General features: G+C 62.5%; 47 protein-coding genes, 1 tRNA gene and 1 pseudogene (1 of these 49 running past the window's edge). 33 read left to right on the forward strand and 16 right to left on the reverse strand.

Translation table 11 applies throughout. The features are described 5' to 3' along the window. Positions 1-135: 135 nt before the first annotated feature. From PAN31117_RS20765 to PAN31117_RS20775, 3 genes are all read right to left on the reverse strand, one after another. Entirely contained in the window at positions 136-1020 is an 885-nt protein-coding gene (locus PAN31117_RS20765; protein ID WP_039397336.1) for a sulfurtransferase, read from the reverse strand. 42 nt (positions 1021-1062) lie between these two features. Beyond that, complete coding sequence (locus tag PAN31117_RS20770) at positions 1063-1917, reverse strand: DMT family transporter (RefSeq protein WP_150739874.1); 855 nt, start codon at positions 1915-1917, stop codon at positions 1063-1065. 279 nt (positions 1918-2196) lie between these two features. Further along, positions 2197-3312, reverse strand: coding sequence for an aromatic ring-hydroxylating oxygenase subunit alpha (locus tag PAN31117_RS20775; protein WP_150739875.1), 1116 nt, complete (start codon positions 3310-3312; stop codon positions 2197-2199). A gap of 227 nt (positions 3313-3539) precedes the next feature. Here PAN31117_RS20775 and PAN31117_RS20780 point away from each other — a divergent pair, with 227 nt between their 5' ends. The 4 genes from PAN31117_RS20780 to folE2 all read left to right on the forward strand — a co-directional run bounded on the left by PAN31117_RS20780 (position 3540) and on the right by folE2 (position 8005). Then, the gene (locus PAN31117_RS20780; protein ID WP_150578213.1) at positions 3540-3812 is read left to right on the forward strand and encodes an exodeoxyribonuclease VII small subunit; all 273 of its coding nucleotides are present in this window, start codon (positions 3540-3542) and stop codon (positions 3810-3812) included. A 122-nt stretch (positions 3813-3934) separates the two neighbouring features. Next, positions 3935-4831, forward strand: a complete 897-nt coding sequence (locus PAN31117_RS20785; RefSeq protein ID WP_150739876.1) for a polyprenyl synthetase family protein — start codon at positions 3935-3937, stop codon at positions 4829-4831. A 247-nt stretch (positions 4832-5078) separates the two neighbouring features. Next, entirely contained in the window at positions 5079-6995 is a 1917-nt protein-coding gene (gene dxs / locus PAN31117_RS20790) for a 1-deoxy-D-xylulose-5-phosphate synthase (RefSeq protein ID WP_150739877.1), read from the forward strand. Between the two features lie 200 nt (positions 6996-7195). Next, positions 7196-8005 (forward strand): GTP cyclohydrolase FolE2, encoded by an 810-nt coding sequence (gene folE2 / locus PAN31117_RS20795; protein ID WP_150739878.1) that lies wholly within the window; start codon positions 7196-7198, stop codon positions 8003-8005. Positions 8006-8108: 103 nt separating this feature from the next. Here the strand turns inward: folE2 and tsaD are convergent, their stop codons facing one another. Then, positions 8109-9140 carry a tRNA (adenosine(37)-N6)-threonylcarbamoyltransferase complex transferase subunit TsaD gene (gene tsaD / locus PAN31117_RS20800; protein ID WP_150739879.1) on the reverse strand — a complete coding sequence of 344 codons (1032 nt, stop codon included), beginning with the start codon at positions 9138-9140 and terminating at the stop codon, positions 8109-8111. A 90-nt stretch (positions 9141-9230) separates the two neighbouring features. Here tsaD and PAN31117_RS20805 point away from each other — a divergent pair, with 90 nt between their 5' ends. From PAN31117_RS20805 to dnaG, 3 genes are all read left to right on the forward strand, one after another. After that, on the forward strand, positions 9231-10481 hold the full coding sequence (locus PAN31117_RS20805; RefSeq protein ID WP_150739880.1) for a BaiN/RdsA family NAD(P)/FAD-dependent oxidoreductase: 1251 nt from the start codon (positions 9231-9233) through the stop codon (positions 10479-10481). Between the two features lie 469 nt (positions 10482-10950). Beyond that, positions 10951-11397: a GatB/YqeY domain-containing protein gene (locus tag PAN31117_RS20810; protein WP_150739881.1), complete on the forward strand. Its 447-nt coding sequence runs from the start codon at positions 10951-10953 to the stop codon at positions 11395-11397. A gap of 69 nt (positions 11398-11466) precedes the next feature. Continuing rightward, a complete protein-coding gene (dnaG, locus tag PAN31117_RS20815; protein WP_039397355.1) occupies positions 11467-13350 on the forward strand; it encodes a DNA primase in 1884 nt (627 codons plus the stop codon). A 20-nt stretch (positions 13351-13370) separates the two neighbouring features. Here dnaG and PAN31117_RS27555 read toward each other — a convergent pair whose 3' ends face one another. Further along, complete coding sequence (locus PAN31117_RS27555) at positions 13371-13931, reverse strand: hypothetical protein (protein ID WP_246189196.1); 561 nt, start codon at positions 13929-13931, stop codon at positions 13371-13373. A 31-nt stretch (positions 13932-13962) separates the two neighbouring features. Between PAN31117_RS27555 and rpoD the strand changes: the two genes are divergently transcribed. From rpoD to PAN31117_RS20840, 5 genes are all read left to right on the forward strand, one after another. After that, positions 13963-16068 (forward strand): RNA polymerase sigma factor RpoD, encoded by a 2106-nt coding sequence (gene rpoD / locus PAN31117_RS20820; protein WP_246189197.1) that lies wholly within the window; start codon positions 13963-13965, stop codon positions 16066-16068. A 28-nt stretch (positions 16069-16096) separates the two neighbouring features. Next, positions 16097-16172 (forward strand) — tRNA-Ile (locus PAN31117_RS20825). A gap of 24 nt (positions 16173-16196) precedes the next feature. Continuing rightward, a complete protein-coding gene (locus PAN31117_RS20830) occupies positions 16197-16922 on the forward strand; it encodes a tyrosine-type recombinase/integrase (protein WP_246189206.1) in 726 nt (241 codons plus the stop codon). Positions 16923-17289: 367 nt separating this feature from the next. Further along, a complete protein-coding gene (locus PAN31117_RS20835) occupies positions 17290-18183 on the forward strand; it encodes a hypothetical protein (RefSeq protein WP_150739883.1) in 894 nt (297 codons plus the stop codon). A 14-nt stretch (positions 18184-18197) separates the two neighbouring features. Continuing rightward, positions 18198-18878: a hypothetical protein gene (locus PAN31117_RS20840; protein WP_150739884.1), complete on the forward strand. Its 681-nt coding sequence runs from the start codon at positions 18198-18200 to the stop codon at positions 18876-18878. A 559-nt stretch (positions 18879-19437) separates the two neighbouring features. Here the strand turns inward: PAN31117_RS20840 and PAN31117_RS20850 are convergent. Continuing rightward, a complete protein-coding gene (locus tag PAN31117_RS20850) occupies positions 19438-19635 on the reverse strand; it encodes a hypothetical protein (protein ID WP_150739885.1) in 198 nt (65 codons plus the stop codon). A 538-nt stretch (positions 19636-20173) separates the two neighbouring features. Between PAN31117_RS20850 and PAN31117_RS20855 the strand changes: the two are divergent. The 4 genes and pseudogenes from PAN31117_RS20855 to PAN31117_RS20870 form a co-directional block, all read left to right on the forward strand. After that, positions 20174-20335 (forward strand): annotated as a pseudogene (locus PAN31117_RS20855) (carboxymuconolactone decarboxylase family protein); the annotation flags it as partial. Positions 20336-20520: 185 nt separating this feature from the next. Continuing rightward, a complete protein-coding gene (locus PAN31117_RS20860; RefSeq protein WP_150739886.1) occupies positions 20521-22401 on the forward strand; it encodes a methyl-accepting chemotaxis protein in 1881 nt (626 codons plus the stop codon). 201 nt (positions 22402-22602) lie between these two features. Next, positions 22603-22959, forward strand: a complete 357-nt coding sequence (locus PAN31117_RS20865; RefSeq protein ID WP_150739887.1) for a GFA family protein — start codon at positions 22603-22605, stop codon at positions 22957-22959. Positions 22960-23191: 232 nt separating this feature from the next. Next, positions 23192-24787 carry a methyl-accepting chemotaxis protein gene (locus PAN31117_RS20870; RefSeq protein WP_150739888.1) on the forward strand — a complete coding sequence of 532 codons (1596 nt, stop codon included), beginning with the start codon at positions 23192-23194 and terminating at the stop codon, positions 24785-24787. 241 nt (positions 24788-25028) lie between these two features. Here the strand turns inward: PAN31117_RS20870 and scpC are convergent, their stop codons facing one another. Next, entirely contained in the window at positions 25029-26525 is a 1497-nt protein-coding gene (scpC, locus tag PAN31117_RS20875; RefSeq protein WP_150739889.1) for a succinyl-CoA:acetate CoA-transferase ScpC, read from the reverse strand. Between the two features lie 203 nt (positions 26526-26728). Here scpC and PAN31117_RS20880 point away from each other — a divergent pair, with 203 nt between their 5' ends. Then, complete coding sequence (locus tag PAN31117_RS20880) at positions 26729-27631, forward strand: LysR family transcriptional regulator (RefSeq protein WP_150739890.1); 903 nt, start codon at positions 26729-26731, stop codon at positions 27629-27631. Position 27632: 1 nt separating this feature from the next. On the opposite strand, the gene PAN31117_RS20885 is transcribed toward PAN31117_RS20880, so the two are convergent. Beyond that, positions 27633-27950 carry a hypothetical protein gene (locus PAN31117_RS20885; protein ID WP_150739891.1) on the reverse strand — a complete coding sequence of 106 codons (318 nt, stop codon included), beginning with the start codon at positions 27948-27950 and terminating at the stop codon, positions 27633-27635. Between the two features lie 210 nt (positions 27951-28160). On the opposite strand from PAN31117_RS20885, the gene PAN31117_RS20890 reads away from it, so the two are divergent. Further along, a complete protein-coding gene (locus PAN31117_RS20890; RefSeq protein WP_150739892.1) occupies positions 28161-29756 on the forward strand; it encodes an EAL domain-containing protein in 1596 nt (531 codons plus the stop codon). Between the two features lie 177 nt (positions 29757-29933). Beyond that, complete coding sequence (locus PAN31117_RS20895; protein ID WP_150739893.1) at positions 29934-30224, forward strand: hypothetical protein; 291 nt, start codon at positions 29934-29936, stop codon at positions 30222-30224. Positions 30225-30356: 132 nt separating this feature from the next. Here PAN31117_RS20895 and PAN31117_RS20900 read toward each other — a convergent pair whose 3' ends face one another. After that, positions 30357-31028 carry a hypothetical protein gene (locus PAN31117_RS20900; protein WP_150739894.1) on the reverse strand — a complete coding sequence of 224 codons (672 nt, stop codon included), beginning with the start codon at positions 31026-31028 and terminating at the stop codon, positions 30357-30359. Positions 31029-31606: 578 nt separating this feature from the next. On the opposite strand from PAN31117_RS20900, the gene PAN31117_RS20905 reads away from it, so the two are divergent. Further along, entirely contained in the window at positions 31607-32974 is a 1368-nt protein-coding gene (locus PAN31117_RS20905) for an MFS transporter (RefSeq protein WP_150739895.1), read from the forward strand. 185 nt (positions 32975-33159) lie between these two features. Continuing rightward, positions 33160-34374, forward strand: coding sequence for a multidrug effflux MFS transporter (locus tag PAN31117_RS20910; RefSeq protein WP_150739896.1), 1215 nt, complete (start codon positions 33160-33162; stop codon positions 34372-34374). Positions 34375-34426: 52 nt separating this feature from the next. Here PAN31117_RS20910 and PAN31117_RS20915 read toward each other — a convergent pair whose 3' ends face one another. Continuing rightward, positions 34427-36796, reverse strand: a complete 2370-nt coding sequence (locus PAN31117_RS20915; RefSeq protein WP_150739897.1) for a cytochrome P450/oxidoreductase — start codon at positions 36794-36796, stop codon at positions 34427-34429. Between the two features lie 228 nt (positions 36797-37024). Here PAN31117_RS20915 and PAN31117_RS20920 point away from each other — a divergent pair, with 228 nt between their 5' ends. The 3 genes from PAN31117_RS20920 to PAN31117_RS20930 all read left to right on the forward strand — a co-directional run bounded on the left by PAN31117_RS20920 (position 37025) and on the right by PAN31117_RS20930 (position 40840). Continuing rightward, a complete protein-coding gene (locus PAN31117_RS20920; protein WP_246189198.1) occupies positions 37025-37939 on the forward strand; it encodes an IclR family transcriptional regulator in 915 nt (304 codons plus the stop codon). Between the two features lie 258 nt (positions 37940-38197). Beyond that, positions 38198-39058: a 4'-phosphopantetheinyl transferase family protein gene (locus PAN31117_RS20925; protein ID WP_150739898.1), complete on the forward strand. Its 861-nt coding sequence runs from the start codon at positions 38198-38200 to the stop codon at positions 39056-39058. 150 nt (positions 39059-39208) lie between these two features. After that, positions 39209-40840 (forward strand): ABC transporter substrate-binding protein, encoded by a 1632-nt coding sequence (locus tag PAN31117_RS20930; protein ID WP_150740014.1) that lies wholly within the window; start codon positions 39209-39211, stop codon positions 40838-40840. A gap of 90 nt (positions 40841-40930) precedes the next feature. Here the strand turns inward: PAN31117_RS20930 and PAN31117_RS20935 are convergent, their stop codons facing one another. The 4 genes from PAN31117_RS20935 to PAN31117_RS20950 are packed head-to-tail and all read right to left on the reverse strand — an operon-like array spanning position 40931 to position 45748. Next, positions 40931-41821 carry an NAD(P)-dependent oxidoreductase gene (locus PAN31117_RS20935; protein ID WP_150739899.1) on the reverse strand — a complete coding sequence of 297 codons (891 nt, stop codon included), beginning with the start codon at positions 41819-41821 and terminating at the stop codon, positions 40931-40933. Beyond that, a complete protein-coding gene (gene ilvD, locus PAN31117_RS20940; protein ID WP_150739900.1) occupies positions 41821-43563 on the reverse strand; it encodes a dihydroxy-acid dehydratase in 1743 nt (580 codons plus the stop codon). Before ilvD ends, PAN31117_RS20935 begins: the two co-directional genes overlap by 1 nt. A gap of 53 nt (positions 43564-43616) precedes the next feature. Then, positions 43617-44405, reverse strand: coding sequence for an SDR family NAD(P)-dependent oxidoreductase (locus tag PAN31117_RS20945; protein WP_150739901.1), 789 nt, complete (start codon positions 44403-44405; stop codon positions 43617-43619). Continuing rightward, the gene (locus tag PAN31117_RS20950) at positions 44402-45748 is read right to left on the reverse strand and encodes an MFS transporter (RefSeq protein WP_150739902.1); all 1347 of its coding nucleotides are present in this window, start codon (positions 45746-45748) and stop codon (positions 44402-44404) included. The genes PAN31117_RS20945 and PAN31117_RS20950 overlap by 4 nt, the downstream gene beginning before the upstream one ends. A 273-nt stretch (positions 45749-46021) precedes the next feature. On the opposite strand from PAN31117_RS20950, the gene PAN31117_RS20955 reads away from it, so the two are divergent. Then, entirely contained in the window at positions 46022-46978 is a 957-nt protein-coding gene (locus tag PAN31117_RS20955) for a LysR family transcriptional regulator (RefSeq protein ID WP_150739903.1), read from the forward strand. A gap of 87 nt (positions 46979-47065) precedes the next feature. Beyond that, positions 47066-47461 carry a hypothetical protein gene (locus PAN31117_RS20960; RefSeq protein ID WP_150739904.1) on the forward strand — a complete coding sequence of 132 codons (396 nt, stop codon included), beginning with the start codon at positions 47066-47068 and terminating at the stop codon, positions 47459-47461. A 63-nt stretch (positions 47462-47524) separates the two neighbouring features. On the opposite strand, the gene PAN31117_RS20965 is transcribed toward PAN31117_RS20960, so the two are convergent. Next, positions 47525-48349, reverse strand: coding sequence for an SDR family NAD(P)-dependent oxidoreductase (locus tag PAN31117_RS20965; protein WP_370855781.1), 825 nt, complete (start codon positions 48347-48349; stop codon positions 47525-47527). Between the two features lie 237 nt (positions 48350-48586). Here PAN31117_RS20965 and PAN31117_RS20970 point away from each other — a divergent pair, with 237 nt between their 5' ends. The 4 genes from PAN31117_RS20970 to PAN31117_RS27220 all read left to right on the forward strand — a co-directional run bounded on the left by PAN31117_RS20970 (position 48587) and on the right by PAN31117_RS27220 (position 52154). After that, the gene (locus PAN31117_RS20970; RefSeq protein WP_150739906.1) at positions 48587-49534 is read left to right on the forward strand and encodes a GlxA family transcriptional regulator; all 948 of its coding nucleotides are present in this window, start codon (positions 48587-48589) and stop codon (positions 49532-49534) included. 418 nt (positions 49535-49952) lie between these two features. After that, entirely contained in the window at positions 49953-50570 is a 618-nt protein-coding gene (locus PAN31117_RS27355) for a hypothetical protein (RefSeq protein WP_217429686.1), read from the forward strand. 444 nt (positions 50571-51014) lie between these two features. After that, positions 51015-51815: a MetQ/NlpA family ABC transporter substrate-binding protein gene (locus PAN31117_RS20980; RefSeq protein ID WP_150739907.1), complete on the forward strand. Its 801-nt coding sequence runs from the start codon at positions 51015-51017 to the stop codon at positions 51813-51815. Positions 51816-51992: 177 nt separating this feature from the next. Next, positions 51993-52154 carry a hypothetical protein gene (locus PAN31117_RS27220; protein ID WP_174984361.1) on the forward strand — a complete coding sequence of 54 codons (162 nt, stop codon included), beginning with the start codon at positions 51993-51995 and terminating at the stop codon, positions 52152-52154. 44 nt (positions 52155-52198) lie between these two features. Here the strand turns inward: PAN31117_RS27220 and prpR are convergent, their stop codons facing one another. Beyond that, on the reverse strand, positions 52199-54271 hold the full coding sequence (gene prpR, locus PAN31117_RS20985; protein WP_306440202.1) for a propionate catabolism operon regulatory protein PrpR: 2073 nt from the start codon (positions 54269-54271) through the stop codon (positions 52199-52201). A gap of 335 nt (positions 54272-54606) precedes the next feature. Here prpR and prpB point away from each other — a divergent pair, with 335 nt between their 5' ends. The 3 genes from prpB to acnD form a co-directional block, all read left to right on the forward strand. Then, the gene (prpB, locus tag PAN31117_RS20990) at positions 54607-55497 is read left to right on the forward strand and encodes a methylisocitrate lyase (RefSeq protein ID WP_039397405.1); all 891 of its coding nucleotides are present in this window, start codon (positions 54607-54609) and stop codon (positions 55495-55497) included. Between the two features lie 27 nt (positions 55498-55524). Further along, positions 55525-56676 carry a bifunctional 2-methylcitrate synthase/citrate synthase gene (gene prpC, locus PAN31117_RS20995; protein ID WP_150739908.1) on the forward strand — a complete coding sequence of 384 codons (1152 nt, stop codon included), beginning with the start codon at positions 55525-55527 and terminating at the stop codon, positions 56674-56676. A gap of 181 nt (positions 56677-56857) precedes the next feature. After that, positions 56858-57671 carry the 5' end (the start) of a Fe/S-dependent 2-methylisocitrate dehydratase AcnD gene (acnD, locus tag PAN31117_RS21000; RefSeq protein ID WP_150739909.1) on the forward strand. 1787 nt of this gene lie beyond the right edge of the window, so only the first 814 of its 2601 coding nucleotides appear in the window; the start codon lies at positions 56858-56860; the stop codon falls past the right edge of the window.

Below are 57671 nucleotides of genomic sequence, written 5' to 3' on the forward strand. Positions count from 1 at the left end.
CGTCCGCTTGACCCCTTGCTCCATTTGCCTCTCCTTCAATGCATCGAAAAAGTGACAACCTATTTCAGGACGGGTCACGGCACAAAAAAAGGGCACCTCGTCGGGGTGCCCTTTTGCACTACTGGTCTACTGAAATCAGGGTTGTGCGCCCGTCGACACCGGACGGCGTTTGTCCGCGCACCACTCGCTCCACGAGCCGGGGTAGAGGCTCGCCCCGTGCAGACCAGCCACTTCCATTGCCAGCAGATTGTGGCACGCGGTCACGCCCGAGCCGCATTGCGAGATGACGCGCTCCGGCAGGCGGTCGTGGCCGATGACCTGTGTGAACTCCTCGCGAAGTGTGGCAGCGGGTTTGAAGCGACCATCCGCGCCGAGGTTGTCTTTGAAGAAGCGATTTTTTGCGCCCGGAATATGGCCGCCAATCGGGTCGAGGGTTTCGTTCTCGCCGCGATAGCGGTCCGGTGCGCGGGCATCGATCACCAGACGCTCGTGCGACGTGAGATTGCGCTCGATGGCGGCCGCGTCTGCCGTCGTCGCCAGTGGCTCGCCCGGCGCGAAATCGCCGGGAGGCGGCGCTTCGGGCGGTGCGGCGTCGAGCTTGAATCCGGCGGCTTCCCAGGCTTGCAGGCCGCCGTCGAGTACCGCGACCGACTCATGTCCGAGCCAGCGCAGCAACCACCACAGGCGTGCGGCGTACATGCCGCCCTGTGCGTCATACGCGACAACCTGCTGGCCTTTCGACAGACCGCATGCGGCGAGATGTCGGACGAGGGCGTCGCGATCGGGCAGCGGGTGACGGCCGTTCTTGCCGTTCGTCTTGCCGGAGAGATCACGTTCGAGATGCGCGTAGAACGCGCCGAAGATGTGGCCCTGAACGTAGGCTTCCTCGCCGGCCTTGGGGTTGGCGAGATCGAAACGGCAATCGAAGATGACCACCGGGGCGCCGCCACCGGCGGCGGTTTGCATCAGCGCATCGAGATTTTGCGGACTGATGAGCGTGGTGAAATGCGTATGAATCATGGCGTCTCCGCAGACGGGCGTGGGGGATTCGTTCGGCGGCGATCAGGCGGAGGGGGAAGGCCGACGAAGTGCGGTCATGCCGCTCGCTACGATGAGCAGCATGCCGATCCAGCCGGCCAGTGCAGGCCAGTCGCCCCAGACAAGCATGCTGATCAGTGTAGCGAAGATTACGCCCGAATATTGGAGATTCGCAGTGACGAGCGTATTGCCCAGACTGAACGCCCGGGTGAGCGCCGTCTGCGCAATCAGTGCGGCGATCCCGACGCCCAGCATCAGGCCGGCGCCGCGCCAGGTCATCGGGTGCAGGCCTTCGATGGCAACCCAGGCCAGACCGAGCAGCACGCCGCCCGCCGAGAAATAGAAGACGATGCGCCAGTCGGGTTCGCCCGCTGCGCCCAACTCTTTGACCTGCATGTATGCGACGGCCGAGAACACGCCCGAGACGACGCCTGCGACACCGGCAACCCAGGCCTGACTGTCGATAGTCGGCTGCAACAGGAGCGCCACGCCGACGAAACCGGCGAAGATCGCCGCCACAAGCCTGAAATCGGTGCGCAGGCTACCGCGCATTGCCGCCGTCCCCATCACGATCAACGAAATCCAGATCGGCGACATGTAGTTGAGCGTCATTGCCGTGGAGAGCGGCAATTGCGTGAGCGAAAAGAACCAGAGGCCGAGGGAAATGACGCCAGCCGTGCTGCGTTTGACGTGCGATCCGAGATGGCGAGTACGAATGGACTGGCCGCGCATACGCGCCAGCCCCAGAAGGACGATCACGCCGATAAGGCTGCGGTAGAGAACGATTTCGCCGGTGTTGTATTCGTTTGCCGCCAGTTTGATGAAGAGCCCCATCAACGTGAACATGAAGGCGGAGACCAACATCCAGAGCGATTGCATGGCGAATTGTGGCCGATAACGGCGAAGAGACGAACGAGCGCGTTTTGTGCTGAACGCAGGCGACTCGTGCAGCACAAACGATCAGTGCACGGTCATATCGAAAGCATGGCGTCGATTCTAACGAAAACGGCGGGCACATGGCCCGCCGTTCAGCGTTTTTTCGGCAAATATTTAATTCAGTCTCGCCGTTATCACATGGCGTCCGCGAGGCCGATCTGACAAGACTTCCGTCAGATGGCTTTGCGTTCTCATGCGGTGAGATTTCTGGGCTGGGAAAGCTTAGAAATCCCCCATCTGCCGACGCAGGAACTCGTGGAAGTGTTGCATGCCGTCTTCCATCGGGCTTTGATATGGGCCCACTTCCGAGGCGCCACGCTGGAACAGGGCACGACGCCCGGCGTCCATGCGTTCGGCGATCTCGTCGTCTTCGCGCGCCGTTTCCATATAGGCGGCACGCTCTGCCTCGATGAATTCGCGTTCGAAGAGCGCGATTTCCTCGGGGTAATAGAACTCGACGATATTCGTCGTTTTCTGCGGTCCGTGCGGAATCAGCCACGACACCACGAGCACGTGTGGGTACCACTCGATCATGAGATGCGGGTAGTACACCATCCAGATCGCACCGAAGTCCGGCGGCACGCCTTCCCGATAACGCAGCAGCACGTCGTGCCACTGACGGTAGATGGGGCTGCCGGGTTTTGCGAGACCTTCATGCACGCCAACTGTCTGGACGCTATACCAGTCACCGAACTCCCAGCTCAGGTCTTCGCACGAAACGAAGCTGCCCAGGCCGGGATGGAACGGTACGACGTGATAGTCCTCGAGATAAACCTCGATGAACGTCTTCCAGTTGTAGTTACATTCGTGCACTTCGACGTGATCGAACATGAAGTTCGAGAAGTCGAGATGGTGCTTTACGCCCAGTCGTGCGAGATCGGCCTGCACATCGCGGCCTTCTGCTTCGAACAGCAGCCCGTTCCAGCGTTGCAGCGGGAACTTGCCGAGGTTCAGACAGGGCTTCTCCGGGAAATGCGGCGCGCCGAGCAGTTCGCCCTTTGTGTCGTAAGTCCAACGGTGAAGCGGGCAAACGATATTGGGCGTGTTCCCACGCCCATTGAGCATAACCGCCTGACGATGACGGCAGACGTTCGAGAGCAATTCGATGCCGTTCTGCTCGCCCGCACCATTGCGGACCAGCATGCGACCTTCCTGCTCTGCCGGAAGGGCGAAATAATCGCCGACTTCCGGGACCATCAATTCGTGGCCCACATAGCGGGGGCCGTGCTTAAACAGGACTTCACGCTCGCGGGCGAGGAGCGCCTCGTCGAAATACGTGTAGACCGGCAGTTGGCTTGAGGCCGGTTTTAGTTGCAAAGCGCTGCTTAGATTGGACATTCCCACTCCCGACTAGCATGAAAGCAGTGAACAACCCAACCATCGAAAAATCGATTTAGGGAACCGACGATTATACCCGGTCTAAGCATCCGGGGGGTGCTAAGTCCATGATTTACGTTAAATAATGTCCGAAAAAAGTCATCCGGACCCGATTTCAGGCAATTTACGCTCTGCGAGCTAATGCGCTTTTGCCGTAAAATGGAACATTCGACCCGAATTTTGCGTTTATGGCCAAGACTGCAAAGTCGCAAGACGCGGCGCCCGAGGTGCCGCAAGACCTGCCCGAGACCTATGAGGCTGCGCTGGCTGAGCTCGAACAGCTCGTCGGACGCATGGAGGGCGGTGAGCTGGGACTGGAAGAATCGTTGGGCGCGTATCGGCGCGGCGCCGTTCTGGTGAAATATTGCCAGGGTCTGCTCGAGAAGGTCGAGCAGCAGGTGAAGGTGCTCGAAGGCGAGACGCTCAAGCCGCTCGAAGCGTCGTCGCGCGACGAGTTCTAAGTCGCCTGAGCGGCCAATCCGAATTACGGCAAGACGACCCACGACCCAAGGCGTCCCCCAGCAAGACACCGGGGCGCTTCAATAACAAGCACGGCCCGACGGGCACGTGCAGGACGAAGACGATGGCGGATCAGAATATCAAGGCCTGGATGCAGGCAGTACAGGCTCGTGTGGAACAGGCGCTCGACGCTGCGCTGCCCAAGGCAGCCGATGGTGGCTCGGCGCGACTCAACGAATCGATGCGTTACGCCGTGCTCGGCGGCGGCAAGCGGGTGCGCCCGCTGCTGTGCTTCGCTGCAGGCGAGGTGACGCAAGCCAGCGAGACGGCCCTCGACCGCGCGGCTTGCGCCGTCGAAATGATTCATGCGTATTCGCTGGTGCACGACGATCTGCCGTGCATGGACGATGACGACCTGCGCCGTGGCAAGCCGACGGTGCACGTGCAGTACGACGAAGCGACCGGCCTGCTCGCCGGCGACGGTCTGCAGACGCAGGCCTTCGCGCTGTTGGGCGAGGCGACGGGCGATCTGAGCGCGGCGCAGTCGCTCGCGCTGGTGCGCGAACTGGCGCTGGCCTCGGGCGCGCTCGGCATGGCCGGCGGTCAGGCCATCGATCTGGAAAGCGTGGGCATCAAGCTTACGCAGTCGCAACTGGAAAACATGCATCGCCTGAAGACGGGCGCATTGCTGCGTGCTTCGCTGCGTATGGGCGCTATTTGTGGTCGCGCGCTGTCGGACGACGAAACGGTCGCGCTCGACGCCTACGCGGCAGCCGTCGGACTGGCTTTCCAGGTGGTGGACGACATTCTCGACACGACGGCCGATTCGGCCACGCTGGGCAAGACCGCAGGCAAGGACGCCGCCAACGACAAGCCGACCTACGTGTCGCTGATGGGCCTCGACGGCGCACGCGACTACGCGGAAAAGCTGCGTGCCGATGCGCATGCAGCAAGCGCGTCGCTGGGTAACGCGGATCGTCTGCGTGCACTGGCCGATTACGTCGTCGATCGCATTAATTAACCGACGTAGATTAGATGTAAGCCGACGATTCGTGGCGAAAGTCACATTGCGACGCATCATCGGCAAATGAGTATTCTGAGCAGTTCCTGGGGCGCGGGCCAATGCGTACGAGGGCCTGCAGGCAGTAGCGATAAGCAAGGGGCAAGGAGGGTCGACGCGTTTCTCCCCACAGAACGCATCGGCAGGAGATCGGGAACAACTCACAGGGGGAGTTGCCCGGTAAAGAACGCCTATATATGGAACGACGATGTACGAACTTCTAAATACTATCGATGACCCGGCCGATTTGCGGCGTCTGGAGCGTCGCCAACTCGCGCCGCTGGCCGAAGAGCTGCGGGCTTTCGTGCTTGAGAGTGTGTCGCGTACTGGCGGCCACCTGTCGTCCAACCTCGGCACGGTCGAGTTGACGATTGCGCTGCACTACGTCTTCAACACGCCGGAAGATCGCATTGTCTGGGACGTGGGCCACCAGAGCTATCCGCATAAGATTCTCACGGGTCGTCGCGAACAGATGGGTTCCCTGCGTCAGCTCGGCGGCATCTCGGGTTTCCCGAAGCGCGACGAATCACCGTACGACACGTTCGGCACGGCGCATTCGAGCACGTCGATCTCGGCGGCGCTCGGCATGGCGCTCGGCGCACGCACGAAGGGTGAGAACCGCTTCGGCATCGCCGTGATCGGCGACGGTTCGATGACGGCCGGTATGGCGTTCGAGGCGATGAACAACGCGGGCGTGCATGAAGACGTGCCGCTGCTGGTCATCCTCAACGACAACGACATGTCGATCTCGCCGCCGGTCGGCGCGCTCAACCGCTATCTGGCTCGCCTGATGTCGGGCCGTTTCTATGCGGCCGCGAAGAAGGGCGTGGAGAGGGTGCTGAGCGTGGCACCCCCGGTGCTGGAGCTGGCGCGCAAGTTCGAAGAGCATGCCAAGGGCATGGTCGTACCGGCCACGATGTTCGAAGAATTCGGCTTCAACTACATCGGCCCGATCGACGGTCACGACCTCGACTCGCTGATTCCGACGCTCGAGAACATCAAGAATCTGAAGGGCCCGCAGTTCCTGCACGTCGTCACGCGCAAGGGCTATGGCTACAAGCTCGCGGAAGCCGACCCGGTGCTCTATCACGGTCCGGGTAAGTTCAACCCGGCCGAAGGTATCAAGCCGAGCACGAGCAGCAAGAAGACGTACACGCAAGTGTTCGGCGACTGGTTGTGCGATATCGCGGCGGTGGACAAGCGCATTGTGGGCATTACGCCGGCCATGCGCGAGGGCTCCGGCCTCGTCGAGTTCGAGAAGCGTTTCCCGGATCGTTACTACGACGTGGGCATCGCCGAGCAGCATGCGGTGACGTTTGCTGGCGGCATGGCGACCGAAGGTCTGAAGCCGATCGTCGCGATCTACTCGACGTTCCTGCAACGTGGTTACGATCAACTGATTCACGACGTCGCGCTGCAGAACCTGCCAGTCGTGTTCGCACTGGACCGCTCGGGCCTCGTGGGTGCCGACGGTGCGACCCACGCCGGTGCGTACGACATTCCGTTCATGCGCTGCATTCCGAACATGGTCGTGATGGCGCCGTCGGACGAGAACGAATGCCGCCAGATGCTGTACACCGGTGTGCAGATCGACGGTCCGTCGGCGGTGCGTTATCCGCGTGGCGCAGGCACGGGGGCGGTGATCGAGCAGACGATGACGGCGCTGCCGATCGGCAAGGGCGTGGTGCGTCGCGAGAGTCAGGCGGAAACCGGACGTCGCGTCGCCATTCTCGCTTTCGGTAGCATGGTTGCCCCGTCGCTTGCAGCGGCGGAGCAACTCGACGCGACCGTGGCCGACATGCGCTTTGTCAAGCCGATCGACGACGAACTGATCGCACGACTGGCGCAATCGCACGATTACCTCGTGACGGTCGAAGAGGGCAGCATCATGGGCGGCGCGGGCTCGGCAGTGGCCGAATCCCTGTTGGCCAGCGGGGGTAATCGACCCGTACTACAATTGGGCCTGCCCGATCGCTTCATCGATCATGGCGACCCGGCATTGTTGCTGTCCGGTGTGGGGCTCGACGCCGCAGGTATCGCCAAGTCGATCTGCGAGCGCTTCGATCTTCCGTCGGCAGAGGCCACTCAGACAACCGGCAAGACCGCGGCAAAGCTCGTCGCCTGACTTGTCCGGTAGTCTCGAGTCTCCGAACGATCCGGCCCAAGCGCCGGATCGTTTCGTTTTGAAAGACGCATTCCCCATCCCGTGCCGGGGTTCTCCGGCACGTTCCCGACGCCACTCGGCAGAGGCTCGCGAGCCGTGTGTCGGATACGTTTGCCCATTGCCTCCCCCCCAGTCGGCTTGCCGGCAAAGAAGGAAATTAGATGAACCAGATGAACCCCGCTTTCGTCATGCCGGATGTGCAGAGCACCGTCGATACCCGGCAGATTCCGATTCAGCGTGTTGGTGTGCGCGGTGTGCGTCATCCGTTGTCAGTGCGTCTGGCCGACGGCGACGTGCAGGCCACCATCGGCCTGTTCAATCTCGACGTGCATTTGCCTGCCGACCAGAAGGGCACGCACATGTCGCGTTTCGTCGCCTTGCTCGAAGCGAACCGCGAGCCGATGAACGTTGCGGGCTTCCGCGCGATGCTCGCCAGCATGCTCGATAAGCTCGAAGCCGAAGCTGGCCGCATTGAAGTCACGTTCCCGTACTTCATCAACAAGACGGCACCGGTCTCGGGCGTGCAGAGCCTGATGGACTACGAAGTCACGTTGACCGGCGACGTGCGCAAGGGCGAGACGCGCGTGTGGCTCAAGGTGCTCGTGCCGGTCACGAGCCTGTGCCCGTGCTCGAAGAAGATCTCGCAATATGGTGCGCACAATCAGCGCTCGCACATCACCATCGACGCGGAGATCGCAGGCGATATCGCGGTTGAAGAACTGGTGCGGATGGCGGAAGAGGAGGCGTCGTGCGAGTTGTGGGGGCTGCTCAAGCGCCCGGACGAGAAGTACGTGACCGAGCGTGCCTATGAGAATCCGAAGTTCGTGGAGGATCTGGTGCGTGACGTGGCGACGCGTCTGAACAACGAGCCGCGCGTCGCGGCGTATGTGCTTCAGGCCGAGAACTTCGAATCGATTCACAATCACAGCGCTTACGCCGTAATCGAGCGCGATAAGCGCGTGGCGGCGTGATCGTCCGAGACTTTCGTCAGACGTAAAAAAACCGCTCCTCCGAGCGGTTTTTTCTTGGACGTTCGTCGAAGGATGTGCGGATCGTCAAGCCATCGACGTCGCGTCAAACAGTTCGCACGATATCGGCCAGATCCCAGCGCGGGCGCACTGTGTAGGCGTATTCGCTATCCGCTTCGTCCGGCCAGTGCTTGAGGCGCATCGCGCCCGCAAAGGCGATCATGGCGCCGTTATCGGTGCAGAACGCGAGGTCGGGGTAATGCACGCGGTAGCCACGGCGGCGCGCTGCTTCGTTCAGCCCGGCCCGCAGTTGCGCGTTGGCACCCACGCCACCGGCGACGACCAGCGTCTTCATGCCGGTTTGCTTCAGGGCGGCCATCGACTTGGCGACGAGGACGTCGACAATCGCGTCGACGAAGCCACGCGCGAGGTCGGCTTTCTCCTGCTCGCAGACGTTGCCGCCGAGATTGCGGACCTGCGTGAGCACCGCCGTTTTCAGGCCGCTGAAGCTGAAATCCAGATTGCCGGAGTGCTTCATCGGGCGTGGCAGGTCGAAGCGTCCCGGTGTGCCGAAGTCGGCCAGACGCGAGACGGCAGGGCCGCCCGGGTAGCCGAGTCCGAGCAGTTTGGCCGTCTTGTCGAAGGCTTCGCCGGCCGCATCGTCGAGCGTTTCGCCGAGCATGGCGTACTGTCCGAACGCGCGGACTTCCATTAACTGCGTGTGGCCGCCGGAAACCAGCAGGGCGACGAAGGGGAAGTCGGGCGCGTCCGGCGCGAGCAGCGGCGACAGCAAGTGGCCTTCGAGGTGGTGCACGCCGACGACCGGGCGGTCGAGTGCGAACGCAAGGGCGTTGGCGACGCTTGCGCCCACCAGCAGCGCGCCTGCGAGACCGGGGCCTTGCGTGTAGGCGATGGCGTCGACGGCGCTCAGCGGCTTGCCAGCTTGAGCGAGCACCTCTTCGGCTAGTGGCAGGGCGCGACGAATGTGGTCGCGCGACGCCAGTTCGGGCACCACGCCACCGTACTCGCGATGCATTGCAATCTGCGAATGCAGCGCGTGCGAGAGCAGCCCGACCTCAGTGTCGTAGAGGGCGAGCCCGGTTTCGTCGCAGGAGCTTTCAATGCCTAGAACCAGCATGGCGGATGGGGATGCGCGCAGCGTCAACTTTAATGGGGAACCCAGAAGTATACCAGTCGACCCCGTCGGCTGCCGGTTACAATGCGCGCCATGGAAAAGTTCGATGTAGCGATTGTGGGTGCTGGCGCAGCCGGCCTGATGTGCGCGGCGGTGGCCGGGCAACTGGGCCTGCGCGTGGTGCTCATCGATCACGCGACGCGTCTCGCTGAGAAGATTCGAATCTCGGGCGGCGGTCGCTGCAATTTCACCAATATCAATGCGGGCCCGGCGAACTATCTGTCGGAGAATCCACGTTTCTGCCGTTCGGCGCTCGCGCGCTACACCCCGCGCGACTTCCTCGACCTGCTCAAGCGCCATCGTATTGCGTGGCACGAAAAGCATCGTGGTCAGCTCTTCTGCGACGAAAGTGCCGAAGACGTCATCGAAATGCTACGAAACGAGTGCGCTGCGGGGCATGTGCACTGGCGCATGCCATGTGCGGTCCATACCGTCGCGTACACAGAGGCAGGTGGGGCGCATCGCTATCACTTGACGACAGATGCAGGGCATATCGCAGCAAAACGTCTCGTGATCGCGACCGGTGGACTGTCGATTCCGAAGATCGGGGCGACGGATTGGGGGTATCGGATTGCGCGTCAGTTCGGTCTGGATATCGTAGAGCCGCGACCGGCGCTCGTTCCGCTGATGTTCGATGCGTCGACTTGGGCACCCTTCGCCGGACTTTCGGGTTTGTCACTGGAAGTCGATGTCAGTACGGGCAAAGGTAAAGATGCCGGCAGCTTTCTTGAGGATCTGTTGTTCACGCACCGCGGTCTGTCCGGACCGGCGATTCTTCAGATTTCCAGTTTCTGGACGCCGGGACAGCCGATTACACTGAACCTCGCGCCGACGTCTGATATCGAGGCGGCGCTGTTTGATGCCAAGGTGTCGTCCAAACGTCAATTGAGCAACTTGCTGGCGCAGTGGGTTCCGGCGCGACTGGCGGATGCATGGGTCGCCAATAGCGGCCTCTCGCCGCAAGCACGCGTGCAGGAGTTGCCGGACAAGGCATTGCGCTCGCTCGCGCAGGCCTTTTCCGGCTGGACGCTCAAGCCTTGCGGCTCGGAAGGGTGGCGCAAGGCGGAAGTGACGCGCGGTGGCGTCGACACTCGCGCACTGTCTTCGTCCACGCTGGAGGCGCGTTCGCAACCGGGGTTGCACTTCGTTGGGGAAGTGGTCGACGTGACGGGCTGGCTCGGCGGCTACAACTTCCAGTGGGCGTGGGCGTCGGCGGTGGCCTGTGCGCGGGCAATGTCCGAAAGCATCCAGGCGGGCAAGGCCGCAGATGGCGCGTCTGACTAGCACGCGACAACATGGATGGCCGCCGGTAACCCGAAGTGAGCTTGAGGGAGTCGACGGAATTCGCCCGCCCCAAGGCGACGCGCTGTCGTAGACGGCCACTAGAGCGTTATGCTACGCTCTCTCCTTCGTGGAGACGGCGCTGTATCTGTCGTAACAGTCGTTTCGGAAGGCGTTTTTGTCGGTTTTAGACGCCTCCGGCGCATTACCTGAAGATTAGCGTCCGATACGCCAGCGGCATGAGGCATCGAACAATGCCGGTGTCCGGGCGGTCCAAGTCTCCGGCGAGCCCGCTTGTGATCGCACGTGTGATCGTTTCCGCAAGCGGGTTTTTGTGCTTTGTGGCCCCGCTGAACGCTGCGCCAGTACACCGGCAGCGGCGCAGGGCGGTGCGTGTCACACCGTCGCCGTCCTTTTCTTTGGGGCGGCATGCACTACACTGAAACGTAATCGAATTCCGGAATCCCTGCTCATGAGTCTGAAAGAACGCATTAACGAAGACATGAAGACGGCCATGCGTGCCAAGGCCGCCGACAAACTGGGGACCATCCGCCTGCTGCTTGCGGCAATCAAGCAAAAGGAAGTCGACGAGCGCATCACCCTTGATGACGCGGCCACCGTTGCCATCGTCGACAAACTGATCAAACAACGCAAAGATTCCATCAGTCAGTTCCAGGCCGCTGGCCGCGCCGATCTGGCCGATAAGGAAGCCGCCGAAGTCGAAGTACTCATGGTCTACATGCCGCAGCAACTCTCGGCAGACGAAGTTGCGCAGGCGGTGAAGGCGGCCGTGGCGCAAACGGGCGCAGCCGGCCCGCAGGACATGGGTAAGGTGATGGGCGTGCTCAAGGGCCTGTTGGCCGGCCGTGCCGACATGACTGTCGTGTCCGCGCAAGTGAAGGCGGCGTTGGCTGCGTAATCCGGTAGTGCGGTACGGCGCTGTCGCTTGTGCGACGGTGCGGCACCGCGTTGCGATGGCACCGATCCAGTGATTCCCCAGTCGTTTTTGCAGGACTTGCTCAACCGCGTCGATATTGTCGAGGTGGTGGGTCGTTACGTGCAGTTGAAGAAGGGCGGGGCGAACTTCATGGGGCTGTGCCCCTTTCATAACGAGAAGTCGCCCTCATTTACGGTGAGTCCCACCAAGCAGTTCTATCACTGCTTCGGATGTGGCGCGCACGGCAGCGCGATCAGCTTCCTGATGGAGCATGCCGGGCTCGGATTTGTCGAAGCCGTGGAAGAGTTGGCCCGCAACGTCGGGCTGGACGTGCCGCGAGAGGCGCCGCTGCCGGGCGCACCGGCACCGGCCGCGCAACGTGCGCAGACCCTCGGCCTCGTCGACGTGATGACGCGCGCTTGCGACTACTACCGCAAGCAGCTGCGCGGCGCGCCGGTGGCTATCGAATATTTGAAGCGACGTGGATTGACGGGGGAGATTGCCGCGCATTTCGGGCTCGGTTACGCCCCGGAAGCCTGGCAGAACCTGGAAGCGGCGTTCGAGAATTATCGCGACGACCAGTTGCTTGACGCGGGCCTCGTCATCGAGAGCGAGAAGGGCGAGCCGGGCAGCACGAAGCGACGCTATGACCGTTTCCGCGACCGGATCATGTTTCCGATCCGGAATACGAAAGGGCAGGTCATCGCCTTCGGCGGACGCGTGCTGGACAAGGGTGAGCCCAAGTATCTGAATTCGCCCGAGACGCCGCTCTTCAGTAAGGGCAGCGAGTTGTATGGGTTGTTCGAAGCGCGGATCGGCATTCGAGATGCGGGCTATGTGCTGGTGGTCGAAGGCTATATGGATGTCGTGGCGCTGGCGCAGCTTGGCTTTCCGCAGGCGGTCGCAACGCTCGGTACGGCTTGCACGCCGATGCATGTTCAGAAGCTCCTGCGCCAGACCGAAACGGTGGTGTTCAGCTTCGATGGAGATGCGGCGGGGCGCCGGGCGGCGCGTCGTGCACTTGAAGCCTGTCTGCCGCACGCCGACGACAACCGGAGTTTCAAGTTTCTATTTTTGCCGAGCGAGCACGATCCGGACAGCTATGTGCGCGAGCACGGCACGCAGGCGTTTGCAGACGAAGTCTCGCGCGCCATGCCGATGTCGCAGTTCCTGATCGGCGAAGTGACGGCGGGCAAGGAAATGCACCAGCCTGAAGGGCGGGCGCGTGCGTTGTTCGAGGCCAAGCCGCTGTTGCAGCAGATGCCCGCGAACGCGCTGCGTGGCCAGATCATTCATGCGCTGGCCGAGCGCGTGGGCAGTTCGGTCGAGGAAGTCGCGGAGCTTTGCGAGTTGCACATCGGCGCTGCGCGCCGTCAGAACACGTGGGACAAAGCGCCGGCCAAGCGCGAGAAGCGTCGCGTGGTCGGCACCGAACATCGGGCGTTGCAGAACTTGCTGATGTTCCCGGCGCTGGGAAACGAATTAACCGAAGAAGAGACGAAGATTTTGCGGGAGATGGGGCAGCACGGCGAGATTTTCTCGGAAGTGCTGACGCTGTGCCGCGAAATGGGTGCGCAGGCCGATTTCCGCTATATGTCGGATCGACTGCGGATTTCACCGAACTGGGCCAGTTTCGATGACATCATCCGCGAAATTCTGGCATTTGAAGAAAACGCGCGGGATCTGATGTTGTTCGATCCGGCCGATGAGGCGCAGGTCGAGCGTCGCGAAGAGCAGATTGCCTTGCGCCTCACCGAGTTGCGTAGTGCCATCCGGCGTTTGCAGTACGACCGGTTGTGCGAAGAGTTGGAGACGATTTTCAAGCGGGCGTCGTTGACGCCCGATGAATTGCGCCACGCTCAGGCGCTGTCGCGGGAACGTGACGAATTGAAGCGGTGGCTGGCTACGGCCAGCACAGGAGGCGCGCGAAGTTGAGGTATGCCCGCGTGCTATAATTAAAGGTTTTCAGTGGGCTGTTTTCTGGCAAGCGAGATCGCTATGGCAAAGATGACAACGACCAGCGGAAAAAAGACGGTTATCCCTTCACCGACAGCTAAACGCGCGACCAGTGCGGCGGCGGCGTCAGGTGGAAAGGGGACGTCTCGTTCTGCGAAAGCTGGCGTTGCAGGAAAAGCCGGTGCAATGTCGCAAGCCACGAAGAAAACAGCCAGCCAGGCAAGTTCGGCGAAACGTACTACGCAAACTAAGGCAGCTGCCGGTGCCACGAAGGCAACCGGCAATACGGCTGCGAAGGTGACCGATGTCACCAAGCGCAAGAGTGCGACCGCCGCGACGGTGGGGGCTGCCAAGGCAGCCAGGCCGACGGTGAAGTCCGAGCCGCCCGCCACGACTGCGAAGGCGGTCAAGGCGACCAAGCCGGCAACGGCCGCGAAGGCGACGGCAGGCGGGAAACCGCAGGCCCGACAACCCGCTGAAAAAAGCGCGAAGAGCGCAACTACCGCCAAGGCTTCGAGCCCGGCGGGCCGCAGTACACCTGCGACGAAAGCCTCACGCAAGACCGGGGCTTCCAGCAAACCGGAGGCAGTGGTGGAGGTTACGCCGGCAGCAGTCGAGCCGGTCGTCCCGACCAAAGCACGCGGCAGAGCCGCGAAGACCGCCGCCCCGGGGGAGCAGAACGTCGCAGCGAATACTAATGATCAACCCGTGAACGAAGATCAGACCAAAGTGGAAAAGCAGAAGGCGCGTGATCGCCGGGCAAAAGAGAAAGCACTGCTCAAGGACGCATTTTCCTCGCACCAGCCCGGTACGGCGGAGGAACTTGAGGAACGTCGTGGCAAGCTGCGGACACTGATCAAGCTGGGCAAGGAACGAGGCTTCCTGACCTTTGCAGAGATCAATGACCACCTCCCCGACGATGTGGTCGAAGGCGACGCGCTGGAAGGCGTGATCGCAACGTTTAACGACATGGGCGTGGCTGTCTACGAGCAGGCACCCGATGCCGAGACGCTGCTGCTCAACGACAATGCCCCGAACGCTGCGACGGACGACGAAGTTGAGGAGCAGGCGGAAGCGGCCCTCTCGACGGTCGATTCGGAGTTCGGCCGCACGACTGACCCGGTGCGTATGTACATGCGCGAAATGGGGACGGTCGAGCTGCTGACGCGTGAAGGAGAAATCGAGATCGCCAAGCGCATCGAAGAAGGCTTGAAGCACATGGTGCAGGCCATCTCCGCATGCCCGACGACGATTGCCGAGATCCTGGCGATGGCCGAGAAGGTCGAGCGTGAAGAAATGCGCATCGACGAAGTTGTCGACGGCCTGATCGATCCGAATGCGGAAGCCAACGCGGCCGCCGCAGCCTCTGACGACGAAGACTTCGACGCCGATGCGGAAGACGCTGAGGAAGAAGAGGAAGAGGAAGAAGGCGACGAGGAAGAGGACAGCAGCAACGGCGGCGCAGCTTCGGCAGCGCAGGTCGAGCAGCTCAAGCGTGACTCGCTCGCCAAGTTCGCCGTGATCGCCGACTGGTTCGGCAAGATGCGTCGAGCATTCGAGAAGGAGGGCTACCAGTCGAAGCCGTACGTGAAGGCTGGCGAGTCGATCCAGGCTGAACTGATGACGATCCGTTTCACGGCGCGTACGGTCGAGCGTCTGTGCGACACGCTGCGTTCGCAGGTGGACGAAGTGCGCAACATCGAGCGTGCGATCCTGAACATCGTGGTCGACAAGTGCGGCATGCCGCGTGCTGATTTCGTGTCGCGTTTCCCGGGCAACGAAACCAATCTCGACTGGATCTACACGGTCGTGGCCGACAACAAGGCATACAGCTCGGTGGTTGAGCGTAACGTGCCGGCCGTTCAGGAATTGCAGCAGAAGCTGATCGACCTGCAAGCGCGCGTGGTGTTGCCGCTGACCGAGTTGAAGGACGTCAATCGCAAGATGTCGGAAGGCGAGCGCCGTGCCCGCAAGGCCAAGCGCGAGATGACCGAAGCGAACTTGCGTCTGGTGATTTCGATTGCGAAGAAGTACACGAACCGTGGTCTGCAGTTCCTGGATCTGATTCAGGAAGGCAACATCGGCCTGATGAAGGCGGTGGACAAGTTCGAATACCGTCGTGGTTACAAGTTCTCGACGTACGCGACGTGGTGGATTCGTCAGGCCATCACGCGTTCGATCGCGGACCAGGCACGTACCATCCGTATTCCGGTGCACATGATCGAAACGATCAACAAGATGAACCGGATTTCGCGTCAGATTCTGCAGGAAACCGGTGTTGAGCCGGATCCGGCGACGCTGGCCGAGAAGATGGAAATGCCGGAGGACAAGATCCGCAAGATCATGAAGATCGCGAAGGAACCGATCTCCATGGAAACGCCGATCGGTGACGACGACGATTCGCATTTGGGCGATTTCATTGAAGATACCGGCACGGTCGCACCTGCCGACGCCGCATTGCATGGTAGTATGCGCGACGTCGTGAAGGACGTGCTCGATTCGCTGACGCCGCGTGAAGCGAAGGTGCTGCGCATGCGATTCGGTATCGAGATGAGCACGGACCATACGCTCGAGGAAGTGGGCAAGCAGTTCGACGTGACGCGTGAGCGTATTCGTCAGATCGAAGCCAAGGCGCTGCGCAAGTTGCGTCACCCGAGCCGTTCCGACAAGCTCAAGTCGTTCCTCGAAGGCAATTGATTGCTGCTGAGCGAGCGCCGGTAGTTTAGGGCCGTTAGCTCAGCGGTTAGAGCAGGGGACTCATAATCCCTTGGTCGCTGGTTCGAACCCAGCACGGCCTACCAAGTAGTAAAGAAAAGCCCTTGACGGTGACGTCAAGGGCTTTTTGTTTTGCAATCAATGATTTGCGTGGGGATTTTTTTCTGGACATCTGCGCCTTCCGACTGAAAAAGGACGCTCAGGATTGGGCTTGGCGCAGAGAGGACGAAATGGTCCGGGGGCTGTACGTGCAACGTGCGCCATCTAAGCGCTTGACGCTGGAAAAGGCCATGTCGCGTTATTTGGCTGATGTGACTCCGACGAAAAGACCTCCGACCCAAGCAGGTGAACGCAATCGATTCATCCCGTTGATCGCATTCTTCGGTAAGTATTCTCTCGCCGCTATAACGTCCGACATGGTTGCCCAGTATCGCGATAGGTGCTTGGCGGGGGAGGGGCGTGTAGATTCTCTAGGAAATCCGATCCCCAGGGCGAGCAATACGGTTCGCCTTGAGTTGGCGTTGCTTGGCCATCTTTTTACCGTCGCGCTCAAGGAGTGGGGGGGGCTAGGCAGCAATCCGGTGATGAACGTTCGACGCCCGTCACCGGGGCCGGGAAGAAATCGGCGACTGGATAACGACGAGTCGGCTCGTCTGCTCAGTGCGGTGGACGGCCATTCGAACCCAATGCTCGGTTGGATCGTTCGCATCGCATTGGAGGCCGGTATGCGATCGTCGGAAATTGTCACGCTTAGATGCGGTCAGGTCGACGTCGAGAAGCGTCTGGTGCATCTGGTCGAGACGAAGAACACGATGCCTAGGACGAGATTCCTCTGACGACAGAAGCTACGGCGCTATTCGAAGCTGCAACTTGGCAACCCGCTACGGCCTAAAGTCGTTGATCTCGTCTTTTATGGCGAGCCTGGGGAGGACGGCGTGCGTCGCCCCTACAACTTTAATAAGGTGTGGATGTAGATCAAAAGCTCTGCCGGGTGCTCCGACTTTCGATTTCACGACCTCCGCCATGAAGCGGTGAGCCGGCTCGTTGAAGTCGGTTTAACGGACTGACCAGAAACCTCGACCACACATACTTTAATCACAATTTCGGTTATGTCTACCGACATTACACTAAAGTCTCCCCGATCTCCTGCCGATATACTTAGGCTTCCAATCAAAATTACTATGAATAACGAAGGGGAAATCAATGTATCGACTGCGATTCGTCACTGCATTATGCGTCGCGCTGCTGCTCAGTGCCTGCGGCACACCGATGCGCGTGAGCCTCACACCGGATCAGCGTAGCAAGATCACCGAACTCACAGCCCACGTGGTCGTAGTCCAAGACGAAGTGATCGCAGCCGTGCAGCCGTCCAACGCTGCGAGCATCGCCCTTGGCGGCGGCTTGATCGGCGCCGTCATCGACAGCAAGGTGACAAACAACCGGGTCAACATTTCGCAGCAATTGCTCGGCCCGTTCTACGCCGCCGTCGAAGATGCGGACTATCGCAAGGAATTCAACGAATCCATTGCCCACGGCCTCTCCGGATACTCGATCAAGGTCGGCAAAGTCACCACCACGCCGCGCGCACTGACCGGCCCCACGCTTGTCCGACTGCGCAACGAACTGGAACCGGGTCAGGCGCTGCTGATCATCATCCCCCGTTACACACTGACGATGGATTTCCGGAGTTTCGACTCGGAGTCGACGGTTTCAATCTGGGTCAAGTCCGACGGCTCGAACGCATTGACGCCCAGCCAGCGCGGCGTGCTTCACTACCAATCGGCGCCCGTCGGCCCGGGTGGCAAGGAATCACTGATGCTCTGGAGCGCACAAAATGGTGCCAGGTATCGCAACGTGATGCGCGAGTCGATCGCGGAAACCGTTCGCATGATGATGCTCGACATCGAAGTCGCAGCGGAACTCACCGCCAAGACAGAGGATCTCCAGTCCTTCCCCTACAACACCGGCGCAAGCATGGAAACGGTGAAAGGCCAGGTGCTGAAAGCGGGCGATGCCCGGACCATCCTGATCGGTGCGGACAAGAAGCTCTATTCGCTACCTAATTCCGCCAGCGCCGCTACCGTAGCCCAGAAGTGACTCAGGGGATAACCATGTACAAGAACACGATCCTTGCCCTCGGCGTCGCTGCCGCCATGCTTTCGTGTGCCACCGCTTTTGCCGCCACGTCTCCGGAACCGGCAACGGCGGCTGCCGCACAGATACCCGCCGGATTCGGCGAGAAAGTCGATATGAAGTACGACGCCCTGGCCAGCGAGAATCCCATTGGTCTGGTTCAGACTGGCACTTGTAAGGTCCACATCGCTCCGGCCGTGGATGCTCGCCAAAACAAGGAAACCATTGGCGCATCGGGAAGCGGCGCCTTGCTTGCCGATAACGTCAGCCCCTGGATGAGCGAGGGCCTCGGTCACCTGAAGGACTACGGCTACGACGTCGCTGACATCGCCGACGGTGCGCCCGCCCCCGCTCAAGGTGTGACGATCCGCACCAGCGTGACGCGCGCCTATACCTGGCAAATCGGCTTGAAGCTCTTCAGCATGGTGGCGGTCAAGGCCGAATTCATCGACCGTAACGGCGTATTGGAAACGAAGTACTACCGCGCGCACGGCGACAAGACCAATATGTGGGGCGCCAACGCGGAGTATGTCACCACACTCAACTACGGTCTGAACAACATGCTGCCGTTCATCGCCCGCGACCTGCAATCGCTGTGCAGGGGCGAAAAGGTGGAGGAGTACACCTACGCCGGACCGGACGGCGTACCGAAAAAGTAAACGGAGGGGGGGCGGACTTCCGTCCGCCCCCTTCCACCTCATTCCTCGTCTTCGTCAGCAGACACGTCTCGGTAATCAAGATGGTGTTCGAGAACTCGACTTGCTTGTCGACGTTCCGCATTGTTCGTCGTGCCACCGCATTCAAAATTGATGGTGATGTTCTGCACCAGTGGAATGCAGTTCTGCCCTTAAGAGCTTCAACGTCCGACGGCAGGGGGGGCGCAAACGGCGGTTGTGGGGGGGGCGGTGGCAGTCCCTTTCTGTCGGCCCTGAGACCAAAAAATTTCGGTACGGGCCCGGTACACCTATAACGTTCGTCGTCCTTCTCAAAATTACGCTAACCTATTGTCGCGTAGATACTTTTCGATGTTTCTGCTTACGGTTGTCTTCCCTTGATTTTCCTAGGCATCCACAGTTAGCTGCAAACTCATAACCCCTTGGTCGCTGGTTCGAACCCAGCACGGCCTACCAAAAAATACTGTAGTATCAGGACCTTACGCCGCTCTAACCAGCGGCGTTTTTCTTTCCTGCGCCTGCCGTGACCAACGCGTTACCCGACTTACCACGTCGGGCGAAGCGAGTATGCGCGACGGAAGTACGACCGGCCGAATTCGGTGGGTTCGAAGTGCTTGCCCACTCGGTGTATCAACTCGCGAGCGAGCAACGCGTTAATGACGGCATCGGGCGGCTGGTTGGGGCTCTTTTCCGCAATGGACTGGAGCGCGGCAGTAATGGCGGGGGCTGAAAGGGCGAGCATGTTGGCTCCTGTAGACGATTTTGGGCCCTCTGCGCTGTGCTTCGATAGCGCTGCTCGGGTGAGCATACTTTCCAGACTAAAGCCGCTGTATGACGCAGATGTGTGCGGCATCGCTTGATGTTCCCTCTCTCGCTTATACGCTTGTTGCGCTGGGGGCTCAACGCATTTCGTGTAGGTGTTTTCGCGCCTCACCTCACCTCGCCTCACCTCACCTCGCCTCGACGGCTGGCCATCGCCTGCTGCGTTTGACAGAGCATCTTGCCGCATTCCCCGTGCTTCAGTCGCGACTTCTGCGTTGCTTCGCTCGGCGTATGTGCAGCAGCAATTCTCGCGTGATTACAGACGTATGCTCGGGCGCCTGCCCGCACGCGACGTCGAGGCAAACCCGGCGCGCGTATTGTTGCCAATAGGGCAACACTATAGTCCCCGGTCGGGGGCTTCTGATGGCGTTCATGTCGACCTACGATTGAGGTGGTGTTCGCGTATGCGTGACACCCGTCAGCCGCTGGGGGCGCGCCAACCCAATGAGGAAGTCACCATGAGCCAACGTCTGAACGCCTTTGCCCAATCCCCGGAACTCTTCAAGAAGTTCGTCGAATTCGGCATGTTGCTCAAGTCGAGCGCCATCTGCCTCGACATGCACGTCAAGGAAGCGAAGATTCGTGGCGAGGGCGAACTGCGTCTGCTTAATATCTTCGTATCCCTGACGTTTCGCTATCCGTAGGGATGGGACGAAACGAATACGCGATCTCGGGTTAACACCTAAAGTTTTCCCCGCGACTGCCGTAATTTCCGAGGTGGAACCTCCCACCTCGTGGAGCCGGTAGCCTGGGTGCCGGTCTCTTGTCTTTCGACCCTCCCTAGCCGCAGGCCTGCCTCGACAGCATGACAGTATCTTCGCTTAGAACACGCATCATTCTGATCGCGTGTGCCACCGTCATTGGTGCACTGATCCTCTCCGGCATTACCACTTACATCATCGTGCGCGATAGCATGATGTCCACCATCTCCAACACGCTCGACGCGGTCGCACGGGGCAACACGCTCGCGGTGGAACGCTGGGCGGCCGCCAAGGGACAGTCGGTCGTCGGCACTGCCGCCGCCGTCGAGAAGGGCGAGCAGGGCGTGGCGCTCACAAAACTGCTCGGCGCGACCAATGGTTTCCCGATTTCCAGCATCGGCTGGAGCGACAAGTCGTACTTCTCCAGCGGCCCGACGCCGCCCGACTACGATCCGACCGCACGCCCCTGGTACAAGGGTGCGACTGCGGCGGGCAAGCTGACCGTCGTCAAGCCGTATGCCGATATCGCCTCGGGCAAGCTGTACGTGTCGTTCGCCGCACCGATTCTGCGCGACGGGCAGACGCTCGGCGCCGTGAGCGGGGCCGTGCCGCTAGACGCCGTGCAGGACGTCGTCAAGGCCGTGCATCCCACGCCGTCGAGCCTGGCGTTCGTGGTCTCGCGTGACGGTCTCGTCATCGCACACCCCGACGAGAAGTTCATGCTCAAGCAATCGAGCGACCTTGCCTCGGCGCTCACGCCCGACGCGCTCGTCAAGATGGAGCACGCCACCGAGCCGACGGAAGTCGAACTCGTCGGTGCACCCAAGCTCGTCAAGGCGCAACCGGTGCCGGGCACCGACTGGCTCTTCGTCGTGGCGCTCGACAAGGCGGAGGCCACCGCCGGTCTCTCGCGCGTGCTGAGCGGTACGGTCATCTCGCTGATCGTGCTGACGTTGTGCGCCATCGGTATCGCGAGCTTCTTCACGTCGCAAGCGTTCCGTCGTCTGTCGCAAGTACGTGACGCTATGGATACGATCGGCTCCGGCGGCGGCGATCTGACGCGTCGTCTGGACGTCGTCGGCCACGACGAAGTCGCGCAGATCTCGAAGTCGTTCAATGCGTTCGTCGACAAGATCAGCACCGTCATGGTCGACGTGCGCTCCGGCGTTCACGGCATGACCTCGGCGACCAGCGAAATCGAAATGGGCAACCGCGATCTGTCGCAACGTACGGAGTCTTCGGCCGGTACGTTGCAGGAGACGTCGGCGGCGCTCACCGAGCTGACGGCCAGCGTCAAGCAGACGGCCGAGGCCGCCGAACATGCCACGCGTCTGGCGGGCGACGCCAGCGACGCCGCCGCGCGCGGCGGAGAAGTCGTGACCGGCGCTGTTACCACGATGAGTGAAATCGCCAAGTCGTCGGAGCGCATTACCGAGATCATCGGTGTGATCGACGGCATTGCCTTCCAGACCAACATCCTGGCGCTCAACGCCGCAGTGGAAGCGGCGCGCGCGGGGGAGCAGGGGCGCGGCTTCGCGGTCGTAGCCGGTGAGGTGCGCACACTGGCGCAACGCAGCGCCGCTGCCGCGCAGGAAATCAAAACGCTCATCGAAGCCTCGGTGCAGAACGTCAAGAGCGGCACGCAACGCGTGCAGGCGGCGGGCGATACGATGGGCGAGATCGTCGACGGTATCTCACGCGTGCGTCGCCTGATCGGCGAGATTCACTCGGCGGTGACGGAGCAGAGCACCGGGATCAGTCAGATCGACCGTAGCGTGGCCGAAATGGATCAGTCGACGCAACAGAACGCGGCGCTGGTGGAGGAATCGGCCGCGGCGTCCGCGATGCTCAGCGAGCAGGCACGTAACCTCGCTGAGACCGTGGCGCTGTTCCAGCTTCGCGAGCACAGCCGTCACGGTGTCACCGTGATGCACACGCAGCAAGGCGGGCGCGGTTCGCGCGACGAACCGGCACTCGCGGCGTAAATGCGTCAGCGAGCGCCTCTGCGCGTTCGCTGACGTCGCCTTACCGCCTCACCTTTGGCACATCGGCGCACCGTCGTCGCACGCCGCCCGCCCGCTGGAATATGTCGCACAATAGAGCGCATTCCGGCGGGCATTTCCCGAAGTTCCTCCTATCCCGAATCGCCGCCGGTAGCGTTTTCCTTTACTCGAAGGAGAGACGTCATGGCGAATCAGCAATACTCAGGCGGCTGTCATTGCGGCGATCTTCGCTTTGCCGCGAATATTGATTTGTCCAAAACAATTACGTGCAATTGTTCTATCTGCAAAAAGCGCGGATTGATTCTCGCTTTCACACCGATTGCCGAGTTTTCGCAAACGGCTGGCGAAGGAAAGGCGCGGGAATATCTTTTCAATAAGCACGTCATTCGTCACCAGTTCTGTCCGAATTGCGGCGTCGAAGCCTTCGCGTTTGGTCAAATGCCGGATGGGTCCAAAATGGCCGCAGTGAATGTGCGCTGCATCGACGACATCGATCTCGATACCGTCCACCCAATACCCTTCGATGGTGCGAGCCGATGATTCGATAGATCATTAAATATATTGCAATGAATATTTAATGATATTTTCCTGATCGGTGGTTCAACCATCAAAACCAACGAAATAAAACTCTGAAGAAAACGTTTCGATTTCCGGCGTCCGAAATATTTTGAAAGCCATAACGTGAGAATCAGGGGTTTATTGGCTCAAGTTTTCTGAATGGTCGCCCGTTATCGCATGCGATTGTTATCGTTTTGTCGCATATGGAGCGGGCATGAATTTCTTGGGTAGTCTCAAAATCGGCACACGGCTGAGCGTCGGGTTCGCCATTACGCTGATTCTCTTGTGTATCGTGGGCGGTATGGCTGTCTATCAGGCGTCGCGCATTTACGGGGGAACACGCGATCTGGCCGACAACTGGCTGCCCAGCGTGCAGACGCTCGGCACCGCGCAAGTGGCCGCCAACGCGGCGCGGCGCGCGACGCTCGCCACGCTGCTGACGACCGTCGACAGCACGCGCAAGGACGAAGAGGCCAAACGTCTGGCGTCTATCGACCTGATGAACAAGACGCTCGACAGCTACAGCAGCATGGTGGCGTCGAGCGAAGACAGTCGTGCCTACGATGCAGTGAAGGCCGCCTGGGCCGACTATCTGGCCCTGGACAATCGTGTCGCCGCGCTGGAGCAGGGCGACGACGAGGCAAAGACGCAGGCCCGCACCATCGTCATGACGGAGGCCGTCAAGCGCTTCGCGACGCTCAGCGACCGGCTGGCCGAGCACGTCGCCGTTAACCGCGCGGGTGCTGTCGGTGCGACGGACGCCGCAGCAGCCAACTATCACGCCGCTTTCATCGCCACTGCTGTGCTGATTCTGCTGGCGCTGGCCGTGGCGACATTCACAGCATGGCTCATCACGCGCTCCATCACGGGACCGATTGGCCGTTGTGTGGAGATCGCGCAGACGGTCGCGCGCGGGGATCTTAGCTCGCGTATCGAAGTGCAGGGTCAGGACGAGCTGGCGCTGCTGCTCGGTTCGCTGGGGGACATGAACACGAAGCTCGCGCAGGTCGTGAGTCAGGTACGCAACACGAGTGAGAGCATTGCCACCGGCTCGGCGCAGATTGCCGCTGGCAACACCGACCTGTCGTCACGCACGGAGCAGCAAGCGGCGTCGCTGGAAGAAACGGCGGCGAGCATGGAAGAGCTGACGACGACCGTCAAGCAGAATGCCGACAACGCGGAGCAGGGCAATGTGCTGGCGTCGAACGCTTCGCACATCGCACAACGCGGCGGGGAAGTCGTGCGTCAGGTCGTCGAGACGATGCGCGAAATTTCGGACGGTTCGGCGCGCGTGGCGGACATCACGAGCGTGATAGAAGGGATCGCGTTCCAGACCAACATCCTCGCGCTCAACGCGGCTGTGGAAGCGGCACGTGCGGGCGAGCAGGGACGCGGATTTGCGGTGGTCGCAGGCGAAGTGCGTACGTTGGCACAGCGCAGTGCGAATGCTGCGAAGGAAATCAAGGAGCTGATCGATGCGTCGACGCGTCAGGTGAGCGATGGCGCGAAGCTCGTCGCCGAGGCGGGCAACACGATGGACGAAGTGGTGCATGCCGTCAAACGCGTGACCGATCTGATGGCTGAAATCGCCGCCGCGTCGACCGAGCAACGCACGGGCATCGAGCAGGTGAATCAGGCCGTCATGCAGATGGATACCGTCACGCAGCAGAACGCAGCGCTGGTGGAAGAGGCCTCGGCGGCCGCACAGTCGATGGCGGCACAGTCGAGCGGCCTGCGCGAACTGGTGTCGATCTTCCGTATCGACGGCGCGGCCAATCAGGGGCAGGCAATCCAGCGGATTTCTGCCTGAGCCTCACTGAGGTGTGTTCCGGTGCGTCTCAGTGCAGACGTGCCCGTCACCTCGTAAAAAACGGCTCGCCCGCGCACGCCGGCGAGCCGTGAATGCCGGAGCGCTCTCACCAGCGCCCGGCCCATGAGACCGCATGCGTCTCACGTCCTTCTCGGCACCGACACGTAGGGTCGATGCCAGCCAATCGGCGTCCGGCCGCCCGCCCCCCGGCGGTGGCGTCCGGTACCGATGTCCACTTAAGTTATTTCCCCGCCAGCATCGAGCCGCGCTCGCGCAGGTTGACGTGCAGATCGAATACACGCTCCAGCGCGTGCGGCGTCTGTCCGCCATAGCGTTGGGCGTCGCGATAGTAGTCGCGCAAAACGTCGCGATAGCTCGGGTGCGCGCAATTGTCGATGATCAGATTCACGCGTTCGCGCGGGGCGAGGGTGCGCAGATCGGCCAGTCCCTGTTCCGTCACGATAATGTCGACATCGTGTTCGTTGTGATCGACGTGAGGCACCATGGGAACGATGCTCGAAATCTTGCCGTCCTTGGCAATCGACTTCGTCGCAAAGATCGCCATGCGTGCGTTACGGGCGAAATCGCCCGAGCCGCCGATACCGTTCATCATGTGCGTGCCGCCGACGTGCGTCGAATTGACGTTGCCGTAGATGTCCACTTCCAGCGCGGTATTGAGCGCGATCAGCCCCAGGCGGCGAATCACTTCCGGATGATTGCTGACCTCCTGTGGACGCAGCACGAGCTTGTCGCGATAACGTTCCAGCTGCTTGAACACCCGGTCCTGCACCGCCTGTGAGACCGTGATCGACGAGCCGGAAGCGAACACCATCTTGCCCGCGTCCATCAGATCGAACGTGGAGTCCTGAAGCACTTCCGAGTACATCGTCAAGTCTTCGAACGGCGATTCGATGAAGCCGCTGAGCACGGCGTTCGCAATGGTGCCGATGCCCGACTGAATGGCGGGCAACGTGTGCGGCAGGCGTCCACGCGAGACTTCGTGCTGGAAGAATTCGATGAGATGGCCGGCAATGCGTTGCGTGTCGGCGTCCGGCGGCAGCGCGTTCGAGGCGCTGTCGGGCGTGTCGGTAATGACGATAGCCGCGATCTTCTCCGGCGCGATCTTGACGACGTTCGTCCCCACGCGGTCGCGCACGTCGACGATCGGTAGCGGCGCGCGATGCGGACGCTGGCCTGGAATCCAGATGTCGTGCATGCCTTCGAAGGCGAGCGGCTGCGCGAGGTTGATCTCCACGATCACCTTTTCCGCGAGGATCGCGAAGCTCGCCGAATTGCCGACTGACGAACTCGGCACGAGGCCGCCGTCTTCGGTGATGGCGACCGCTTCGATCACCGCGACGTCCAGCTTGCCGAACTGACCGGTGCGCAGGAATTCGACCGTCTCGGAGAGATGCTGGTCGACGAACATCACTTCGCCGCGGTTGATCGCGCTGCGCAACGTCGTGTCGACCTGAAACGGCAGCCGCTTGGCGAGCACGCCAGCTTCCGTGAGCGTCTTGTCGGAGTCATGCCCCAGCGACGCCCCGGTGATCAGCGTGATCTTCATCGGGTTGGCTTTAGCCCGGCGGGCCAGCGCAATCGGCATGTCCTTGGCGTCGCCGGCGCGGGTGAATCCGCTCATACCGACCACCATGCCGTCGCCTACGAGCTTGGCAGCATCGTCGGCAGTCATCACCCGGTCGCGCAGCGACGCCAGGCGAATGCGGTCTTCAAACATCGTGAGGCTCCTCGTCTCTTCTCGTCTCTTATTCGAATCTCTTGGATTCTTGGCGCGCCCGCGATGGATATGCCGGTCTGCGCTTGACTCGAAGTGTATTGACCCATTGGTCACATTTCCAATATATTGAACATCAAGTTTCCATACTTTTAATGTATTGGCGATGCAAAGCCATATGGCATCGGGCTGACGGAGGAGCGGTCATGGAATTGCGGCATCTGCAATATTTCATTGCAGTCGCGCAGGAGCGTCATTTCACGCGCGCGGCAGCGCGGGTGGGCATCCAGCAACCTCCGCTGAGTTTGCAGATCAGGCAATTGGAGGCAGAGCTGGGCGGGCCGTTGTTCGTGCGGCTGCCGCGCGACGTTGTGCTGACGGAGTTGGGCGAGGCGTTCTTGCCGGAGGCGCGGCAGATTCTCGAGCGCGTAGAGCGCACGCGGCGGCGCATGCAGCAGATCTCACGGGGCGAAGCCGGGCACATTCGCATCGGTTTTGCCGGTGCGACGTATTTCGAGCCTCGGATTCCGGCGTGGATTCGGGACTTCCGCGCGCGCTATCCCGACGTGCAGTTGCATCCGCAGCAGAGCAATACGGCCAGCTTGCTTACGGCGCTGGTGGACGATGCGGTCGACGCCGCGTTCGTGCGCACGCCGTTCGACGTGCCGCCCGGCATCGTCAGCGTGCCGGTCGTGGACGAGCCGATGGTACTGGTGCTGCCCCTAGGTCATCCGATGTGCGCGCGCGAGCGCGTGCCGCTCGCCGCACTCGCGCAGGACGAATTCATTCTGTTGCCGCGCGATATCAGCCCGGCGCTGTACGACCGCACGGTGGCAGCGTGCGAAGCGGCAGGCTTCCGACCGAAGCTGGGACAGGAGGCGCCACAGATCACATCCATCGTGCCGATGGTCGCGGCGGGCTTCGGGGTGTCGCTCGTACCGGCGTCGGTGAGCCAGATTCGTACGCCCGGCATGGGCTTCTGGCCCATCGATGCCGCGGGTGGCGATGTGCCGCTAGCGCCGATCAGTCTTGCCTATCGCGAAGATCATGGCTCGGCGGCACTCGATCGCTTCATTGCGATGATGCCGGTGGCGGACGCCGCCGAATGACTCAGTGATAGCCGCGTTGCCCGGGGCTCGGCAGAGCGTCGTCGCTGGTGGATTCCCAGCCGTTCGCGCGCAGTCTGTTGGTGAGCAACGGATGAATCATCACGGCGTAGAGCAGGCAGGTAGCGGGCAACGAAATCGCCAGTAGCGATTCATTCCAGAGCAGGGCAGGGCCGATGGCGAGCGCCGTCCAGAGCAGTGCGTGCCACGTGAAGCCGTACGCCAGCAGGTACAGCGGGCCGAGGAAGAAGGCCGCGATGCAGGACAGGTACGAAATCTCGATGACGTCGCCGTTCGCGGGATGGCGAAATTTGAGTGTCATGGCGAGTTCGCTGTCGGTGGGAAGAAGTCGCCAAGTTACCCCAGCGTCGACCCAAAATCGTCCCACTTATGCGTGGAACTGTGAGCCAGCGACCAGGCCCGTTGCGGCCACGTCCGGCGGGGCATTGAGTGGCAATCCGATGCGTCTGGGCGGCGGTAGGCTACACTGCTTTCACGCCCCGACAAGGGGCGCCACCGTGGACGCCTCGCCATGCAAATGCTCAGAAGGTTGACCCGCTGGTTGCCGGTGCTCATCGGCGCAATGGCGGGCATGCTGGTCATGCTGCTGATGGGACAGATCGCGCAGACGCGTATCGACGATTTTCGCCTGCGCGCCTATGTGCAGGACATCATGGGCTTCATGAGCGATGCGTCGGTGTCGAGCCGCAACGCATTGCATGACGCGATGTACAGCGGCGCGGTGCCTTGTAACGACGCGGACATTCTGGCGCTGCGTCGCGTCGCCATGCGCAGTCCCTATTTCCACGACATCGCCCGGGTCCACGATTCGCAACTGCTGTGCTCAGCCGTCGCGGGACGCTTGGACCCCGCGCCAGCACTGCCGCCTGCCGACCATGAAACGCGCAACGGTGTGAAGCTCTGGCATACGCTCACGGGCATCGTCACGCCGGGTGTCCAGGTCAATGCGATGGGCATGGGCGACGTGGTCGTCTTCAGCCCGCCGGTATTGCCGGAGCGGCTGGCGACGCCGGAGCCGGGCTTCGCGTCGGTCGCCTCGACGAGCGATATGCGTTTCGTCTTCTGGCGCGCGGGCCTCGCCGAGGACCAGTTGCGCATCACGCTGGGCGAGACGTCGCGCTGGCTCGACATCGGGCCGCTGCGCCAGTTCGCATTGTGTTCGAACAGCGTGGATGTGTGCGCGTCGGCAGTTTATACGTCGTCGCGCATCGTGACCAACCCGTGGGGATTGCTGCTGACGCTTGCCATTGGCGCGGTGGCCGGTGGAGCGCTGGGGCAGTCGTGGCGTCTGCGCCAGCGTTATCGCACGTCGATCGACTGGGTGACGCAGCAGGCCGCCGAGTCGGGCGGCATTCACCTCGTCTATCAGCCGCTGGTCAGGCTGCGCGACGGGAAGACGGTCGGTGTGGAAGCGCTCGCACGTCTGAACGACAGCGCAGGCAACCCGATTTCGCCGGACATGTTCATTCCGATTGCCGAGCGGCGTGGCGTGATCGGGCTGATTACGCGTCAGGTCGCACGTCAGGCACTGATCGAAATGCATGGGCGTGCATTAGCCGACCCCGAATTCCACATCAGCATCAATCTCGCGGCCGTGGACGTCGTTGATCGCACCTTCCACACGTTTCTGAACCACATGGCCGCGTCGCTGCGGGTGCCGCGCGCGCAGATTGCGCTGGAGGTGACGGAGCGCTCGACCGACAATATGACGCGTCTTCGGGAAGCGCTCGACCGACTGCGGGTCGACGGCTATCAGATTCATATCGACGATTTCGGCACCGGTTTTTCGAATCTGGCGTACTTGTCGACACTCAATGTCGATGCGTTGAAGATCGATCGCATGTTCACGCAGGCCATCGGGACGGATACGGTGGGCAGCGCCATCGTCGACCAGATCTGCAAGATGGCGGCGCTGCTGAACGTCGAGGTCATCGTGGAAGGATTGGAAAGGCAAGCGCAGGCGGACTACATGCTGGCGATTTGCCCCGATGCGATCGGCCAGGGGTGGCTGTTCGGCAAGGCGGTACCGGCTGATGAACTTGAGGATTCCGGTCGGCGTATCAGGCAAATTACGGAGAATAACGACAGCGATTCGGGACTACAGTGAAATCACCGTGGTCCTGATGTGCCCCCGACCTCCACGGACTGTCCGGCTCGCCGCCCTGGCGAGCCGCTTTTTTTTTCGAACGCCGGTCGGAATTGATGAACATGTTACGATTCCTCAAAAAACAGCATCGGCTGGCAGGCCGGCAGACCTTTAGCTGTCGCTTGAGAGAGGGGACATATGACAGATTCGTTCAAATTCCAGTGGCACTACGTCAGCAATACGGCGCCTGGACGTCCGTTCGAACTGATGGGTGCAATCACACCGCGTGCCGACAAACGCTTTGACGGCGCAGTCGACGCGTATTGCGAAGGCGATTACATCGGCCGTTGCGAGTTTTCGAGCATCGATGCGAATTGCGTGTCCGATGCCGTCGCACAGATTCGAAAACGTATCGAATGCCGCATCGAGGATCGCGTCGCGAGAGAGAACGAGGCGGCGCATCACACGTCGCACAATACGACGCATTAAGCGCAACGTCCTGCGCGACAATCGCTACGACACGCAAGCCGCTCGGCTTGCGTCGCTTATCCGCCACTCGTAAATGACGCGCATCCCCTGCGCGCTTCAAACGCTCGCGTTACCTGAGCGGCCTACGGCCGTTCAGCGCCAGCGATGGCAACAGCGGCCACCCCAGCCGCCCCAGCCACGTCCCCATGAGAACGAAAGCGACACATTGCTGAGCCAAGGCGATGGGGCGTATGCCGGGTAGACCGGTGCGTACGCAGGGTAGGCCGCATAAGCCGGGTAAGCGGGATAGGCGGGATAGGCGGCGTACGGCACGAAGCCCGGATCGGGCGAATACGACGAGTAGGAGGAATACGTCGAGTAAGCGGCGTAAGTGGCGTTACCCTGCGGCGGTTGCGAGGTCTGCGGCGGCACGTAGTCGGGTGGCACGGGCGAACCGTTCGGGTAGTTCGGGTAGCCGCCAGGACGTGCCGATTGCCCCGATGGCGCGGGCGGTCGATAGTCCGGCGGGATCGGCGAGTTGTTGCTCGGCTGGAAGTCGCGCGGCACAGGTGAGCCGTTCGGATACACGGGCGCAGGCGCGGGCGCGGGGCGTACCGGCGTCGACGCAACGGTCGGTGTCGGTACGGGCGCCGTGGCGACGTCGCCACTCAGGACGGTGCCCGGTGCAGCGCGCAAGGCTTGCGGTGCGGTGGGTGTTGGGGAAAGCGTCAGCGCGCCGCCCGGGTACTGCACGACGTAACAGCCGGCAAGCGAGCCGACCAGCGGCACGACACAAAGCAGGGTGGCGAGCGGTGCGATTTTCATGGCGTCGAGTGTAGCGCAGGAAAGCGCGTCGGCTACGTCGCAGCCCGCCCGCATGCATTACGTTCCGTTAGCGCCCCTGCGTTCTCGCTGGACGCGCCGAAGACGCTACGAATGCGACAGGCAAAAAAAACGGCCAGCGCGTTGCTGGCCGTGAAATCCACCAGGAGGAGGTGGAGGAGACAGGTGCAACTATATCAGGGAAATCCCTAGACGGGTAAACCTTTGTCAAAAAAATCTGTAGAAAAACCACATCTGCGACAATTCGTCGCTTTTTTGCTCGCGAATCGCCCAATTCCCCGTCCCATATAGCCATTCGGTGCATCGCCGGGGCGCCCTCCCATCGTTCGGATGGAGAAAAACCACAAAGATAACCACCGTTTGCCAAGGCAACGGATATTTCTCGCGCTTTTGACCGGCATCCGAGGCGCATCCAGCGGGACTCGCAACCCCCGGAAATCTAAGTGTTTACACCGAGCATTGATTTACGTTCGGCGATATAAACTTCCGCAAAGCGTAATTCCCCCGGCGACTCGACCGGGACGCAAAACCACGAAGTTGCGAGAACGTTTGGAGACAGGATGAAAGCAGCAGAAGTGAATGTAGGCGCGCTGATCGACGAGAGTCGGCTGGGCGGCTATCAGTGGTGGGTGATCGCGCTGTGCGCGATGTGTCTGGTCGTGGACGGTTTCGACGTTCAGGCCATGGGTTATGTCGCACCGGTGGTCATTCGCGAGTGGGGCATTGCCAAGGAAACGCTCTCGCCGGTCTTCGGCGCAGGGTTGTTCGGCATGCTGGTCGGCTCGCTGACGTTCTCGGCGCTGGCCGACAAGCTGGGCCGCCGTCCGGTGCTGATCGGCGCGACGCTGTTCTTCTCCGTGTGCATGATCGTCACCGGCTTCGCCAATTCGATCACCGAGCTGATCGTCTGGCGATTCGCCGCCGGGCTGGGGTTGGGTTGCATCATGCCGAACGCTATGGCGCTGGCAGGTGAGTACAGCCCGCGTCGTATCCGCGTCTCGCTCATGATGATCGTGTCGTGCGGCTTTACGCTGGGCGGCGTGGTCGGGGGGCTGATTACGGCCGCCATCATTCCTGACCTGGGCTGGCGCGCTGTGTTCTACATCGGTGGGGCCATCCCGTTGGTGCTGGGCCTGCTGATGTGGGTTTCGCTGCCCGAATCGATCCAGTTCCTGATGTTCAAGAAGGGCACGAAGCCTGGCGATAACGCACGTATTCGCAAGCAGTTGCTGCGTGTCGCGCCGGGCGCAAACGTGCCTGCCGACGCCCGTTTCGTCCTCGACGAGCAAAAAGCGAAGGGTGTGCCGTTCATCGAACTGTTCAAGGACGGTCGCGCACGCGTGACGATTCTGCTGTGGGTCATCAACTTCGCCAACCTGCTCGACATGTACTTCCTGTCGAACTGGCTGCCGACCGTGATCCGCGACGCCGGATATTCGACGCAAGTCGCCGTAATGGCAGGCACCGCCTTGTGGGCGGGCGGCGTGATCGGTACGCTGCTGCTCGGTCGTGTGATCGACCGCGTGGGCTTCACGAGCGTGCTGGCGGTGACGTTCCTGATCGCGATTGCGGCCACGGCGGCCATCGGCAATCCGGTAGTGATGGTGTCGATGGTGGCGGTGTTCGTGGCGATCTTCTTCGCAGGTTTCTCGATCATCGGCGGCCAGCCGGCGCTTAATGCACTGGCCGCGACCTACTATCCGACGTCGTTACGCTCGACGGGCATCGGCTGGAGCCTGGGCATCGGCCGTATCGGCTCAGTGCTGGGACCGGTGCTGGGCGGCGCGCTGATGCACCTGCAATGGTCGTCGTCGTCGCTGTTCCTCGCGGCGGCGGTACCGGCATGCGTCTCCCTGATCGGCGTGCTGGCGATTGCCCGCACCCAGCGCGGCGACGGTGGCAATCTGCGCACCGCTACGGCGAGTTGATCGGCGTAGTGCAACGCGCCATGGCGGACACATGCACGCGGCAGCGACATAAGCAGCGGTTAAGTGTCCGATAACCATCGAGTATGAAAGTGCGACGCCCGCCAGCGTTATCATGGCGGGCGTCGTCGTTTTTGCGACGTCTCCTGCGATGCGTCAGGCGTCGCACCGCATAATCAAAACGATAAATGACCTCGACGTCCGAACTCTCTCCTGCCTTGCCATCCGAGCGCGTGCTGTTGGGCATTCTCGGCCTGTTCATGATGATCGCGCCTGCGTCGACGGATATGTATCTGCCGGGACTGCCGACGATGCGTCACGAGCTGGGGGCGAGCGCTGCGGCCACCCAACTGACCCTCTCGTATTTCTTCCTCGGCTTCGCGTTCGGACAGTTGGTCTGGGGGCCGCTCGCGGATCGCTTCGGGCGTCGCAAGCCGATGGCGGCGGGTATCGCGTTATACATCTTTGGCAGCATCGGCTGTGCGTTCGCCGACAGCATCGATCACATGATGATGTGGCGTTTCGTGCAGGCGCTCGGCGGTTGTGCGATGCCCGTGATTGCGCAGGCCATCGTGCGCGACGTGTACGGGCCACGTAACAGCGCGCGCGCCTTCTCGATCATGTTGCTGGTGATGAGCGTAGCGCCCATCGTCGCGCCGCTGGTGGGCGGACAGATGCTGCGCTTCACAACGTGGCGCGTGATCTTTGGCATTCTCGCGGTGTTTGGCGTGGGCGCGTTGATGGCGCTGTGGCGTCTGCCGGAGACGGGCAACATGAATGGCCGTCAGGCGGGCGGTCCGCGCGCCATCGCCATGTCGTACTGGCACTTGCTGCGCGACGCGCATTTCGTCGGCTACATGGTGGCGGGGGGCGCCGTCTTCGGGGCGTCGTTCACTTACATCACCGGCACGCCGCTCGTGTACATGGAGTACTTCCACGTCTCGCCGCAGTTCTTCGGTGTGTTGTTCGGCATCAATATCGTCGGCATGGCCGCGATGACGATGTTCAATTCACGACGGGTGGGACAGATGGGTTCGTACCGGCTGATGCGCATCGGCATCATCGGGTGTGCGATCGTGACGTCGGTGCTATGCGCCACGGTGTGGATGGGCTTGGTACTGCTGCCGCTGATGGTGGCGATGCTGTTCCTGTTCATGTCGCTGCGCGGCATCATCACGGCGAATTCTGTGGCGGGCGCGCTCGCGAATCACCCGACGCGCGCAGGAGCAGCGGCGGCGCTCGTCGGCAGCGTGCAGTACGGCTTCGGCTTCGCGGCAGGCGGCTTGCTCGGCCTGCTGGGCGACGGTTCGCCTCGCCCGCTCGTGACCGTGATGTGCGGCTTCGCCATTCTGGCGCTCGTCTCGCTGCTGACGATGTTGCGCAAGCCACAGAGCGCGCATTAACAAGCAGGGGGCCGCAGCCCCCTTTTCATTGCCCTCCAACCTTCGCGTCGTCTTACAGCGCCAGCACCAGCTTCTTGCCGCAGGCACGCGAGCAGCAGGACATCATCTTCGTATTGGCATCGCGTTCCGTGCGGGTGAGCACTACGTCGCGGTGATCCACGTCGCCCTCCAGCACCTGCACTTCGCACGAGCCGCACAGTCCTTCCTCGCAGTCGCTCTGCACGTCGATGTTCGCCGCACGCAATGCGGTGAGCAGGGTCTGATCGGCGGGCACCATCACCGTAATGCCGGAATCCTTCAGCGTGACCTCGAACGCATGTTCCTTCTCGGGGTCGAGCGTGCCCAGTTGCGACTGGAAGTGTTCGACGCGCAGTGTGTCGTCCGGCCAGTGCGCGCAGCATTGCGCCAGACCGTCGAGCATGCGCACCGGACCGCAAGCATAAACCTGCGTGCCGTCCTGCGGCGTCGCCAGTAGCGCTGCGTAGTCCGCGCGTTGCCCTTCGTCCTTCACCCACAGATGCAGACGGTCGCCATGCAGCGCTTGCAACTCCTCGACGAGCGCCATTGTGCGACGGCTACGGCCACTGTAGTGAATCTCGTAGTCGATGCCCAGCACCTTGGCGCGGCGTGCCATTGCGGCAATCGGGGTGACGCCGATACCCCCTGCAACGAAGATGGCGCGGGGTGTCGTTTCGTCCAGACGGAAGTGATTGCGCGGGCCACGAATACGCAGACGGTCGCCGACCGAGACCTGTGTGTGAACCCAGTTCGAACCGCCACGGCCTTCCGGCTCGTGCAGCACAGCGATTTCCAGTGCGCCGGCGTCCGTCGGGTCGCCGCACAACGAATACTGACGCGACAACCCCGTCTCGCCGCATTCGATATCGATGTGCGAGCCCGGTGCCCAGCGCGGCAGGGTGCGGCCGTCCGGCGCGACCAGACGCAGCTTGACGATGCCCTCGGCGACCGGCGTAACCGACTCGACCACAACAGGGCGCGTCACACTATGGCCCGACGGCTCGCCGATGCGCACCGGCGCATGACGCTCCAGTACGGCCGGATCGCGACGCTCCGGATTCTGCGCCGGATCCCATTCCACAAAGACATGCTCCGGACCGCGGAACGACGTGTTCGGCACGTACGTGAATTTCTGCTCGGCCAGCTTCATATGTGGCAGGCGGCGCGTGAACTCTTCCAGGAAGATCTGCATCTCCATGCGGGCGAGGTTCTTGCCCATGCACTGATGCGAGCCGTAGCCGAACGTCAACTGATCGCTGGCGTTTTCACGGCGGATGTCGAACAGGTCGGCGTCGGCGAAATGCGCTTCGTCATGGTTGGCGGACGACGTCACGATCAGCAGCTTCGAACCGGCGGCAATCTCGATGCCGCCGATGTTGACGTCCTTCGTCGCGAGACGACGCCATGCCGCCACGGAACCGTTGTGACGCAGGCACTCTTCCACCGCGTTCGGAATCAGCGACGGATCTTCACAAATTTCGCGCCAGACGTCCGGATGCGAGAGCAGCAGCTTCATCGCGTTGGCCGTGGCGTTCGCCGTCGTTTCGTGCGCGGCCACGATGCCCGCCATCATCATCGAATGCAGATAGGAGTCGGTCACGACTTCCGGGTGATCTTTCTGCTTGCGAATGCCGTATTGCATCCAGCCCGGGCCGTCCGGGTTCTGACGCATCTTGTCGAGAATCTTGCCCGCGAGTTTCCAGAAATTGCCCACGGCATGCGCCACGGCGACCTGCTCTTCGGGCTTCGGACGTCCCCACGTGTTGACCGTGTGCGCAATCGAATACTCGCGCAGCTTGTCCATGTCTTCCTCGGGCACGCCGAGGAAGTGCAGCGCGACCGTCAGCGGCACTTCCCACAACATCTGGTCGACGAGATCGGCACGGCCGTCGTTCACGAAGCGGTCGACGTATTCGCGCGCGAGCTGACGTACCAGCGGCTCGTGATGCTTCAGATGCTCAGGCGTGAACGGCTCCATGAGCACGCGGCGGCGCGGCATGTGCGCGGGTTCGTCTTCGTTCACCAGCGTGCGGTTCAGCGCAAAGCCGTAGGAGGCGAGCACATCGTTGGCTTCCGGGCCGGTCGGTGTGATCTTTTCCAGCGCAATCGACGGGCTGAACGTGATGTTGTCGCGGAAGATCGCCTTGATGTCGTCGTAACGGGTCACGACCCAGTAGCCGAGCTTCGGACTGTAGAACACCGGTTCCTGCTCGCGCGCCCAGCGTACGTATTCGGGCGGATCTTGCTGATAGCCATCTTCGAACGGATCGAAGTCGGCCGCGCGGGCGCTGACCGGGCAGCCGTTCGGGGCCTTGGCAGTCGACGGGGCCGACGTTTGATGAAACGGGCAGCCGCCGGCGCTGGCCGCCGTGGCGTTGGAAGTGGGGGAAAGTGTCTGGCTCATCCGCTCGCTCTCTGAGGCGTTTAGTCCGGTGCGAGAATACGGCAGCGACCCCGGAAAGGGTGCGCGGCGACGCACACAATGAATCAAGTGTAGAGGAGCGTTGCCTGTCACATTCTCTGAATCTGTTAAGCGTAAATATAATACGCATAGCGTAAATTAGTAGACTGGGGTTAACCTCTAGACTTGTCGACATCGAGCAACATTGGTTTGCATCTTAAAATCTCGCCGATGACGACAAGCAAACGACCCACAGCAGGCCGCCCGCGAAGTGCGGCTACGCTTTCCCGCGAGGCAGCCACCGACGCTGCCGCCGCCGTCTCGACCAGCGACGCCCTCGATGCGCCCCGCGAACGCGGCCGCCGCCAGCGCGTGCAGTCGGCCGAGACCGGCATGGTGGTGCTCAAGGGGCTGGCCCGTCTGGGCGGCCGGGCGAGCCTGACGGCACTGGCGCTGCACGTGCAGCAAAGTCCCGCCAAGGTTCACCGCTATCTGATGAGTCTCGTGGAAGAAGGGCTCGTCGCACAGGACGCCGACTCGCAACACTACTACCTCGGCCTGGAAGCGATGCTGCTCGGTGTCGCCGCCATGCGTCAGGCCGACCCGGTGCGGGCCGCTGAACCGGCGCTGGTGCGTCTGCGCGAAGCCTTCGATGTGACCTGCTTCATCGCCGTAATGGGCAACAAGGGGCCAACCATCGTGCGCTTCGAGGAGCCGGGCCTGCCGGTGACGATCAACGTGCGGATCGGCTCGGTGATGTCGGTCCTCTGGTCGGCCGCCGGTCGCGTCTTCCTCGGCCTGCTCGACGACCCGCAGGTGCTGGCCATGGCCGAGAGCGAACTGTCGCACGCCACGCCGGAACAAAGGGCGCAACTCGACGCTTCGGATCCCATCGGCGCGCTACGAGCCTCAGTGCGTGCTGCGCAAGGCGCCAGCGTGCGCGACACGAACCTGACGGGCATCAGCGCGATCGCCGCGCCCGTCTTCAATTACGACGGCCGCCTCGTCGGCGTCATCACCGCGCTCGGGGCGACGGGCGGGTTCGACGCCCGCATGGACAGCCCCATCGGTGCAGCGGTCCGTCGTGAGGCGCTGGCGGCGAGCCACGCGCTGGGCTACCGACCGCCGCTGCCCGCCGGAGCCTGAAGCGACCGGGGTGCCCCGGTCAGCCTCCGATATTTCCCAATCCGATTCGCGCATCCGGCCGCCACCTTCGCGGCTGGCCGCGTCTGGGTGTTCTCCCGTTTAAACGAGCGAATTCCCATGAGCTTGTCACTCCTTTCGTGTGGTCCTTTGTGTTACTATTTGATAATGATTCTCATTAACAAATAAGCGATTGCCGATGACGCGACCTCAAGCGGTGCAAGTCGTCGGCAATCACGTCTGTGGAGGTCGTCATTGTTGATGTTGAAACGAACGGTCGATCTGACGCCGCGCGTAGCATCGATTCCCACACCTTCCATGACTTACGTTCCGCTCGGGCAGTTCGGACAGGGCGACCGCAAGCTCACGGGGGGCGCGCAGAATCGCGCGCTGGCGAGTAGCGACATCGAAGCGGTAAAGCAGGGCGACGCCTGGCAACGTACCGCCGTTTCCCCTTCTCCCCAATGCAGCAGCGACGAACTTTGGCTATGGCGTTTTCTGCTCGCGGGTCGTCCGTTCGGGGCGACGGGGGCGGCAGCCGGTGGCCCGGACGATGGTGCAACCTGGCTTTCGGCCGCCGAGCATTCGCTCGCGCGCCGGTTGCCGCGCACGCAAATGCGTCATCGGTTCCTGTCGGAGCGCATCGCGTTGCGCTGGATTTTTGGGCGCTGGTTCCGATGCACGCCTGCGCAGGCACCCGTGCCGACGGCAACGCCGGGCGTCTCGTCGCTGGAGTGCGACGGTCCGCACGGCAAGGTGTGGATCGATATGGCGCACGCGGGGCTGTGGCTCTTCGTCGCGATGGGGCAGGGCCCGGTCGCGCTCGCCGCTCATGCGCCGACGCCGGTCGGCACCGACGACAATGCGTCGCCGAGCGCGCTTGATCCGTTCGCTGTGGCGCGCGATACCGCACATCGCTTGTGTCTGGCAAGGTTGGCGGGCGAGGGAGAGTCGTTGACGTCCGGGGCCGATGTGCCGTTGCTTGCGCACCCTTATGTCAGCGTCCCATACGCCGGGCAAACACGCTATCTCTACGACATGTCCGTCAGTTCGCGACTGACGGTGGTGGCTGCACGCGACAGCATCGTCCATCGGATGCGCGCTTTCGGTTGGCAGAACTGACTTTCACTTTTTGCGTTACCTTTTGGTATTTGCACGCGCACATCTATGCATATGCTGCGACGCAAAGGCAGGGGTCCTGAATTTGCGCTATTCTGGCCCGTTGTTTTGTCATCCGTCCTGCCCGTCATCGACTTCCTGGAGAAGAAGCTCATGCGTCGTCGCTCGCTTGCATCCCGCTCTACCCACCCTTCCCGTTACACCCTCGCCGCTGTACTCACCGCGCTCGCTTTGCCGCTGGTTCCGCTGGCTGCGAACGCCAAACCGCTCACCGTCTGCACCGAAGCCAGCCCGGAAGGGTTCGACGTCGTGCGCTACAACTCGCTCACCACGACCAACGCGTCGGCCGATCCGGTGTTCAACCGTCTGGTCGAGTTCGATGCCGCGCAAGCCAAGGTCGTGCCGAGTCTGGCGACGAAGTGGGAAGTGACGCCGGACGGCCTCACGTACACGTTCACGCTGCGCCCGAATGTCAGCTTTCACAGCAACGATCTCTTCAAGCCGACGCGCGCGTTCAACGCAGACGACGTCGTCTTCACGTTCGATCGCATGCTCAACGACAACGCGCCGTGGCACAAGCTCACGCCGTCGGGCTTCCCCCATGCGCAGTCGTTGTCGCTGGGCAAGCTGATCAAGTCGGTGCAGAAGGTCGACGACAACACGGTGCGCTTCACGCTCGCCGAGCCGGACGCCGTGTTCCTTTCAATGCTGTCGATGGGCTTCGCGTCGATCTATTCGGCCGAGTACGCCGACAAGCTCGTCGCGGCGAACAAGACGGATGAACTCAACGCGCGTCCGATCGGCACCGGCCCGTTCGTTTTCCGTAGCTATCAGAAGGACAGCGTGGTGCGGTACGACGCCAACAAGTCGTACTTTGGCGGTGCACCGGCGTCCGAGCGTCTGATCTACACGATCGTGCCGGACCCTGCTGTGCGCGCGCAGAAGGTCAAGGTCGGCGAGTGCCAGATCGCGTTGTCGCCCAAGCCGCTCGACGTGCAGGCCGCGCGTGGCGACAAGGCGCTCAAGGTGGTCGAGACGCCCGCCTTCATGACGGCCTTCGTCGCGATCAACACGCAGCACAAGCCGTTGAACGACGTGCGCGTGCGTCAGGCACTGAACCTCGCGTTCGACAAGCCGAGCTACGTGAAGCAAGTGTTCGAAGGCACGGCCACGCCGGCGGTGAACGTGTATCCGCCGAACACGTGGAGCTATGCGAAGAACGTGGCGGACTATCCGCACAACATCGATCGTGCGAAGAAGCTGCTGGCGGACGCCGGTTTCCCGCAAGGTTTCGAGACGACGATCTGGACGCGTCCGGCAGGCAGCCTGCTCAATCCGAACCCGCGCGTGGGCGCCGAGATGCTGCAAAGCGACCTGGCGAAGATCGGCGTGAAGGCGCAGATCAAGACGGTGGAGTGGGGCGAGTTGATTCGTCGCGGGAAGGCGGGCGAGCATGACCTGCTGTTCATGGGCTGGTCGGGTGATAACGGCGATCCGGACAACTTCCTCACGCCGCAGTTCAGTTGTGCGGCCGTGACCTCGGGCACGAACTTCGCCCGCTTTTGCGACGCCAATCTCGACAAGCTGATCAGCGACGGCAAGCGCACGCACGACATCGCGGCGCGCACCGCCAAGTATCAGGCGGCGCAGAAAACGATCAAGGACGATGCGCTATGGATTCCGCTGGCGCATCCGATCGCGGCGGTGATCACGCGCACCGACGTGTCGGGCTATCAGGTCAGCCCGTTCGGCCGTCAGGACTTCTCGGCGGTGAAGGTCAAGTAAGCCGATCACTCGTCGTAGAAGTCCCCGAAAGACAAAAAAGCCATGCCCATCGACGGGCATGGCTTTTTTCATGGAGCGGCGAGACGGACGTCAGGCGTCGGGCGCGCTCTCTGCTTCGCCGATGCGGAACACCTGCGACAGGTCCCAGTCCGCCATGCCGCGCTCTGCGGCGTCTTTCAGCAAACGACGCACTTCCGGCAGCACCCGCTGCACCGTCGCGCTCGCGTGTGCCAGTTCGGCAATCGCATCGAGGTCCTTCAGAATCACGCGCACCGTGCCGGTGGCGAAATCGGGCGGCGTCACCATACGCGGCCAGAGCGTCTGCATGAGCACGGAATCGGCCCAGCCGCCTTGCAACGCCGACGGTACCGCCGCCGTGTCGATGCCGCTGCGCTTGGCCAGCACGAAGGCTTCGGCCAGACCTGCGAGGGTCGTGGCGACGATGGCCTGATTAGCGAGCTTGGTCGTCTGGCCCGCGCCGATGTCGCCCATGCGGGTGACGCGCGACGAGAACGCGCGCAGCACCGGCGTCACGGCTTCGATGGCTTCGGCCGGACCGCCCGCCATGATAGCCAGTGTGCCTGCCTGCGCGCCGCCCGTGCCACCGGAGACCGGGGCGTCGATCCAGACGCTGCCGGTGGTTTCAGCCCAGCGCTTCGCGAGATTGCGGGTGAGCGCGGGCGAGAGCGTCGAGTGATCGACGAGATAGCGCGGGGGCGTTGCGGCGTGCACGAGCCCGTGCTCACCGAATACCACCTCCTCTACAGCCTTTCCATCACCCAGACAGAGCAGGGCGATGTCGACGCATTCGCCGAGCGCCTGCGGCGTCACACAGGCCATCGCACCGGCATCGGTCAGTGCGCCGAGCTTGGCGGCAGAACGGTTCCAGACGGCGACGTCGTGGCCAGCAGCGAGCAGCCGCTGCGTCATGGGTTCGCCCATGCGGCCGATGCCGCAAAAGCCTACGCGTGGGGTAGTCATCAATTCGGGTCCTCGTGGGTTGGCGTCTCCCCGATAGACGCTTCGTAGGGCCATTCCACAGCCCCCGAATGGGTCACCGCGCCCAGCTTGGCCGGCCGCACGAGCGCTTCGTACTTTTCCAGTACGCCGCCCAGACGGCCGCGCACGAACGGTTTGGCCTCGGCGGCCCGCGCGGCGAATGCTTCGTCGGAGAGTTCGACGTCGAGCTTACCCTTGATTGCGTCGATGTGGATGGTATCGCCGTCCCGAAGCAGGCGAATCGGTCCGCCCGCCGCCGCCTCTGGGCCGACGTAACCGATGCACATGCCGCGCGTCGCGCCCGAGAAGCGGCCATCGGTGAGCAGCGCGACCTTCTCGCCCATCCCTTGCCCGTAGATCGCTGCCGTCACGCTCAGCATCTCGCGCATGCCCGGTCCACCCTTGGGGCCTTCGTTGCGAATCACGAGCACGTCGCCCTCGCGATACGTCTGCGCGGACACCACAGCCATGCAGTCCTCTTCCGTCTCGAACACGCGTGCGGTGCCGGTGAACGTGAGGTGCTTGAGGCCTGCTGTCTTGAGCGCCGCGCCGTCGGGCGCGAGGTTGCCGCGCAGCACGACCAGCCCCGCGTTTGGCGAGAGCGGTTCGGTGTGCGGCTTGACCACACGTCCATCGGGGCCGGGGAAGGCGCGCAACGCGTCGGCGAGCGTCTCGCCCGTCTGCGTGAGCGTGTCGTCGTGGATGTGTCCGCCTGCGAGCAGCGCGTTGAGCACTGCAGGCACGCCGCCGACATGATGCAGATCGACGGCAAGATAGCGTCCGCCCGGCTGCATGTCGCCGATGAGCGGCGTGCGGGCGAGGACTTCGGAGACGTCGTCGAGCGTGAACTCGATGCCTGCCTCGTGGGCAATGGCGGGAATGTGCAGCATGGCGTTGGTCGAGCCACCGGTGGCCGCCACGGCGGCGCAGGCGTTCTCCAGACTCTTGCGCGTGACGAGGTCGCGCGGCAGCGGTCCGCCGTTGCGCAGCGCACGCATCACGTTCTCGCCAGCGCGACGCGCAATCGCGATCCGTTCGCTGTAGACGGCGGGCACCATCGCGGAGCCGAGCGGCGCGAGGCCGAGCACTTCCGCGACCATCGCCATCGTGTTGGCCGTGAACTGACCGGGGCACGAGCCTGCTGTGGGCGTGCAACGCTTTTCGATGCCGCGCAGCGTCTCGGCGGACATATCGCCGCGTTGGGCCGTGCCGACCGCTTCGATGGCGGTGAGAATGGTGGCCTGCGTGCCGTCGGGGGCGACGCCGGGCAGCATCGCGCCGCCGAAGAGGAACACGCCGGGCACGTTCACGCGCACCATGCCCATCAGAATGCCCGGCAGCGTCTTGTCGCAGCCCGCCACGCCGACGAGCGCGTCGTAGCAATGCGCGCGCACGAACAGCTCCACGCTGTCGGCAATCGTCTCGCGCGAGACCAGCGAGAAGCGCATGCCCGAGTGGTTCATCGACGTGCCGTCGGATACCGAGATGGCCGAGCCGCGAATCGGCACACCGCCACCGGCGGCCACGCCCAGACGCACGTTGTCCGAAATCTGATTCAGCGACATGGAGCAGGGCGTGTTTTCGCCGAACGTGTCGACGATGGCGACGAAGGGTTTGTCGATAGCGGCGTCGTCGAGGCCGGTCGCGCGCAGGAAGGCGCGATGCGGGGTGCGCGTGACGCCTTCGGTAACCGTGCGGGAGCGGTGTTTGTGCAGATCTGTCATGGGGACTTCCTTATGCTTTTGTGGCGGCTGCGCATGCATCGACCCGAGGTCGATTACGTATTGAGCAGCAGCCCGTTTTCGATGGCGAGCACCTGACCGGTCATCGCCGGTGCGCGGGCAGCGAGGAACCACGCAAGTTCGGCAATTTCCGCCGGTTGCGAGACACGCTTCAGCGGCGAGTTCTCGCGCATGCCTTTAACCACGCGACCGTACGCCTCGTCGCCGAGCACGCGGCGCAGCAGGCCGTCGTCGACCATGCCTGGCGCGATGGCGTTCACACGCACGTGCGGCGCGAGGTTGCGGGCGAGCGAGAGCGTAAGCGCGTTGACCGCGCCCTTCGATGCCGCGTAAGCAATCGACGACCCCGTGCCGTTGAGCGACGCCAGCGACGAGATGTTGACGACCGAGGCCCACATGGCAGATGTCTCAGATGCAGGACACTTGCGCAGTAACGGCGCAGCGGCGCGCGTCATCTGGAACATGCCGATGAGGTTCACGCGATAGATGCGCTCGAACTCGACGGCGTCGATCGCTTCGAGATCGCCATGCGGGATCACGCGCGTGGTCCCGGCGCTGTTGACGAGGGCGTCGAGCCGACCCCATTTCGCGCCGACGGCGTCCGCCATACGGCGGCAGGCGGCGTCGTCACCCACGTCGGCATCGACGACGAGCGTTTGCGCACCGGCGTCGCGGCATTGCGCCGCGACCGTTTCGGCGGCCGCACGCGTGCTGTCGTCGAAATTGTTGATGGCCACGGCCCAGCCGTCCTGCGCGAAGCGCAGAGCGGTGGCCGCACCGATGCCCGTGGCGGCACCGGTGACGAGACAGACGGGGAAACTCATGCACGACTCCGTTGGGGCTTGAGCGACATCACGATGCATGCCCCGCCGACCAGCGCACACGCCAGCACGATCATGCCCGGCAGCAATTGCCCGGTGCTGTCTTTGAGAAAGCCGATGACGTACGGGCTGACGAAGCCCGCGAGGTTGCCGGTCGAATTGATCAGCGCGATGGCGGCGGCCGCGCCCGCACCGCCCATCATCGCGGTGGGAATGCCCCAGAAGACCGGCGCAATCGAGTTGATGCCGATCGCCGCGATGATCAGTGCCGCCATCGACCACCAGAGATGTTGCGCAAGCAGCACCGACGCGACCATACCGGCCGCGCCGAGCAGGCAGCACACGGCCACATGCATGCGACGTTCGTTGTGCCGGTCGGCATGACGCGCAACGAGAATCATCGCGACGGCACTCACCAGCGACGGCACGGCCGAGAGCAGACCGATGTTGCCGAGGTTGGCGACACCCGCAGCGCGAATCATCGTCGGCAGCCAGAACACGAGGCCGTAGTTGCCCATGGCGATGCAGAAGTACAGCAGTCCGAGCAGCCACACGCGGCCGCTACCGAACACCTGACGCACACTGTGATGCGCGCGGGTGCTGTCGTCGGCGGCGAGGTCTTGTGCCAGCAGACGCTTTTCGTCCGCGTTCAGCCACTTCACCGTTTCGATACGGTCCTGAAGCACGAAGAACGCCGCGATGCCGACGAGCAGCGACGCAATGCCTTCGATCAGAAACAGCCACTGCCAGCCTGCGTAACCGTGCATGCCGCCGAAGTGCTGCATGATCCAGCCTGAGAGCGGACCGCCGATGGCACCCGAAACAGGAATGGCGACCATGAACAGCGCAATGATCTGCGAGCGCTTGTTCGACGGGAACCACGTGGCCAGGTAGAGCACGATGCCGGGGAAGAAGCCCGCTTCGGCCACGCCGAGCAGAAAGCGCAGCGCGTAGAAGGACATCGGTCCCTGCGTGAACATCGTCAGGCAGGAAATAATCGACCACGTCACCATGATGCGCGCGATCCACATACGTGCGCCCACGCGGTGCAGGATCAGGTTGCTCGGCACCTCGAAGAGGAAATAGCCGAGGAAGAACACGCCTGCGCCCGCACCGTACACCGTCTCGGACAGCGACAGGTCGGACAACATCTCCAGCTTGGCGAAACTCACGTTCACGCGGTCGATGTAAGCGACGATGAACGCGAGAAAGAGGAACGGGATGATGTGCCAGGTCAGCTTACGGTACAGCGCGTCGCGCTGCGCGGGATTGGCCGCCGCAGGGGCAGCGCCATTGCTGGCATGCGGCTGTGCACCGCCCGGGTAGGACGAGGGGGACGAGCTCATGGGTGTTGTCTCCGTGGTGCGTGCCGTGTGGCACGTCGAGTTATTGGGCAGCCCGACGCGCATTCGGGGAACATTCGGTTATGCGAAGGAGGTTCGACGATGTGCGGTGGACCGTCGCTCCGGCGCATCGAATAACCCTGTGCGGCCATGCTGCTCGTACGAAGGGTAAGGGGTGGGCCGCCGTGACGGCAAATCACACTTTGCGCACACGGCATTACCATTTGGTTATGATCTCGGCTTGGCGTGTTCCCACAGAAGCTTTCCGCATCCGTCATGACAACGACCGACAACTCGATTGAGCGCTTTTTCCGCAGTGGCCTGAAGCTCGGCCATCTGCGGATGCTGGTGACGCTGGGTGAACTGCGTCAGGTGACACGTGTGGCGGCGGCGTTTCACGTCACGCAGCCCGCCATCTCCAAGCAGATCGGGGAGATCGAGGAGGCGCTCGGTGCGCCGGTGGTGCAGCGGGTGGGCAATGCGGTGGAACTGACCGGCATCGGACGCGTGCTCGTGGAGCGTGGACGCGAAATCCTGCGGCAGATCGAACTGGCGCGCCGCGACGTGAGCGCGTTGACCACGGGGACGGCCGGGCACGTTCGCTTCGGTGCGGTGGTGACGATTCCCCAGCCCTTGATCGCGCATGCAGTCGAGTTGTTCACGCGACGTGCGCCGAATGCGTCGTTCTCGTTTGTGGAGGCCACGCTGGACCGTCTGCTCAAGATGATGGACGAAGGCAATCTCGATCTCGCGCTCGGGCGCAATCGCGTGACGGGCCATCTGGCGGTGATGCGCAACGAGTCGCTGCACCATGAGCCGTTCGTGTTCGTCGTCGGCACCCAGCACCCGCTGGGTGCGGCAGAGGCGGCCGTCTCATGGCGAGACTTACAGGACGTGCGGTGGATTACGCCGATGCGCGGCTCGCCCGCCTTCACCACGATGGCCGAGATTCTGGCCGAGCATGGGGTGACGTTGCAGCGTCCGGCCATCGAGTCGAGTTCGCTTGCGCTCAATCTGTCGCTGCTGCGCGGCGGCGGATTCGTCTCGATCCTGCCGCTCTCGCTCGCACGACGCTATGCCCAGCGGGGGACCATGCGCGTGCTGCCGCTGCCGCCGTTGGGGCCGCTGGGCGATGCGATTCTGTATTGGCGCGAAGACACAACTACGCCCGCGTCGCAACTGTTCGCGGCGTGCCTGCGCGAATCGTCGGCGGAGTTGATCGACGCGAACTGACGGAATGCTTTGGGACACGGCAGCGCCGCGTGGCGACCAATGCGTAGACTGACGCGCCATCGCACTGAACTGCTTCGGAGGTCGCTCATGAACTTGCTGTCTCGCCCCTTCTCTTGTCTCGCGCTCGCGGCGACGTTCGTCACTCTGAGCGGATGCACCGTTCCGGCAAGTTCACCGAAGCCGGTCACCTTGCCTGCGAACTCACCTGCAACGTTGCCCGTGGCCGCGCCGGGCCCCATCGCACGTGACCCGCTGCCGTCCGCACTGAATAATCCATCTCGACGGCCTTGCACGCCCGAGTGGTTTGCGTATCTTGAAAAGCACTACACCGCTGTCGGCGACGGGCAGGGGCATGGCCCCGATCTGGGCAGCGACGAGTGGCTCGACGCATTCGAGCGCCGTCGCAACCTGCCGTCGACAAGTGCTTTGCCCCGCGAACAGCGGTGCGCCACGCTGGCGCGCGAACTCGATTACCGCTATTGATCGCCGGTGCATGTGTTCCTTGATGCTCAGGGTACGCATGCACGGCTTCAACACCAGTCCGCGTCAGGCCGCATCGGCGACAGCTTTCAAACCATAACGCTTGCCCGGCGAGGTGTTGCTCAGCCCTTGCGACATCTTGCGACGCAGCGCGTCATATGCGGTCCATTCGTCGCCATCCTGCAACGGCGGAATGGTGACGGTTTCGCCCTGATCGAGTCCGGCTAGCGCGGCGTCCACGAGATCGTCGGACGTCATCAGCCATTCCTGCGGCAATTCCTGATGCGACTTGCCCGCGACATCCCAGAACTCCGTGATCGTGGCACCCGGCAACACGGCTTGCACACGTACGCCCGTATCGGCGAGTTGATGTTGCAGCGATTGCGAGAACGCGAGCACGAACGCCTTCGAGCCGCCGTACACGTCGTTAAGCAGTTCCGGTGCGATGGCGACGATCGACGCAATGTTGATGACCGTGCCGCGTCCGCGTGCGACGAAGCCCGGCACGGCCGCGTAAGTCAGGCGCGTGAGCGCGGTCACGTTGACTTCGATCATGTCGGTCAGGTGATCGACGTCCGCTTGCAGCAGCGGTGCGACCGCACCGAAGCCTGCGTTGTTCACGAGCGTGTCGATGCGCGTGTCTTCGCGCAGACGCGCTTCGACGAGCGCCTGACCTTCACGCGTGGAAAGATCCGCGCTCAGGATATCGACCCGACGGCCGGTCTCGACGTGAAGGCGCTGGGCTGCTTCGAGCAGACGCGCCGTGTTCCGGGCGACCAGAATGAGGTCGTGGCCGCGACGGGCGAAGCGGTCGGCGTAAATTGCGCCGATGCCCGAGGAGGCACCGGTAATCAGTGCGGTGCCCGGCTGGGTTTGAGTGGATGCGTTCATGGTCGTCATAGTCGTTACGGTTTCGGTTGTTGGGTCCATGACGTCCAGTGTGGTCGGTCATCGAAAAGTCTCAAATGACAGGAAAGCCACTTTTTAGGACAAGCGTGTCCGACACCCGTTCGTCGCGGCAACTACAATCGACGCATCGGTCATGCGGTGGCTGTCGATGTCGCCGTTTGTCTTCCCATTCCGTCGTTCTGGAACCCTCCGTCCGTGGCCCTGGCGGCCCTTTGCGTCATGACGAAACGAATTGCGTTGGTGGTCTACCCCGGCTTTCAGATGATTTCGCTGGCCTCGATGTCGGTGTTCGAGATCGCGAACTTCGGGCGCGACGAGCCGTTGTACGAAGTGCAGACCCTCTCGGTCGAAGGCGGACTGGTGCGAGACTCTGCCGGGATTGCGGTGGCAACGGAGCCTATGGACAGGCATCGTTACGACACGGTGCTGGTAGCGGGCGCGACGTACGTGGTGCCAACAGAGCCGGATCTCGTCGAGGCTTTGCGGCGGCTCGCGCCAAAGGTGCGACGCATCGGAAGCATCTGCTCGGGGGCGTTCGTGCTGGCTGACGCCGGGTTGCTGAGCGGACGGCGTGCCACGACGCATTGGGGGCAGGCGACGGCGTTACAGCAGCAGCACCCGGACGTGATCGTCGAAGACGACCGAATCTACGTCAACGACGGGTCGATATGGACGTCGGCAGGCATGACGGCCGGTATCGATCTGGCACTGGCGCTGGTCGAAGCCGATTACGGCAGCGATGTCGCGCGCGATACGTCTCGCTTGCTGGTGGTGCACTACCGCCGCACCGGCGGTCAGTCGCAGTTCTCCACGTTGTCCACGCTCGAACCCAGCTCCGACCGGGTCCGCGCGGCGCTCGCCTATGCGCGCGAGCATTTGCGAGAGCCGTTATCTGTCGAGCAGCTTGCGGCACAGGTGCACTGGAGTGCTCGCCATTTCAGTCGTGAATTCACGTTGCAGACCGGACTGACACCGGCGAAGGCCATCGAGAAATTGCGACTCGAAGCGGCGCAGGCGTTGCTCGAAGCGGGCGAGGCGTCGATTGCGCGGGTGGCGATCGTGACCGGTTTCGGCGACGAGGAGCGCATGCGTCGTGCTTTCGTCCGTACGCTGGGCAAGCCGCCGCAGGCCTTGTTACGCGAGGCGCGCGAACGCATGCGCGCATGAATCTTCCGTGTGTTTCATGCACCTCATGCGCCGCTCATCTGGCTTTCAGCAAGGCTTCATGAGGTGATCGTCCGTCAGGTTGAGCGTCGAATGCCGTCACATTGCGTTGTAAGCGTTTCACGAACGATACGTTTTCGACAGGGAACGTATCGATGTCTCGTAAATTGAGTTATTAATTTCTTTTAAATCAATGGGTTGAGTTCGCTGGCACGGAATTCGCGTATATGAATCGTGTATGGCGAAGCGCCAACCCGGATTCTCCGCAGGCCGTTGGCAAGGGGCTCCTGTGCTGTTAAGCACGGGCGGGTCCGCTATTGCCCGCGATTTCTGCTGACGCGCTCTCGTCGTAACGTTGGACCTTCTGGCGGGGTCCGGCGTGTTCCGAAGTGAGTGTGTGTGCGTGCGCGGGGAGGGGACCATGAACAGGTTCAAGGCGACTCTGGTAGGGGCGGCAGCAGCAGCGATGCTCTGCGGTATTTCGATCAACGCGTCATATGCCGCTGGTGGTGGCGGAGGTGGACGTGGCGGAGGCGGCGGCATCGGTTTTGGCGGTGCGGGCGGCCTCGGTGGGTTGGGCGCATTTGGCGGCCCCGGTGGTACAGGGACCGGCGTCGGCATCGGCGTAGGCGTTGGTATCGGCGGCGCGGGCGGTTGCGGCTGCGGTGGCCACAGTGGTGGCGGCGGTGGCGGCGGTGGCGGTGGCGGCGGCGGTGGTGGCGGTGGTGGCGGTGGTGGCGGCGGTGGTGGCGGTGGTGGCGGCGGCGGCGGTGGTGGTGGTGGTGGTGGTGGTGGTGGTGGCGGTGGTGGTGGTGGTGGTGGTGGTGGTGGTGGTGGTGGCACAGGCGGTGGCGGCGGCACCGGTGGTGGTGTTGGCGCAAGCAGCGGCGGCGGCGGTGGCGCCAGTGGTCCAGGCGGCCTTGGCATCGGCGGCGCTGCTGGCGGCGGTGGATTGGCAGCATTCGGTGGCCCCAGCGGTTTCGGTGGTGGTGGCGGATGCGCGATGAACGGCCAGGCTGGCGAGGAGCCATGTCCCTGAGCTAGTGGTGGGTATGGGGCCTGCATGCGTTCGGCACAGCGCGTGCAGGCACTGGCCCTCGCATCGGTTGGTCTTGATGGTGTAGCGAGTCTCGCAGGTTGTTCGTCGGTTCCTGACGCGACCGGCTGACGGCATTGCCGCCAGCCGTGCCACCCCCCCGGCCCGTGATCAGGCTGTTCTCCCGGCGAAGCGCCCCCTCGGTGATCCGAGGGGGCGTTTTTTTTGATGGACGCCGTCTATCGATGCGCTCGGGGGATATCGAAATGCCGATTATGTATTTCGTGTAAACCCGCAGTTGTGGCAGCATCCGGGGTCTGGGTTGCCCGACATGGCCGTCTGGTATGCCTACGTCGCGCGTGACCGTTGCGGGCTCAACAGGCCCGCTCCCCCTCGCACAGACGCCCAACAGGCGTCGGACCACATAAGCACAAGGAGAATTCGCACATGCTGTCCCGTCAACTGATCAACGCGTTCCTCGGCGCAACGTTTGCGCTGGCCTCTCTCGGCGCCTCGGCCCAGACGGCCGACAAGCCCCTCAAGGTCGGCACGATGGCCGGCTCGGACGCGCAGATCTTCGAAGTGGTGAAAAAGGTGGCCGAAAAGCGTGGCCTGTTCATCAAGATCGTCGAATTCAGTGACTACGCACAGCCGAACGCCGCGCTGGACGCCGGCGATCTGGACGCCAACGGCTTCCAGCACAAGCCGTTCCTCGATAGTCAGGTCAAGGACCGTGGCTACAAGATCACGACGGCCGGCCTCACCTACGTTTCGCCGCTGGGTTTCTATTCGAAGAAGTACAAGTCGCTCAAGGATCTGCCGAACGGCGCGCAAATCGGTATCCAGAACGACCCGTCGAACGGCAGCCGCGCGCTGCGTCTGCTGGCAAAGGAAGGTCTGATCAAGGTAAAGCCGGGTCTGGATGGCAAGAACATCACGCCGCTAGATATCGAGAACCCGAAGAAGTTCAAGATTCGCGAACTGGAAGCCGCACAATTGCCGCGCGCATTGCCGGATCTGGACGCCGCGTCGATCAACACGAACTTCGCTGCACAGGCCGGTCTGGTGCCCAAGCGTGATGCCATCGCTATCGAAGACCTGAAGGGCCCGTACGCCAACCTGATCGCCGTGCGTACGCAAGACCTGAACAAGCCGTGGGTCAAGCAACTGGTTGACGCCTACCATTCGGATGAAGTGAAGCAATTCATCGACACGCAATTCAAGGGTGCGCTGATTGCCACGTGGTAAGCATTGAAACGCCGTGGGATGCGCATCTCGCGCATAGCTTGGTTACGGCCCGCTTCAAATGAAAAGCCGGGGTTTCGACCCCGGTTTTTTTACGTCCTCAAGCCTGACATTTTGCATCGCTGGCATGGCGGCGTTTGACTAGAATGGAAACGTGATTCCTTGCGACGGGAGGCCGCCATGTCCATGATCAATGTCTCCATGATGCTGGTAGCGCTGCTCGTCGGCTTCGCCATCGGCATGCTTGTCGACCACTTCTGGGTCACGCATCACGATGAGCCCGCCGCGCACAAGCGTCTGGACTGGCACGAGATGTGGGACCGTATTCGTCATCAGCACTGAGCTCAGCACTGAAGTATTTGCGCCGGGTGCATCGGTGATGCACATTACCCGGCGCGAAGTTTGCGCCAGAGCGTCGAGCGGCTGATGCCGAGTGCTTCGCACGCGGCATTGCGGTCGCCGCCGCAGGCGGCCAGCGTCGAGTGAATGCGTGCCATCTCCTCGGCGGCACGGCGCGCGCGTCCGGTCATTGGGGCGTCGGGCGCTTCGACGGTTGCAACGCTCGTCGTACCCGTCGTGCCCGTCGTACTTTTAATCCGGCCACCGTTCGTTTTTGAAACGTCGAACGCGGGCGGTTGTGGCGTCGCGCCAAGCTCCGGGGCAATCTCGATCAATCGCGCACGGCTGATCTCGCGAGCATCGACCACATCGGCGCAGACGACCGCGATGCGCTCCAGCAAATTCTCCAGCTCCCGAACGTTCCCCGGCCAGCGATAGCTCGCAAGCAGCGGCAATAGCGACGCCTGCAAGGCATCGACGCTCATACGTGCGCCCGCTCGGGCCAGTGCGCGCTCCAGAAACAACGGCGTGAGGCGCGGCAGGTCGTCCATGCGTTCGCGCAGCGCAGGCAGCACCATGCGCAGGATGTTCAGACGGTAGTAAAGATCTTCGCGAAACAGTCCGGCCGCGACTTGTTGACGCAGGTCGCGGTGCGTGGCGGCGACCACGCGCACGTCGCACGGTACCGGTTCGTTCGCGCCAAGACGGAGGACTTCGCGCTCCTGCAATACACGCAGTAGCCGAGTTTGCAGTGGCATCGGCATCTCGCCGATTTCATCGAGAAAGATCGTGCCGTTGTGCGCCGTCTCGAACAGGCCAGCCTTACCGCCGCGTCGCGCGCCTGAGAACGCGCCATCTTCATACCCGAACAACTCGCTCTCAAGCAGCGTCTCCGGAAACGCGGCGCAGTTGATGGCGACGAACGGATAGTCGCGGCGGCGGCTCGCGTTGTGAATCCCCTGTGCGAGCAATTCCTTGCCCGTGCCGCTCTCGCCATGCACGAGCACCGTCGAATCGGTCTGCGCATAGCGGCGCGCGAGTGCACGGACTTGCGTCATCGCTGCGGAGTCGCCTATCAGATCGTCGAGCCGGTAGCGCGCAACGAGATGCCGCGGACGATGCCGTGAGCGCAGCGACCGATCCACACGGGCGAACGACTGCGAGTCCTGACACGTCACGAGCGCGCCCGTGAGCGTGCCCTGATCCAGCAGGGGAATGCGGTTGATGACCCACGTTTTGCCTGCCATCGAGACGATCGCTTCCAGCTCGGCGCTCGCGCTCTCCAGCGTGCGGGCGATGTCGAGTGCGGGCGCGATGGTATCGAGCGTTCGGCCAACGGCGTCCACTGCCGTGACACCGAGAATCCCGGCCATCGATGCGTTGATCGCCTCAATGCGTCCGTTCAGATCGACGGCGGCCACGCCTTCGTGCAGATGCCGCAACACCGTATCGAGACGCTCGCGCCGTTGCGCTTCGATGCGTCCGAGACGCGCGACTTCCAGTGCCGTGTCGAACGCTGCGCGCACCGAATCCTGCGAGTAGAGAAAGATGCCCGTGAGGCCGGCGCGCTCGGTCAGTTGCGTGACGAGACCCGGCCCGACGATGACCGCCATGCCGTCGTCGCGCAACCGGTGCACAAGGTCCTCGGCGTTTTGTGCATCGACATACGTATGCTGGGAGATGTCGAGATGAAAGGCGCTCTTGAAGCGCTCGAACTCGGCTGCGGGGCGAGCGTAGGACACGAGCGCGATGCGGGAGTCCGGAGACGACGCGGGCAGGGCGCGTCGTGCACGTGCCAGTGCGTGCATCACATCGGATCCGGTGACTTTGACCAGCACCACAGGCAACGCAAGCCGTTCGCGCAGAAAGTCGCCGTTCGATCCGGCCGCGACGATGCCGTCGACGCTTCCGGCGGGCAAGCGCTCCAGCGCTTCGATCACGGCTTCGTATCCCTTGTCGATGATGTGGACGTCGGCCTGCGCGGCGTAATCCGGCACGATATCGCGATACAGCTCGCCGAGTTTGCTGATGCCGACGGCCCAGATCACCGGCTTTCGCATCGCGAGGACCGTCGGCGCTCGCGATGCGCCTGCGGCGGTCGCTGGCAGGCGGGACGGCATCTCGGTGGGTATCGAATTCGGCATGACGGTTGGCGGCAGAGGGTATGAGCCGAATCGTAGCATGTTGCGACGATTTGTTTCATTTTGTGTTTCAAATTGAAACGTGATGCGACCGCCACATCCGCCCTCAAGTGACATTTACCTTGACGTAAACGTCACGCGAGCGAAGAATTTCCGTCGATAAATGAATGCGTTAGCGCGGCGAAGGGATTGGCGATGCGCGTGCACACGACCTGCTGGCACGGCCATTGCTATTCAAAGTCGGCTACTCAACCCACGTGCGATCCGATGGCATTCCGTTCATCCGACGCGCAAGACACGACCGAGGGATTCAAGTGACGCAAACCATTCGTTCGGCCGGCGCCGCCTTCCGCGAGGCCGTCAAGACTGAGCAACCGTTGCAGGTTGTCGGTGCCATCAACGCTAATCACGCTCTGCTCGCCAAGGCGGCGGGTTTCAAGGCGATCTATCTGTCGGGTGGCGGTGTTGCTGCCGGTTCGCTCGGTCTACCCGATCTGGGCATCTCGACGCTCGACGACGTGCTCACCGACGTGCGCCGCATCACCGACGTGTGCGACCTGCCGCTGCTGGTGGACGTCGACACGGGCTTCGGTCCGTCGGCCTTCAACATTGCGCGCACGGTGCAATCGCTGATCAAATTCGGCGCGGGTGCGATGCATATCGAAGATCAGGTGGGCGCGAAGCGCTGCGGCCATCGTCCCGGCAAGGCCATCGTGACGCAGCAGGAGATGGTCGACCGTATCAAGGCGGCTGTCGACGCGCGCACGGATGAGAACTTCGTCATCATGGCGCGCACCGATGCGCTGGCCGTCGAAGGCCTTCAGGCGGCCATCGACCGCGCGTGCGCGTGCGTCGAAGCGGGTGCCGACATGATCTTCCCGGAAGCCATGACGGAATTGCCGATGTACCGCCAGTTCTCCGACGCCGTGAAGGTGCCCGTGCTCGCGAACATCACCGAGTTCGGCTCGACGCCGCTGTTCACCGTGGAAGAACTCAAGAGCGCGCAGGTTGGTCTGGTGCTGTATCCGCTCTCGGCGTTCCGTGCAATGAACAAGGCAGCGGAAAACGTCTATCACACGATTCGTCGCGACGGCACGCAAAAGGCCGTGCTCGACACGATGCAAACGCGCGCCGAGCTCTACGAGAGCATCGGCTACCACGCATACGAACAGAAGCTCGACGCCCTGTTCGCCCAACAGAAATAACGAATCCCTGAACCTGGAGGAAAGAGCATGAGCGAGACGACTGCCACCGGCTTCAAGCCGAAGAAATCCGTCGCCCTGTCGGGTGTGACCGCAGGCAACACGGCACTGTGTACCGTGGGCCGTTCGGGCAACGATCTGCACTATCGCGGCTACGACATTCTGGATCTGGCCCAGACCTCGGAATTCGAAGAAATCGCGTATCTGCTGGTCTACGGCAAGCTGCCGAACGTGGCGGAACTGCGCGGCTACATGGCCAAGCTCAAGGCGCTGCGCGGCTTGCCCGCCGCCGTGAAGGACGCGCTCGAAGCCGTGCCCGCCGCGGCTCACCCGATGGACGTGATGCGCACCGGCGTGTCGGTGCTCGGCACCGTGCTGCCGGAGAAGGACGATCACAACATTCCGGGCGCACGCGATATCGCCGACCGCCTGATGGCCAGCCTCGGCTCGATGCTGCTGTACTGGTATCACTACAGCCAGAACGGTGTGCGTATCGACGTGGAAACGGATGACGACAGCATTGGCGGTCACTTCCTGCATCTGCTGCACGGCGAAAAGCCATCGGACCAGTGGGTGCGCGCGATGCATACGTCGCTGATCCTGTACGCCGAGCACGAGTTCAACGCGTCGACCTTCACCGCGCGCGTGATTGCGGGCACGGGATCGGACATGCACTCGGCGATTACCGGCGCAATCGGTGCGCTGCGAGGTCCGAAGCACGGTGGCGCGAACGAAGTTGCGTTCGAAGTACAGAAGCGTTACAACTCGCCGGACGAAGCTGAAGCCGACATCCGTCAGCGCGTCGAGAACAAGGAAGTGATCATCGGCTTCGGCCATCCGGTCTACACCGTGAGCGATCCGCGCAACAAGGTCATCAAAGAAGTCGCGCACGAGTTGTCGAAGGCCGAGCAGAACACGGCGATGTACGACATTGCCGAGCGTCTGGAATCGGTGATGTGGGACGTCAAGAAGATGTTCCCGAACCTCGACTGGTTCAGCGCCGTGAGCTATCACATGATGGGCGTGCCGACCGCGATGTTCACGCCGTTGTTCGTGATCGCGCGTACGTCGGGCTGGAGTGCCCACATCATCGAGCAGCGCATCGACAACAAGATCATTCGTCCGAGCGCTAACTACACCGGTCCGGAAGATCAGCAATTCGTGCCGATCGACAAGCGTTAAGTCTGTCCTGCGCCTCGGCGAGGGCCGGGGGATGGCAGCAGCGGGATTCCTGCTGCCGTTCCGCGTCCACGCCGGGGCGTCGCTGTTCCGTGCTTTTTCGTCGCTGCTCCGTTATTCGTATCGCGCATTGCACACACCGTGCGCGCCAATTTGTCACCGGCCGGGCCGACACCTTCCTCACATGATGAACACCGAATACCGTAAATCCCTGCCCGGGACGTCGCTCGATTACTTCGACGCCCGTGCTGCTGTCGAGGCCATTGCTCCGGGCGCGTACGACACGCTGCCGTACACCTCACGCGTGCTGGCCGAAAACCTCGTGCGTCGCTGCGATCCGGCGGCGCTGACCGATTCGCTCAAGCAACTGATCGAGCGACGTCGCGACCTCGATTTCCCGTGGTTCCCTGCACGTGTGGTGTGCCACGACATCCTCGGTCAGACGGCGCTCGTTGACCTCGCCGGTCTGCGCGACGCCATTGCGGCGCAAGGCGGCGACCCGGCGCTGGTCAACCCGGTGGTGCCGACCCAACTGGTGGTCGATCACTCGCTGGCCGTCGAATGCGGCGGCTTCGATCCCGATGCGTTCGCGAAGAACCGCGCCATCGAAGATCGCCGTAACGAAGACCGCTTCGACTTCATCAACTGGACGAAGAAGGCGTTTCGCAACGTCGACGTGATTCCGCCGGGCAACGGCATCCTGCACCAGATCAATCTGGAGCGCATGAGCCCGGTGATTCAGGTGGCGGACGACGTCGCGTACCCCGACACGCTCGTGGGCACCGATTCGCACACGCCGATGGTCGATGCACTGGGTGTGATCGCGATTGGCGTGGGCGGGCTGGAAGCGGAAAGCGTGATGCTCGGGCGCGCGTCGTGGATGCGCTTGCCGGACATCGTCGGTGTGGAACTCACGGGCAAGCCGCAACCGGGCATTACCGCGACCGACATCGTGCTCGCACTGACCGAATTCCTGCGCAAGGAAAAGGTTGTGTCCG

Origin of the sequence: Pandoraea anapnoica (genome assembly GCF_902459765.1) — a bacterium.
GTDB classification, from domain to species: Bacteria; Pseudomonadota; Gammaproteobacteria; order Burkholderiales; family Burkholderiaceae; genus Pandoraea; species Pandoraea anapnoica.

Coding starts and splice junctions, on each gene's coding strand:
- scpC (WP_150739889.1), bottom strand. CDS start 26,525: ATGTTTGAAGACCGCATTCGCCTGGCGTCGCTGCGCGACCGGGTGATG.
- PAN31117_RS20900 (WP_150739894.1), bottom strand. CDS start 31,028: ATGAAAATCGCACCGCTCGCCACCCTGCTTTGTGTCGTGCCGCTGGTC.
- PAN31117_RS20960 (WP_150739904.1), top strand. CDS start 47,066: ATGAACTTGCTGTCTCGCCCCTTCTCTTGTCTCGCGCTCGCGGCGACG.
- PAN31117_RS20980 (WP_150739907.1), top strand. CDS start 51,015: ATGCTGTCCCGTCAACTGATCAACGCGTTCCTCGGCGCAACGTTTGCG.
- PAN31117_RS20805 (WP_150739880.1), top strand. CDS start 9,231: ATGGAAAAGTTCGATGTAGCGATTGTGGGTGCTGGCGCAGCCGGCCTG.
- PAN31117_RS20850 (WP_150739885.1), bottom strand. CDS start 19,635: ATGCTCGCCCTTTCAGCCCCCGCCATTACTGCCGCGCTCCAGTCCATT.
- PAN31117_RS20930 (WP_150740014.1), top strand. CDS start 39,209: ATGCGTCGTCGCTCGCTTGCATCCCGCTCTACCCACCCTTCCCGTTAC.
- PAN31117_RS20780 (WP_150578213.1), top strand. CDS start 3,540: ATGGCCAAGACTGCAAAGTCGCAAGACGCGGCGCCCGAGGTGCCGCAA.
- dxs (WP_150739877.1), top strand. CDS start 5,079: ATGTACGAACTTCTAAATACTATCGATGACCCGGCCGATTTGCGGCGT.
- PAN31117_RS20765 (WP_039397336.1), bottom strand. CDS start 1,020: ATGATTCATACGCATTTCACCACGCTCATCAGTCCGCAAAATCTCGAT.
- PAN31117_RS20920 (WP_246189198.1), top strand. CDS start 37,025: ATGACGACAAGCAAACGACCCACAGCAGGCCGCCCGCGAAGTGCGGCT.
- PAN31117_RS20775 (WP_150739875.1), bottom strand. CDS start 3,312: ATGTCCAATCTAAGCAGCGCTTTGCAACTAAAACCGGCCTCAAGCCAA.
- PAN31117_RS20945 (WP_150739901.1), bottom strand. CDS start 44,405: ATGAGTTTCCCCGTCTGTCTCGTCACCGGTGCCGCCACGGGCATCGGT.
- PAN31117_RS20880 (WP_150739890.1), top strand. CDS start 26,729: ATGGAATTGCGGCATCTGCAATATTTCATTGCAGTCGCGCAGGAGCGT.
- PAN31117_RS20910 (WP_150739896.1), top strand. CDS start 33,160: ATGACCTCGACGTCCGAACTCTCTCCTGCCTTGCCATCCGAGCGCGTG.
- PAN31117_RS20865 (WP_150739887.1), top strand. CDS start 22,603: ATGGCGAATCAGCAATACTCAGGCGGCTGTCATTGCGGCGATCTTCGC.
- PAN31117_RS20810 (WP_150739881.1), top strand. CDS start 10,951: ATGAGTCTGAAAGAACGCATTAACGAAGACATGAAGACGGCCATGCGT.
- PAN31117_RS20915 (WP_150739897.1), bottom strand. CDS start 36,796: ATGAGCCAGACACTTTCCCCCACTTCCAACGCCACGGCGGCCAGCGCC.
- PAN31117_RS20935 (WP_150739899.1), bottom strand. CDS start 41,821: ATGACTACCCCACGCGTAGGCTTTTGCGGCATCGGCCGCATGGGCGAA.
- PAN31117_RS20965 (WP_370855781.1), bottom strand. CDS start 48,349: ATGAACGCATCCACTCAAACCCAGCCGGGCACCGCACTGATTACCGGT.
- folE2 (WP_150739878.1), top strand. CDS start 7,196: ATGAACCAGATGAACCCCGCTTTCGTCATGCCGGATGTGCAGAGCACC.
- PAN31117_RS20970 (WP_150739906.1), top strand. CDS start 48,587: ATGACGAAACGAATTGCGTTGGTGGTCTACCCCGGCTTTCAGATGATT.
- PAN31117_RS20840 (WP_150739884.1), top strand. CDS start 18,198: ATGTACAAGAACACGATCCTTGCCCTCGGCGTCGCTGCCGCCATGCTT.
- PAN31117_RS20895 (WP_150739893.1), top strand. CDS start 29,934: ATGACAGATTCGTTCAAATTCCAGTGGCACTACGTCAGCAATACGGCG.
- prpC (WP_150739908.1), top strand. CDS start 55,525: ATGAGCGAGACGACTGCCACCGGCTTCAAGCCGAAGAAATCCGTCGCC.
- PAN31117_RS20950 (WP_150739902.1), bottom strand. CDS start 45,748: ATGAGCTCGTCCCCCTCGTCCTACCCGGGCGGTGCACAGCCGCATGCC.
- PAN31117_RS20905 (WP_150739895.1), top strand. CDS start 31,607: ATGAAAGCAGCAGAAGTGAATGTAGGCGCGCTGATCGACGAGAGTCGG.
- PAN31117_RS20925 (WP_150739898.1), top strand. CDS start 38,198: ATGTTGAAACGAACGGTCGATCTGACGCCGCGCGTAGCATCGATTCCC.
- PAN31117_RS20955 (WP_150739903.1), top strand. CDS start 46,022: ATGACAACGACCGACAACTCGATTGAGCGCTTTTTCCGCAGTGGCCTG.
- tsaD (WP_150739879.1), bottom strand. CDS start 9,140: ATGCTGGTTCTAGGCATTGAAAGCTCCTGCGACGAAACCGGGCTCGCC.
- PAN31117_RS20870 (WP_150739888.1), top strand. CDS start 23,192: ATGAATTTCTTGGGTAGTCTCAAAATCGGCACACGGCTGAGCGTCGGG.
- PAN31117_RS27355 (WP_217429686.1), top strand. CDS start 49,953: ATGAACAGGTTCAAGGCGACTCTGGTAGGGGCGGCAGCAGCAGCGATG.
- PAN31117_RS20835 (WP_150739883.1), top strand. CDS start 17,290: ATGTATCGACTGCGATTCGTCACTGCATTATGCGTCGCGCTGCTGCTC.
- ilvD (WP_150739900.1), bottom strand. CDS start 43,563: ATGACAGATCTGCACAAACACCGCTCCCGCACGGTTACCGAAGGCGTC.
- prpR (WP_306440202.1), bottom strand. CDS start 54,271: ATGCCGTCCCGCCTGCCAGCGACCGCCGCAGGCGCATCGCGAGCGCCG.
- PAN31117_RS20770 (WP_150739874.1), bottom strand. CDS start 1,917: ATGCAATCGCTCTGGATGTTGGTCTCCGCCTTCATGTTCACGTTGATG.
- PAN31117_RS20885 (WP_150739891.1), bottom strand. CDS start 27,950: ATGACACTCAAATTTCGCCATCCCGCGAACGGCGACGTCATCGAGATT.
- PAN31117_RS20860 (WP_150739886.1), top strand. CDS start 20,521: ATGACAGTATCTTCGCTTAGAACACGCATCATTCTGATCGCGTGTGCC.
- PAN31117_RS20785 (WP_150739876.1), top strand. CDS start 3,935: ATGGCGGATCAGAATATCAAGGCCTGGATGCAGGCAGTACAGGCTCGT.
- PAN31117_RS20890 (WP_150739892.1), top strand. CDS start 28,161: ATGCAAATGCTCAGAAGGTTGACCCGCTGGTTGCCGGTGCTCATCGGC.
- PAN31117_RS27220 (WP_174984361.1), top strand. CDS start 51,993: ATGTCCATGATCAATGTCTCCATGATGCTGGTAGCGCTGCTCGTCGGC.